A 45,594-nucleotide genomic window follows, 5' to 3' on the forward strand; every position below is an offset into this window, starting at 1 on the left:
ATGAAGGCACAGGGCGTGGACGGGTCGGGGGCAAAGGCACTGCCCGGCGGGTCGAGTTGAGCGGGGTGCGCGACGGGCACGTCATCGTCGTCGACCTCGGATTCGGCGACGCGGGGAAGGGCGCGACCGTCGACTGGCTGTGCTCGCGCGACGGCGGCGCACCGGTGTCGGCGGTCGTGCGATTCAACGGCGGCGCGCAGGCGGCCCACAATGTGATCGCCGAGGGCAGGCACCACACCTTCGCGCAGTTCGGATCCGGCACCTTCTCCGACGTGCCGACCCTGCTGTCGCGGCACATGCTGGTCGAGCCCATCGCACTGGCGGGCGAGGCGCGGCAGTTGGCGGCACTCGGTGTGGCCGATCCGTTGCGCCTGGTGCGGATCGACGGTCGCGCCCTGCTCACCACGCCCATCCACATCGCGGCGAACCGTGCGCGCGAGGACGCGAGGGGTTCTTCGCGCCACGGTTCCTGCGGACGTGGTATCGGCGAAACCGCCCGATACGCCTTGGAATTCGACGCACCGAGGGTGGAGGACTGCCTTCGTCCCTCGGTGCTGGCCGAGAAGTTGCGGCTGCTGGCCGCGCACTACGGTCCGCTCATCGCGCCCGGCGCGCACCGGTACGAGCCGATCGCGGATCTGGTCGACATGTACCGGGAATTCGCCGCGGCCGTGCGCGTCGTCGGCCCCGGCGAGCTCGCGGCCCTCGCGTCCCGGGGCAGGCTGATCTTCGAGGGCGCCCAGGGCGTACTGCTCGACGAATGGCGCGGTTTCCCTCCGCACACCACCTGGTCGACGGTGGAACCCGCCAACGCGCGCGCCCTCCTGGCCGAGATCGACGCCACGGCGTTCACCCTCGGTGTCACCAGGACCTATGCCACCAGGCACGGCGCGGGTCCGTTCCCGACCGAAGATCCCGAGCTGCGCGTTCCCGAACCGCACAACACCCACGGCCCCTACCAGGGATCGTTCCGTCGCGGCCACGCCGACCCCCTGCTGCTGCGCTACGCCGTGGCCGCCTGCGGTGGTGTCGACGGATTGGCCGTCACCCATCTCGACGCCCCGTCGACGGTGCGCGCCGCGACGGCCTACCGCACCGGCGACGGTGTACTCACCGACCTCCCCCCGAGCGCGGGCCGCGACCTGGACCGGCAGCGGCGGCTGACCGACCTGCTCTACGCCGCGGAACCGGTGCTCGCCGAATTACCCGCCGACCGGGTCGGCTGGTTCCACGAACAGACGGGGGTGCCCGTCGTGCTGACCTCCGACGGCGCGGACCGCGCCGCCCGTGTGGCGACGTCGGCTGTTTCCGTTCGCTGATTTCGGGACGGAATTCCCCGATGGCGAATCCGATGAACGGAATGGTTTCGCGTATGACTGTTCACGGAATTTTCACCCGCCGACGGAGGTAGAATTCCAAAGGCGATTTCCACGAGTTGGCGGCTCGGCTGCACTCCCCGCTGTCGGGCACGTGTTCGACACCCTGCGCGCAGCCGCGATATTCAATCAGCCCGAAGAAAGAATGTGCGCAGTGATATCGAGACATGTTCACAAGAATGACCTCGCCACCCGGCTGCGGAGCCCGGCCGAATCCGAACTCCGGATGCGAAACGATCTCGCGTGGCTGAAAGAGGCGATGCGAATCCTGCTGGACGACCGCGGACTTCCGCATCCGGAGGACAAGAAGGCCTGACCGGCCGCGTTCGGCCGGGGGGAGTCGGCGTCGCACGATGCTCGGATGCGGCAGGATAGTGCGCCGTGGAGCAATCGGTGGTTTCGGTCGACGTGGTGACGCTGCGCTTCTGGCCCGACGACGCCGGTGTGACGGTCGGTGTCGCCGCGCGCGAACACGAACCGTTCACCGGTGAGTTGGCGCTGCCCGGTGTGCTGCTCGGGCGCGGTGAACGGCTGGTGCTCGCGGCCCGTCGCGCGGTCAACACGAAATTGGGCGTTCCCGAGGCGGCGATCGGCGCGGTCGGGCAGTTGGTGACCTTCGACGAACCCAACCGCGACCCACGCGGCCCGACCCTGTCCATCGCCATGTGGGCGGTGGTCGGCACCCACGAAGGTCCGGCGCGGTGGGTGTCCTTCGACGATGTCCCGCCGCTGGCCTTCGATCACAATCGGATCGTCGAGGCCGCGCGCGGACATCTGTCACGTCTGCTCTGGAAGGATCTGCCGTTCACCAAGGCGCTCGCCGGCGCGGAATTCCCGGCCACGCGCGCCGTCGACATCAGTACCGCCCTGTCGGGCGCGCGCCCCGATCCGGCCAACCTGAACCGCACGCTCGCGGCCATCCCCGGCCTGGAACGCACCACCGAACGCCGTCGCACCAAGGCCACCGGTCGTCCGGCCGCCGTCTGGGCGTTCGAATCGGCCGAATGAGGTTCTAGGTTCAGCGCGGGGCGTACATGATCACCCCGACGCCCGCCAGACAGATCGCCGCGCCCAGGTAATCCCAGCGATCCGGCTGGAATTTGTCGACCACCATGCCCCAGGCCAGCGAGCCCGCCACGAAGACGCCGCCGTAGGCCGCGAGGATGCGGCCGAAGTTCGGGTCGGGCTGGAATGTCGCCACGAAACCGTATGCGCCGAGCGCGATCACGCCCGCGGCGATCCACAGCGCGCCGCGATCCTCGCGCCACCCCTGCCACACCAGCCACGCGCCGCCGATCTCGGCGACGGCGGCCAAGGCGAACAGCAGTAGCGAGCGGACGACCATGTGCCGAAGCTACCGCAGCGCCGGGCACCGGGCGGGTACCTGCCGTTCACGCGCCATATGCCTGCTGTCGACCGGTGTGTATAGCTGAAGGCTATCGAAAGTTCAGGTGGCGTTCAGCGAGACGACCCGGCGTCGCGCGGGCGATGAAACGTCGATGAACAGCGCGCCGACGGACTATCGGGGGCGGTGCCCGAGGCCGGATCGTTCGGGGTATGAACCGGAGGCAGTTGCTTTCGACCACCGCCTTGGCCGCGTGCGCGTTGCTCGGCACGGCCACCGGCACCGCCGCGGCGCGCGGCACGACGAACAAAGTGGTGCTGATCGGTATCGACGGTGTGCGCTACGACAGGATCCAACGGGCCGAGGCCCCGAACCTGTTGCGGCTCAGTGCGGAAGGGCTGCTGAGCCGCAGTTCGATCGCCCCGCACATCAGCGTCTCGGGCCCGTCGTGGGCCACCGTCCTGACCGGGGTGTGGGATCGCAAGCACGGCATCACCGGCAATATCTTCGACGCGACGCCCTTCACCCGATACCCCACCGTCTTCACCCAGCTCCAGCGCGCGAAACCCGCGCTGAAAACGCACTGCGTCGCGACCTGGGAGATGATCGCGGTGATGGCGGGCAGCGGCGATCCGCGCGCCGATGTCGTCGTCACCACCGCCCCGGTCCCCGACGATCCGGACGAATCGAAGATCGACGCCGCCACCGCCGACGGCGTCGTCACCGCGATCACCCGATTCGGTCCCGATTTCTGCTTCACCCACCTCGACCAGGTCGATCACGCGGGGCATTACGCGGGCGGCGCCCGGTCCAGGAACTATCGCGCCGCCATCGAGCGGGTGGACCGACTGGTCGGCCGTATCGTCGCCGCCGTCGACGCCCGCGCGGCGGCCGAACCGGGCGAATCCTGGACGATCCTGGTCACCACCGACCACGGTCACACCGCCGAAGGTGGTCACGGGGGGATGTCGGCCGAGGAGACCGCGACTTTCGTCATCGCGCGCGGACCCGATTTCCCCGCGGGTGTCAGCACCGACCGTTTCTGTCTGGCGGACCTGACGCCGACAGTATTGGACCTGCTCGGAGCGCCGCCCGACCCCGCCTCCGACGGGCGATCCATGCGCACCGCACCCTCCGAGCGACCGCTCGCGGGGCGCTAGTTCCACGCTCCCGCAACCGCACGCCCACGGATGTCGGCGTGCGGGACTAAAGTTGTGGTCTGGGCGGTTGCGGCGGTCCGATAGGGTGATCCGACCGCGGCGTGGAGAGGTGGTGGCATGACGCAACATCTGGACGAGGCGAATGTCGAGCAATCGGCGGCATCGGCCCCGTCGCAGGAGGGGACCCCGGCGACGTCCGAGACCGCTTCCGCGCCCCGTCCGACACCGAGCGCCCCGGCCCGCCCACAGGGCGCGTCGGCGGCCGTCCCCACTTCGGCCTCGCGCCGCGTCCGCGCCAGACTCGCCCGCCGGATGACCGGTCAGCGCGGCATCGCCGCGGTCAAACCGGTACTCGAACCACTGGCGACGGTGCATCGCGAGCTGTACCCGAAGGCCAATCTGACGCTGTTGCAGAACGCGTTCGACGTGGCCGACGAACGGCACGCGCACCAGTTCCGCAAATCCGGTGACCCGTACATCACCCACCCGCTCGCGGTGGCCAATATCCTCGCCGAACTGGGCATGGACACCACCACGCTGGTCGCGGCGCTGCTGCACGACACCGTCGAGGACACCGGATACTCGCTCGAGCAGCTGACCGCCGATTTCGGTCAGGAGGTGGCGCATCTGGTCGACGGCGTCACCAAACTCGACAAGGTCAACCTGGGTGCGGCCGCCGAGGCCGAGACCATCCGCAAGATGATCATCGCGATGGCGCGCGATCCCCGCGTGCTGGTGATCAAGGTCGCCGACCGCCTGCACAATATGCGCACCATGCGGTTCCTGCCGCCGGAGAAGCAGGCCAAGAAGGCCAAGGAGACGCTCGAGGTCATCGCCCCGCTGGCGCACCGCCTGGGTATGGCGACCGTCAAATGGGAGCTCGAGGACCTCGCGTTCGCGATCCTGCACCCGAAGAAGTACGACGAGATCGTGCGCCTGGTCGCCGACCGCGCGCCCTCGCGCGACACCTATCTGGCCAAGGTGCGCGCCGAGATCGTGAATACCCTTGCGGCGTCACGGATCGACGCGATCGTCGAGGGCAGGCCGAAGCACTACTGGTCGATCTATCAGAAGATGATCGTCAAGGGTAAGGATTTCGACGACATCCACGACCTGGTCGGTATCCGCATCCTGTGCGACGAGGTCCGCGACTGCTACGCCGCGGTCGGTGTCGTGCATTCGCTGTGGCAGCCGATGGCGGGCCGGTTCAAGGATTACATCGCCCAGCCGCGCTACGGCGTCTACCAGTCGTTGCACACCACCGTGGTCGGCCCGGACGGTAAACCGCTCGAGGTGCAGATCCGCACCCAGGACATGCACCGCACGGCCGAGTTCGGCATCGCCGCGCACTGGCGGTACAAGGAGACCAAGGGCAAGCACACCACCGACAGCACCGAGGTCGACGATATGGCGTGGATGCGCCAGCTCCTCGACTGGCAGCGCGAGGCCGCCGACCCGGCGGAATTCCTGGAGTCGCTGCGCTTCGACCTGCGGTCGCCGGAGATCTTCGTCTTCACCCCCAAGGGCGATGTCATCACGTTGCCGCAGAAGTCGACCCCGGTCGATTTCGCCTACGCCGTGCACACCGAGGTCGGGCACAAATGCATCGGCGCCAGGGTCAACGGGCGACTCGTCGCGCTCGAACGTCAGCTGGAGAACGGCGAAGTGGTCGAGGTCTTCACCTCGAAGGCGCAGAACGCGGGCCCGAGCCGGGACTGGCAGAACTTCGTCGTCTCCCCGCGCGCCAAGGCCAAGATCCGGCAGTGGTTCGCCAAGGAGCGTCGCGAGGAGGCCCTGGAGAGCGGTAAGGAGCAGATCTCCAAGGAGGTCCGCCGCGTCGGTCTTCCGCTGCAACGACTGATGAGCGTGGACGCGATGACCGCGGTCGCGCACGAACTGCACTACACCGACATCTCCACCCTCTACACCGCGGTCGGCGAGCACCAGGTCTCCGCGCACCACGTCGTCCAGCGGCTGATGGCCCAGCTCGGCGGCATCGGTGACGTGGAGAACGAACTCGCCGAACGCTCGACACCGTCGAGCACCCCGTCACGCCAGCGCACCACCGGCGACGCGGGCGTACTCATCCCCGGCGCCACCGGAACCGTGGCCAAACTGGCGAAATGCTGCACGCCGGTGCCGGGCGACGAGATCATGGGCTTCGTGACGAGGGGCGGCGCGGTCAGCGTGCACCGCACCGACTGCACCAACGCGGGCTCGCTGCAATCGCAGGCCGAACGGATCATCGAGGTGGAATGGGCCCCGTCCCCGTCCTCGGTCTTCCTGGTCGCCATCCAGATCGAGGCGCTCGACCGCACCCGGCTGCTGTCCGACGTCACCAAGGTGCTCGCGGACGAGAAGGTCAACATCCTGTCCGCCGCGGTCACCACGCACGGCGATCGGGTCGCGATCAGCAAGTTCACCTTCGAGATGGGCGATCCGAAACATCTGGGTCACCTGCTCAACGTGGTGCGCAACGTGGAGGGCGTCTACGACGTCTACCGCGTCACCTCGGCATCCTGATCGGTTTCCTGCGCCGGAACCGCACATCGGCCGCTCCGTTTTTCGGGGCGGCCGATTTCGTGCGATCCGGGTCACATCCGCCTCGGGTGTCCGATCGCGACAGGTATCGACCGGTCGTAAACTTGCCGACACTACACCGGTGCCACGCCGTCGCGCGATAAGTGTGGCACGGCGATTCGCGAAAACTTTTCGCTGCTTCGCCAGTCATAGCCGGAATCTGTTACCGTCTTAGGGGTTTCATGGCGTTGAAGTTGGCTGCGGCAACACGAGATTGATTGTGGTTCGCTATGACTGGGTACACGGCAAGGACATCGGGGATGCTGCTCGCACTCGCCGTCGCCTCGGCGTTCGTACCCGCCGGTTCCGCGGCCGCCGACCCGTCGAATCCCGTTGGGCCGCTGACGGATCTGTCGATCCGCACCTGCCCCGCCCTGTTCGCCCTCGGTGTCCAGGGCACCGGAGAGTCCTCTCCCGACGCCGCGCCGACCACCGACACCGGCATGCTCTCGACGGTGTTCAGCCCCATGATGGCCGCGGCGGCCGAACCGGGACTCGTCGACCGCGCCTATGTCCCCTACGAATCCGCGTTCGGGGGTATCGACGCCAAACGCGCCACCCCGTATACGGAATCGGTGGCCACCGGACTCGTCCGGTTGCGGACGATGGCCGCGCAGGTCGCGAGCCGATGCGCCGACACCAGATTCGCGCTCGTCGGATATTCGCAGGGCGCGCATGTCGTCTCGATGTTCGCGCAGGAGATCGGCAAGGGTTCGGGGGTGATCCCGGCCGAGAAGGTCGCCGCGGTCGCGCTGTTCGCCGATCCCACCCGCAATCCCGGCGCGCCGTTGTTCCCCGGCGCACCGGGCAAACAGACCCCCGACCCGGCTCCCGGCACCAGCGGTGCGCGCGTGGCCGAGGTGGCCGCGCTGCCGCTGACACCCGCGGACGGCGGCGGCATCGGCCCGGACCGGGACCGAGCGACCGATTTCGCCGCGCTCACCGGACGGGTCGCGAGTTTCTGTGCCGCAGGCGATTTGGCGTGCGACGCGCCGAACGGCGCGCCGGTGTTGCGCGCTGTCGCCAATGTCGCCGGACAGGCGACACTCAGCGGCGGTGACCCGATCGCCTCGCTGATGTCGATCTCGCAGGCGCTCGCCTACACCTCCATCAAGACGGTCACCGAGGTCGCCACCGAGGACGTCCAGGGCACCTCGCTGACGAATCTGTCCATCGCGCCGAAGAAGTCGATCTCCCAGCGCATCGCCGACGCCTCCGATCCGCGCGCGCCGATCGATCTCGCCGGCGCGGTCCAGGCGCTGCTGCGGGTCGGAATGATCGGACTGAACGCGGTGGCGAGCGTCGTGCGCACGGTGCTGAGCCCCGCCGCGATCTCCGAATTGGCCACCGCCGGTTTGTCGGACCCGGTCGCGGGACTGCTGCGCCTTGGCACCCGGCTCGCGGGCGCGATACCCCAACTGGTTCCGCCGACGACGGTGTCGCGCCTGGTCACGCAGTCCTACGACGCCGTCGTGCAGAACATCACCGACAACAGGGAACTGCTCGATCTCACCACCTGGGTGCGGTACTGGGACACCGTGCGCACCCACGGCGCCTACGGCACCGCGGCGGTGGCGGCCAACGGTGACGCGCCCACCCGCTACGTCGCGGACTGGCTGGCCGCGCTGGCGCGCGATCTCGCCGAGAAGTTCGGGCAGGGTGCCGCCGCTCAGGGTAGCAAGCCGGGACCCGGATTCTTCGGCAACAGTTCCGGCGCGTCGACTACGCCGAATTCCTCCGGTACGGGACAATTTCCGTTCGGGACAGGAGCCGATGGCGCCTCATCCGGCGGCGCGACCTCGATTCCGCCCACCGAGCGACCCGGAACCACCAACACTGCCTACCCGTTCTCCACGAACTGATCGCCGAGAGGTCCGACGATGCGACGCTACGTGCCCTGCGCTGCGGGAATGGGGGAATGTTGAACTCGTACAAAGATCTTTCGCGCTGGTACGGCGCGCTCGAACCGGACGCGGCGACCTCCGCTCCGGTGGCCGGGGACGACGCGATCGCGGAGCCGACGAACGAGGACGAACGCAGCGCCCGTTTCCCGGACTACATCCGTGAAGAGGACCCGGAGGAGTCGCGCGCCAAGGCCGAGGTACCGACGGATCTGCCCGCGCGGCGCAGTGAATTCATCGGCGGCTGGTCGGACTGGGTGGCCGACGACCACGCGCCGGGGCCCGACGACGACTACGACCCACGCTCAGGTGTCGCCGTGCGCTTCCCCTGGCCCGACGACAACGATGCCGATGACGATCCGGCCGAGGAACCGCCGTCGCCGCGCAACCGCTCGGCTCCGGCGTTGCGCGTCGCGGCCAAACAGCATCCGGCCACCCGGCGCGCGCGGGTGGTTCTGGTCCTGATCGTCGCGGTGCTGATGCTGATCGCGGCGGGCGTCGGCGCGCTGTGGCTGGTGCAGATGTCGGGGCAGCGCGGCGCCGCGGGCACCACGCCCGCGTCGATGCAGTTCACCGCGGGCAGCGCGCGTGCCGGTGGTCCGGCCGACTGCCCCACCGAACACGGTGTGAGCGTGCTGCGCAGCGCGGAGGCGGGCAGCACCGATTCCGGGCCGGATGTGGTGCTCGCCTTCCAATACGCCTACTACGTCGCGCGTTCGGGCGAACAGGTGCGCGCCGTCGTCGCGCCCGAGGCGCCGATCTCGTCACCGGAGGTGATCCAGCGCGGGATCGACACCGTTCCCGAGGGCACCACGCATTGCGTGCGGGTCGTCACGGTCACCGAGAACAGGTATTCGGTGGAGGTCACCGAATACCGGCCCGGTGGTGTGCCCGCCACGTACAACAAGCAGATGGTCACCACCGCGGTGATCGGCGGTCGCACCCTCATCACGGGTATCGCGGCCGGATGAAGGAGAGCTGAGAACGATGGGAGAGGACTGGAGCCGCTGGCTCGACGAGGCGCCCGAGGAGGGCGGACCGTCGGGTCGACAGGCACGTTCCAAGGCTCCGGTAGTACGGCTACGGCGCGGCAAACGGGACGACGACGGTATCGACGGTGAACCCGCGCAGCGCCCGATCCTGGTGGTCGGCGGTTGCGGCGGCGCGGGAACCACGACCACGGCGCTCGGCATCGCCGGTGAACTCGCCTCGGCGGGTACCCCGACCGTCGCGGTGGACGCGACGGCGGCGGGCAGCGATCTGGCACTGCGGGGCGCGGACGAACACCTGCATCCGATCAGCCTGCAATCGTGGCTGTACGGGCGTGGCGACGACCAGCCTGCCCCGCTCAAGGAGTGCCTGTCGCTGGCGACGTCGGGGATGGGACTGCTGTGGCGCGACGCCGCGCCGCTGCGCCGCAGAGCGACATACCTCACCGTGGCGCGGGCGGTCGACGAGGCAGGCTTCACCGCGGTGTACGACGGCGGGAACCCGATTGCCGGACGTCAGCTGCGTCCGTTGCTCGATGACGCCGATGTTGCTCTCGTTCTTGCCATTCCGGCGCGCAGCGACGCCGCCAACCGGCTGCGGGTGACCCTGGAATGGCTCGATGACCAGTTCGGCGATTCGAGCGAGGGGCCGGGCACCGGCATCGTCGGAGACACCACCATCGTTGTCTCACATCAGCATCCGGGGTTCGACTCACGTGTTGCCGATCATTTGCGAGAACATCTCTCCGGGTGGGTGCGCGAGATCAGGGAAATTCCCTACGATCCGCATCTGGCCCGCGGCGAACTGGTCGAGCACGCCGCACTCGCCGAGGAGACGCGCCGGGCATACGCACGCCTGCTGGCCGGGGTGGCATCATGACCGCAGCTATGAAACTTCGTCGCAAACACGACCCTCAACCGGCGGGGGTGGTGGCGCCTCCCGAGTCGAGACGCGCACCGGTATGGGAGCGTCCGGTACCCGGTGTCGGTCGGGCGCCACTGGTCTGGTTGCTCGGTGTGCACGGCGGTGCGGGAGCCACTACGCTCGCGCATGTGCTTGCGCCCGCGGCGGATTCGAGCCGCCGCTGGCCCGGCGTCTTCGAGCGTGAATCCCCCTTTGTCGTGCTGGTGGCCAGGGAGACGATCGCCGGGCTGACGCGTGCCCACGATTTGCTGCGGCAGCATCATTTCGGTTTCGGCGGGCCTTCGGAGGTCATCGGACTGGTCACCGTCGCCGCCAGACCCGGCCGGATTCCGCCGGAGATCCGGCGTTATCGCGAGGTGGTCGGGTCGCTGGCGGGGCCGATGTGGCAGGTGCCGTGGTACGAGGAATGGACGCTGGTCGAGCCCGAGCAACTGCCGACATGGTCGCCCGGCGATCCGATGCCGGAGAAGAAGCGCAAGATCGACCCGCTCGAGGAGGTCCCGCTCGAGGTTCGCGAGCTCGGCACCGATATTGTTGCCGTCGTCCGTGAAAAGCTCGATGCCAGTTCGTCTTTCGATGAGGAGGAGCCGTGATGGCGTGCATCGTGTCGATGTACAGGGCGTTGATTCACACTTCCCGGGAAGGTAGCCGATGAGCATGTTGCTGTTCGCCGCGCAGGACACCTACGGCGCCGTCCTCGCGCAGGTCGGGAATCCGACGCCGGAGGCGCCTCCGGGCTCGGAGAAGATCCTGCAACTCGTGCGGTACCTCACCTGGTTCGTCCTGCTGTCCGGAATCTGCGGCATCGTGTACGCGGGCGGCAAATTCGCGTGGGAGCGGTGGACCGGCGGCGGTCTCGAATCGCCGAAGATGGTCGCCGGAGCCATGATCGGCGGTGTCGTCGCGACGAGCGCGGGCACCATCATGAACGCCGTCATCGGTACCTGATGTCGACCATGTCCGACGTGCGACTCTCGGCGAGCGAGCTGCTCGCCTACAAGCAGATGCCCTCCGATGTACTCGAACCGCTGATGCAGTTGCTGAATTGGCTGCTGTGGTTTGTGCTGTTGGTCTGCCTGGCGTGGATGATCCTGTCCGCCGGCCGGTTGTGGATGGCCTTCCGCAGCGATATGGCGATCAACGACGCCACCCACGGTGTCGTGATGAGTTTGATCGGCGCTTCGGTGGCGAGTACCGCCTCCGGAATCGCGTTGGCGTTCCTGCCGACGTGAGCCGGCATCTGACGGGGACGGATCCGACATGAATTCCACAGTGATGCGCTCGCGCGCGGTGGGCGTCTTCGGCGTCGCGCTGTTCGCGGTCGCGGGCTGCGGCGGCTGCGAAGCCGACGGAGACGGCGCAACGGCGCCGAATCCGGCCGCGGCGCCGACCGATGTGCGGTGGCAGGACTTCCAGGGCGTCGTGCTGCCGCGAACCGCGCAGGGGCCCCGGTCGATCACCGACGGCGCCGCCGTCGACTTCGACCGCAACCCGCCCGGGGCCGCGGTGGCCGCCATCACCCATACGGTCCGGCTGTCGGTGGCCACCGACAGCCAATGGGCGAAGGTGGTGGCCGGGGAGGTCCTGCCCGGCGCCGCGCGCGACGAGTGGTCGGTGAACCGGCTACAGCTGTCGATCACCGGACCCGCGGCACCGGAGTACGCGCCGAGGCTGCTCGGCTACAAGATCACCGAATACACCGATCAGGTGACCGCGGTGGATATCTACACCGAATATTCCGACGGTTCGAAGGCGGTGAACCACACCACCGTCGAATGGTTCCGGCAGGACTGGAGATTACGACTGCCCGGCCCGGACTCGACCGCGAGGCCGGTCGAGTCCATCGACGAATTACCCGACGACATCGTGACATTGGAGGCACCGCAGTGAGTCAGAAGGAGCCCTACGCCCGCTCGGGTGTCTCCTTCGGTGCCATCGCGTCCGCGGCCCTGCTGGCACTGATCCTGGTGGTCGGCATCGTCATGTGGATCGGAAACGACGATGCGGACGGCGGTGACGGCGGCGGTGTCGCCGCCACCACCGGCGGTGAGGGTTTCGCCGAACCCGAGGTCGATATCTTCGGCAGGCGCATCGATGTTCCCAACAATCCTGCCGGACAACCGCTTTCGCAGGATCCGGCCCGCCAGCGCAAACCCACCGATTCGGACTGGCTGACCGCCGCGCCCGAGGGCACCGACGCCCCGCGCGGCTGGCAGAAGGTCTACGGCGCGTCGGTGCCCTTCTCCACCTCCGACGGACCGACCCGGCTGGAAGACGGTCTGGCCGTTGGCTATTCGCATACCCCGCAGGGCGCGGCGCTGGCGGCGGCGCAGATCACCTACCGGATCAACGCCCGCCCGGCCGATCGCGAGCTGTATCTGCGCCAGGTCCGTGTCTCCGCCGCGCAGATCGCGGCCTACGACAAGGCGCTCGACGAGGACCGTCTCCCGAAACAGCAGCCGGAGCGCATTACTCGCTACTTCGTCGCTCCCGACGCTTTCAAGGTGGAGAACTACGCCGACGATCTCGCCATCGTCCGATTCGCCTCGCGCGGACAGGTGATCGACGGTAAACAACTGTGGGCCGCACTGCGTTTGGTGATGGTCTGGGACGCGGGGGACTGGCGACTGAAGCCGTCCGCGTCCAGCGGAGCCCCGACCGAGTTGATCGAGTCGATCGAAGGGTGGACCGCATGGTGAGCCGGTGTCAGCAGGCCGCGACCGTCGAGTTCGCGAGAAAGGCCCGAGTAACAGTCGACGGCCGACCGGTACGGGCGGGCATGTGCCCGACGGTCGTGCGGCGGGACAGCGAGGGGAAGGTCCGCCCGGTGACAGGCGAAGAGCAAGTCCATATCGAGTCCCTGCGAGATATCGAGGGGTGGACACAATGGTGAGGCGAATTCTCACGATCTTCGCGGTGATCTTCACCGTGATGATCGCGACGCCGACGGTGGCCTACGGCCAGACCTACGGTTTCGACGATACGTGCAACGAAATCCACGACACGCTCGACGATGTCGGACTCCCGGGGATCTCCCTCGGCGACGCGGCCTCGGCCGCCTGCAAGGCGGGCAATGCCGCGTCCCATCCCGGCGACGCCGCGACCGCCGTCAAGGACAAGGCGTGGGACTCGACCTTCGGCAAGGTCGTCGACTCGTTGATGAAGGGTCTCGGCGAGGCCATCATCCTGGCGTTGACGTTCTGGATGAAGGTGCCCAACGAGGCGGCCAGCGATAACGGCTCGCTGTTCACCAAGATCAACGACTACACCTATCAGATACAGATATTGCTGCTCATCGCCTCGGTCATCCTGACCGGCGCGCGTCTGGCCGAGGCCAGACGCGGGGCCGCGGTGAGCGAGGCGGCCGAATCGTTCCGCATGTTCGCCCGGGTGGTGTTCAGTTCGTGGATGCTCGGGGCGATCATCGTCGCGGGCACCCAGGCCTCGGATCGCTTCTCCGAGTGGGTCATCACCGACGCCACCAACGGCAATGCCAAGGATCTGGCGGAGCTGATGGTGAAGACCAGTAAGTTGCAGGCGTTCTCGCCGGGCCTGGTCCTCATCATCGCGATCGTCGGCCTGCTCGGGGCGCTCGCGCAGATCGTGCTCGCCATCGTGCGCCAAGGGCTGCTGCTCGTCGCGGCGGGCGTGCTCCCGCTGGCGGCCGCCGCCTCGGGCATGAACACCGGCAAGCAGTCCTATCAGAAGCTGATCGGCTGGATCATCGCCTTCATGCTGTACAAGCCGGTCGCGGCGATCGTCTACATGATCGCGTTCATGACCGCGGGGCATGTCGACGGTCTGACCTCGACCACGGCGCTGCCCGAAGCCGAAGAGGCACAGCGCATGCTGGTCGCCATCGTGCTGCTGTGCAGCGTCGCGTTCGTGCTTCCCGCGCTGATGCGCCTGGTCACCCCCGCCGTCGCGATCGTCGGCTCCGGTGGTTCCGGTCTGACCGCGGCGGGCGGCACCCTGATCGGCGCGGCGGCGCTCGGCGCGATGGGCACCAAGGCCGTGGCCGTGAAGTCCACCGCGGGCGCGGGCGCGCCCGGCTATGTCACGGGCGGCGGCGGCCCGCGTCCGGGCGGCGCGGGGCCGCGCCGCGGCGGCCGTCCGGTACCGCCACCACGCGGTGGCGGCGGCGGAAGCGGCGGTGCGCTGCCACCGCGCGCCTCCGGTGGGCAGGCCCAGGCCGGAGTACCCTCCGGTGCGTCGAGGGCCGCGGGACGCATCGGCGCCGCCCGCGCCGCGAGCACCGGATTGAACCGGGCCGACGAAAGCATGGGCGATCTCGCCGGTGACCGCTGGGCGAATCGTTCGCCCGACCTCGGGAGGAGCACCATTCCGCGATGACGATGACCGACACCTACGAGCGCCGTTCCTACGGCCTCTGGCAGAAGCCCCGCAGCGCAGGTCTTTTCGGCCTGCGCTGGGAGGAGACAGTCATCGGCTTCGTGGTCGTGATCACGGCGCTGATCACCGCGATGGTCGGTGGATTCCAGTGGGGTCTGATCGTCGGCGGCACCGGCGTGGTGATCATGGTTCCACTGGTGTGGCGGACCGGGGGCCGCTCCGGATACGAGACGGGATTGATGATGTTCAACTGGATGCGTTCACGCAACAACGGTGAGCACGTGTATCGGGGTGGCCGGTTCTCGCGGGTCCCCGGCGGCGTCACCCGCCTGCCGGGTCTGCTCGCCCCGTCGAAGTTGTACGAGGGAATCGACGCGGGCGGTTACAGCTTCGGCATGATCCACCTGCCGCAGTTCGCCCAGTACACCGTCGTGCTCCGGGCCTGGCCGCAGGGCCACGAGGCCGTCGACCAGCCGGTCATCGACCGCTGGGTCTCCGCGTGGGGCACCTTCCTCGCCTCGGTCGGTCAGACCAGCGACATCATCGCGGTGGTGCCCGTCATCGACACGGTGCCGGAGACCGGAAACCGCTTGCTGACCGAGGTTTCCACCATCACCCGGCCGGAAGCGCCCGACCTCGCCCAGCAGGTCATGTACGAATTGGCGACCGAACTGCCGCAGGAACGGGTGCAGTTGCTGCCGCGGGTCGCGATCACGTTCAAGGCGACCACCGCCGAGCGCCGCAAGAATCCGGCCGAGGAGGCCGTGGAGATCGGCCGCAGGCTGCCCGGCATCTGCGCCGCGCTCGCCGAGGCCGGTGTGCGCGCGCAGCCCATGTCGGCGGACGAGGTGATCTCGTTCATCCGGCGTAGTTACGACCCGGCCTCCCAGGCCGATCTCGAGGTCGCCTCCTCCGAACCCGATGGCCACGGCCTGGATTGGGCCGACGCCGGGCCGGTCTCGCACGACGAGAAATGGGATCACCTGATCCACGACGGCGGCCGCTCGGTCACCTGGGAGATGGACGCCGCTCCCGAGGGCGCGGTGGACGAGCGGGTGCTGCAACGCCTGCTCGCGCCGAATCCCGAAGTGCCGCGCAAGCGCATCGCCATCGTGTACCGGCCGCATTCGGCCGCCGACGCCGCCGAGATCGTCGACGACGATTTCAAGAACGCGCTGGTGGCCCAACAGAGTGAACGCGGTGTCGTCTCGGCCGCCGCGACCCTGCGGGTGGGCGCCACCCAGCAGGCACGTGAGGAACAAGCCCGGGGTCACGGTGTGACCCGCTTCGGAGCCCTGGTGACCATCACCGAGCCCCTGCGCGGCGATCTGCCGCGTATCGAAGCCATCACTCGCGACCTGTCCACACAGGCGCGACTGAAGATCCGGCGGTGCTACCGCTACCAGTCCGCGGCCTTCGCGGCCTCGCTCGGGTGCGGAGTCATCCTGCCGGAACACGCGACAATTCCGAAGGCATTGGCGGGGTGAGTGATTCATGGCACGTGAGAACGAGCCACCGGTGCACGACCGCGACGGCATCCCGGTCCGGCGCGGCGGGCGCCCCGGCGTGGAGGACCTGCCCGACCGGGCCGGGCGACCGGCGCGGAGCGTGAGCGGCGACGATCGGTCCGACGTCGGGGAGATGTCCGATCGGGAGCGGAGGGCGTCGCGCGACGCGGCCGAGCGACGGGGGCGTCCCGGGGCCGGGCGGGCCGACGCTGTCCGTGCCGATCGGGCGCATGCCGAACGTGAACGAGCGGAACGGGTCAGAGCGGAGAACCGGCGCGCGTCGGCGCCGCGCTCGGAGTACGACGGATGGGCGGAACGTCCGCGTCAGGGCACCGCCCGTCCCGATCGCGGTGCGCCGCAGCGCCAGGACCGACTGCCCGCCCGCCCGGACCGGGTCGGGCCGCAACGTCCCGATCGCGGTACCGCGCAACGTAACAGCGGGCGGTCCGGTCGTGGGGGGCGCCAGGACAAGGCCGATTACACCGCCGACCGCGCCATGGGAACACCGCCCATGGACAAGGCCGCGCGTCGCGCGAAGGCCAAGGCGGACAAGCGCAAGACCTCGGGCCCACAGCTGCTCGACGACGTCACCAGGTCCAAACTCGAACAGATCAGCCGCGAGGGTTCCGGTCTGCGCGCGGCATGGGCGACCTTCCGCGTGCGCACCGACGACATCCGCCGCCGCAACTTCGCCGCGCGTGCCGAACAGGTCTACGAGGACGGTTTCGACCGCAGCACAGCGCAACTCACCGATCGCGGGTACGCGGGGCCCGGCGGTGGACGGATGAACGTCGTCGGCCGCCCGGTCGAATACCGGGCGACCACCGCCCAGGTCGCGGGGTTGTGGCCGTGGTCGGTTGGCGCGGGCGCGCCGCTGATCGGGACACCGCTCGGCTCGCACCTGCACACCGGCGCGCCGGTGTGCTTCGATCCGATGAACTGGTTCCTGCGCGGCAGTTTCATCACCGCGCCGAGCCTTTTCGTGCTGGGGCTCAACGGTTTCGGCAAATCCTCGCTGGTGCGCCGGATCGTGCTGGGCGGAATCGCCCAGGGCATCACCCCGCTCATTCTGGCCGACGTCAAACCGGACTATCGCAAGATGGTCGAACTCGTCGGCGGCCAGGTCATCGACCTGGGTTACGGCCACGGCAAACTCAATCCGCTCGCGGCGGGCGTGCTCGGTTCGGTGGTGCCGCGTCTCGACGATTTGCCGGCGCTGCAACTGCAAGTGCTACAGGATCTGCGGGCCCGCCAGGTGACATTGATCGCGGGCTTGGTCGAACTCGTGCGTGGCGCGCGGGTGCGCGACTACGAGGAGACCCTGATCGCCACCGGTCTGCGCATCCTCTACCAGCCCGGCAGCGGTTACACCCCGGATCAGCCGCCGATCATGGAGAACCTGCTCGAGGTGATCGTCGCGGGCGGCGAGGAACTCATGCTCGACGCGGGCGCCGACGATCCGAGCGAATACCAGAACGCCATCAAGGGTTTGCGCCGTTCGCTGCGCGCGCTGACCCAGGGCCCGTTCGGCGCGATCTTCAACGGGCAGACCTCGGTGCCGATCGATACCAGCGCCGTCGCGGTCTGTATCGACGTCTCGCACATCCCGACCGGCGACAAGAAACTCAAAGCCGCGGTCATGCTCGCGTGCTGGGCCGACGGTTTCGCCTCGGTCGAGGCCGCGCACGTGCTCGCCGACGCCGACCTCGGCCCGCAACGGTACTTCCAGGTCGTGATGGACGAGTTGTGGCAGGTGCTCGGTCTCGGCGATTTCATGGTCGACCGGGTCGACGAACTGACCCGTTTGCAGCGCAGTATCGCGACCGCGCTCATCATGATCAGCCACACGATCAAGGATCTACAGTCCCTCGGGTCCGAGGGCGCCATCGCCAAGGCGCTGGGCTTCCTCGAACGCGCTCGTGCCAAGATCTTCGGCGCGTTGCCCGCGGAAGAGGTCAAACGCCTCGACAGCATCGTGCCGTTCACCTCCGCCGAGGAGGAGATGGTGACCGGCTGGTCTGCGCCGCAGGCGTTGACCGGTGAGGCGCTCAAACCGGGCCAGTTGCGGCCGTCGCCGCCTGGCACCGGAAAATTCCTGCTGAAGATCGGTGAGGACCGTCGGCCCGGCATCCCGTTCCATATGGAATTCACGGTGTCGGAGAAGGAGAGCGGGATCCACGACACCAATCAGCGCTTCAGCGAGTTCACCGAATCCACCACGCGCGGTTCGGATTCGCCGAGTGGGAGCGCCGCATGAGGTTCCGGCCGGGATACGCGGTGTCCATGCGGTGCCGCGTGTCCTCGCGGCCGGAGCCGGGCGGTGCGGGGAGTGTCCGATGATGCCGCACCGGTCCTATCGCCGGGTATCGCCGGAGGTCCGCAAGGCCGCCGTGGAACAGGTGCTCGCGCTGACCGGCACGCTCAGTAGCGAATCCGAGGCGTGCCGGATGGTCGCCGATCAGATCGGCGTGCACGCCAATTCGGTGCGCAACTGGGTCCGTGCCGCCGAAGGGCCGGGACTGGAGCGGATGGACGCCACCGCGCTGCGCCGCAAAGTCGCTCTGCTGCAACAGCAATTGGCCGCGGCCGCCGAGATGAACCGAACCCTTGCCGACACCCTGAACGAATCCCGCCGTCGCACGTGAGCGCCAAAGGCATGCTCTGGGGGGTGATGGGCGTCGTGGTGGCGCTGATGGCGGTGGTGCTCGTGGTGATCATGCCCTCGGTCGACGACCCGTGCGAAGGTATGTCGGTGCTCGGATCGCAGTCGGCGCTACCGCCGCTCGGCGGTTACCCGCAGGGCGATCCACGCGCGTCGACCGCCGCTGCCGCCCCGTCCGGTTCCGCCACGGCGACCTCGGCGAACCCCGCTGTCACCGCGACCCCTTCGCTGGCGGCAGGCGTCGGCGCGATCCGTCGCGTGCTGCCGCTGGCGACCGGAACGTTCACCGTCTCCGATGTGTTCGGTTCACGCGGGGGCGATCACAAGGGCATCGATATGGCGGCCGTCGACGGCACGCCGATCTTCTCGGTCTCCGACGGCAGGGTCGTCGCGGCAGGGCCCGCGTCCGGTTTCGGCAACTGGATCGTGGTCGACTCGATCGACACCAACGGCCGCGGCTATTCGGCCGTCTACGGACATATGTGGGACGCGGGCGTGATGGTGCGCGTCGGCGAGACCGTGCGTGCGGGACAGCAGATCGGACTGGTCGGATCCGCGGGCGAATCCAGCGGTGCCCACCTGCATTTCGAGATCGTTCCCGGTGGCCGTTTCACCGGCGGCAGGCAGATCGATCCGGTGCCGTGGCTCGACGGCGCACCGACCCCCGATCTCGGCGGCGCGCAGTGGTATTCCACCGATCCGCGATGCAGCCTCGGCTTCGGCAGCGCCGGTGGCGCGCTCGCCTCGGGCAAGGTGCCGGAGGAACTCGAGATCTGGTACCGCCGAGCCGGTTCGATCTGCCCGCAGATCACCTCGTCGCTGCTCGCAGCCCAGGGCCGCCAGGAATCGGGTTTCCGTCGCGGCGCGACCTCGCCCGCGGGCGCGCAGGGCCTCGCGCAGTTCCTGCCCGGCACCGCGGCGAGTACCAATCCCGACGACGGTAAGCCCTATGTCATCGACGCCGACGGCAACGGTGTGGCCAGCGTGTGGGACGACGGTGACGCCATCATCGGCCAGGGCCGCTACATGTGCGCGATCGCGCACAAGATCGAGCGGTGGCAGGCGGAGGGACGGGTGCAGGGCGATCTCACCGCGCTGTCGCTTGCCGCCTACAACGCGGGCGAGGGCGCGGTACTGGCCTCGGGCGGAATGCCCAACCAGGTCGGCGCGCACTATTCCGAAACCCAGCCGTACGTGCGCAATATCCTCACCATGGAACCGCAGTATCGCGCGCCCGGCTCCACCGGCCGCTTCACCCCGGGCGAGGACGACGCCGGTACCCAGATCGTCGAGGCCGCGCACGACTGGCTCGGCACCCCGTATGTGTGGGGCGGCGGTGGACCGCAGGGTCCGAGCGGCGGCGGACTCGACGGACCCGGCCTGACCTCCGCGGCGGTCTTCGCGGCATCCTCCGGCGCGGTCACACTGCCGCGCACCGCCGAACAGCAGTGGGAAGCGGGCTCCGAAGTGCCGTTGAGCCGGGCGAAACCGGGAGATCTGGTGTTCAGCTCTTTCGGTCCACGCGGCCCGGCGCAGGTCGGAATCTACGCGGGGGAGGGCAGGATGATCCAGTCCGCTCCCGCCGCACCGGGCCGAGGCGGTGGCGGGGTCGGCGAAACGGCGATACCGGGTGACGCGCGGGCGAGGAGGGTGCTGTGAATGTAGAGCGGAAAAGCGAACATGCGCTGCGATACCCGGCGTTCGGACCGCGACGTGGCGGCCCGCGACGGTTAGCCTGGAAGATACACGGAAGAGCACGCGCGAAACTGGTGGTGATGCTGGTGGTGAGCGTAGCGACGCTGAGCGCGGCATGCGGAAGCGACAGCGACGGGCCGGATTCCGGCGCGGCGGATCGGGTCACGTCGACGACCCGGTTGCTCGAGGCCGCGCCCGCACCCGATCCGGTGACCCCCGACGGTGTCGCGGTCGCGGCGCTGAAGGAGATCTACACCTGGCAGCCCGCCGCCGAGCCCCAGGGCTCGTCGCTGGCCAGAGCCCGCAAATGGCTCGGTCCCAGCCTGATCCGGGTGCTCGACACCTCCGCCGCGGCGACCGAGACGCCGCGCCAGTCGTTGCGGTGGTCGGATTGGGCGAAGGCGAAAGCCACCGTCCAGGCCTTCACCTTCGCGTCGGGGGAGCGTCCGCCCGCGGGCGCGGACCCGAACACCGAGCAGTACAAGATCGGGATAGAGCAGACCGTCGTCTACCCGGACGGGCGCAAGGAGGAGTTGCCGCCGAGCACGGTCATCGCGACCGTCGTCCGCACGGCCGAGGGCTGGCGGCTCGACGCGTTCCGCTGACACCGCATCATTCACCACCGCAAGGCAATTCGAGGAGGCACAGATGGCAAAGAAGAAGCCGGTGAAAGATCCGGCCGCGGTCGGACCCGATCTCGGCCTGTACGCCGTCTACGCCGCCGCCGCGGTGTTCGCGACACTGCTGCTCGCCCTGCACCTGGGCAACGCGCTGTCGTCGCCACGCCAGGACGTCCCGGTCAATCCGATCGAGATCATCGCGAAAATGGCACGGGGACAACTGAAATGGCCCGTCGCCGCCACGGTGATCGTGCTGCTCGTCATCGCGGTGGGGGTGATCTACCTGCTGACGCGTAAACAGTCCAAGACCCGAGCGTCCAAGGGCAGACTCCCGGTCGATGACAAAGCCGATGTGATGGGTAACGGCGGTGCGATCGCGTCGCTGACCGAAGCGGGGGTGCGGGAGAAGGCGGCACAGCTCGGGATTCGGCTCGGGAGTCAGGACACACCCGGTGTGCCGATCGGTATCGGCGTCGCCGATGGCGCCATGTTGTACGGGTCGTACGAGGATCTGCACATCGACATCTGGGGTCCGCGCCAGGGGAAGTCGACCTCCCGCGTGATTCCGGCCATTCTCACCGCGATCGGCCCGGTTCTGGCCACCTCCAACAAGCGTGACGTGGTCGACGCGACCCGTGATGTGCGGGAGGCGAAGGGGAGTCCGACGTTCGTCTTCGATCCGCAGGGTGTGGCGGCGGAGGAACCGACGTGGTACTGGAATCCGCTGGATTGGGTTGACCCCAAACAGCCGGGTTTCGAGATGCGCGCGGCTCGGCTGGCGGGACACTTCGCCGACAGTGACGACGGTTCCGATGCCAAGGGTGACGCGTTCTTCGACCCGGAAGCCGAGGATCTGCTCGCGGGGCTGTTCCTGGCCGCCGCTGTCGGGAAGGAGCCGATCACCCAGGTGTGGTACTGGGTGACCCATCCTCGCGATGAGACCCCCATTCAGCTGTTGCGCAGTGCCAAGCATGATTTCAGCGCCGACGGTTTGGCCGGCCAGTATCAGGCCGACGAGCGCACGCGCAGTGGCGTTTTCGGTACGGCGAAGAAGATGGTCCGCTGCCTCAAGCTGACCAATGTGCACGCTTGGGTCACCCCTGGTGAGTCGGTGCTCAATGATGGGCGCACGGTTCACCGGCGGCCGTTCGACGAATTGAAATTCATCAAGGCCAATGGCACCTTGTACAGCTTGTCGCTGGAGGGACGCGGATCCGCCGCGCCGCTGGTGAGTGCGCTCACCGAAGCGGTGATCGATGTCGCGATGAAGGAAGCATCCAGGTCCCGCGGCGGACGGCTCGACATACCTCTGCTCGCGGTCCTGGACGAGGCAGCGAATGTAGTGCGCTGGAAGGATCTTCCCAAGCAGTACAGCCACTTCGGGTCACGGGGCATTGTCGTCATGACAGTGCTTCAATCGTGGGCGCAAGGGGCGCGGTGCTGGGGTGAGGATGGTATGGCAGCGCTGTGGTCGGCGGCGAACATCAAGGTGCTCGGTAGCGGTGTCGATGACACCAATTTCTTACGCGATCGCTCCGAGGCACTCGGCGAATATGACGCGATCTCGCAGTCGATGTCCGAATCTGCGAGCGGCAAGAGCTATTCGCGTTCACTCGGGTCGTCCAAGACGTTCTCGGTGAATGGCCTCGCGACGTTGCCACGAGGCCGGGTCATCGTCTTCTCGTCGGGTGCGCCGCCGGTGCTGGTTCGCACGGTGGCGTGGTGGGAGAGCGAATACTCAGCCGAGGTCGAACAATCCATCAAGAGGCACGATCCGGCGCGTAAGACCGAGATCGCCGACATCATCGGATCACCGGCACTGGATAAATCGACGCTACGAGACGAGTCTCCGTCATTGGTCAAGTCGACACCGCCGCAGGATCATGGTCAGCCAGAGGAGGCACGGCCGCTGTGACCAACGAAGAACCCGAATTCGCCACCGTGGCGGTATTCGTCGAAGAATATCTCGGCAAGATCTATCAGCGCCAGGTCAGCGATTCGAGTGAGGCCGTCTGGTGCGATCAGTGGTGGCGCCACGGCGAGGCGGTAGCACGTCTGGATGCGCTGTGGTGGGCATGGGAGGGGCTCCATCATGATGAGCGCGGGGGATTGAGCTACTGGTTGCTTCGTCATGCCGATCCACATATGAAGCAGCTCTTCGATCCACGCGGCCCGTTCAAATACTGCGGTGTGCGCAACGGTCATCGGGATGTGCTCGGCCCGCTGCCGATCGAACCACCGCCGGACGGGGTCTTCGACCAGATGAACGGCGAGCGCCCGGACGGCTGGATCTATCCCAATGTCGTCGAATTCGTGGAGAACTACCTGTGCATGGTTTACCGACGGCAGGTCACCGACACCAGCGACTCCGCATGGTGCCCGCAGTGGTGGCAGCACACGGAGGCCGTTGTCCGGCTGGACGCGTTGTGGCGCGCATGGGAATTCTGCCGACAGGACCCACAGCAGGGCCTGAGCAAATGGTTCCTGAAGCACGCTGACCCACAGATGGAACAGCTTTTCAACCCGAGGGGGCCGTTCAAGTACTGCACCGTGCGCGCAGGACATCAGAGCCAGGTCAATCTGCTCCCGATCACCATGGAGCCATCGGGAATGTTCACCGATCCCGATCCGAGCCTTGGTTAGACCGGGCCGGATCGGGACGCTCGACGGTTCTCAGCGGGTACGTTCGAGCCCGCGGCTCAATTCCTGTTCTCGGGCCAGGATCTCCTCGGGCGCATCCTTGGATCGCGCGCGAGCCGCTTCCTGAACCGGTTGCGCGTGACCGACTTCGACGAGCATCCTGACCGCTGCCAACTCGGGTGCGACACCGATTCGGGCGAGGTGGGCGGCGATCGCGTTGCGACGTTCGGCCGAGTCGTACTGGATCTGCGGTGCGGCCGCCGACGAGGCGGTAGCAACAGCGCCGGCCGCCGACGACGCACCGGCGGACCGGTCCTTCTCCAACGAGATACCGAGACTTTGCGTCGGTACCGGCATCTCGATCATCCGCGCGAGTTCCACGTTGCGCGGATCCTTCGCCTTGGCGTCACGCGCCTCACGAACCTGGAGTTCCCTGGCCTCTTTGATGCGGGCCTCGGTGACCTTGACCCGTGCCTCGGCTTCTTTCTGGCCACGCTCACGAGTCCGCAGTGCGACGAGGGTCGCAAGCTGCAACATGGTCCTCATCATCGCGCCTGTTTCCTTGGCGATGTCGTCCAATTCTCCGGACATGGCTGCTCCCCGATGCTGCGGTGATCACTATGGATTGTGGTGGTACTCGGTGACGAACTACTCGGTGACGAACTCTGCCCCTTGTCACGACCGAACGAGCGGTGATCCGAGGGGCAGCGTGTCGTCTGCGAACGCGGACATCCGAAGCCCGGTCGCGTAGCACTCCCCGCCCGGGGGATCGGCCCGTTAGGGTTGGCTACGCTACGCGCACTCCTTCTTTCGAGATTACCCGAGAAAGCCCTGGCACAACCGTACGGACGCGTCGGTTACAGCATATATCGCACAATTCCGACACGCAGGGGTAAGTCGCCGGACAACCTCGCTCAATCCATCTGAACGGACGTGATCGTTACGGGGGTGGTGGGCTTGCCGTCGCCCGGACCGTTCGAATTGTCCTGGCCCGCTTCGGCGATCTTGTCCAGGGTGCCCATGTCGCCCTTGTCGACGGTGCCGAAGATCGTGTACTGCGGCGGGAGTTGCGAATTGCCGTAGACGATGAAGAACTGGCTTCCGTTGGTAGCCTTGCCGTCCACGCCGTCGGACCCGGTCGAACCGTTGGCGTTGGCCATGGCGAGCACGCCGCGTTCGTAGTCGACCGGCATCTGGAGGTTCGGGTCGCCCGCCGCGTACTGATCGGTCGGGTACTCGTTGTCGAATTCGTAACCGGGACCGCCCATTCCGGTGCCGACCGGGTCGCCGCACTGGAGCACCTTCAGGCCCTCGCTCGCGGTCATCCGGTGGCAGCTGGTGCCGTCGAAGTACTTCTGGTCCACCAGATTCATGAAGCTGTTGACCGTGCAGGGGGACTCGGCGTTGTTCAGCGTGAGTCCGATCGGGCCCGCGCTGGTCTCCACACTGAGGCTGACCTTCGCGTCGTTACCCGTGGTCGGCACCTCGGTGCGTTCGGGTTTGTGCACCGGCTTGTCGGCGGGGGCGCGGCCGTCGCGGTAGCTGCAGTTGACCAGTGCGGGCTTGGCCTTGGCGGCGGGCGGAGCTGCGGTCAGCGACGCGTCCTTGGGCTCGGCTGCGGTGTTGCTGTCGTTGTCGTCGCCCTTGGTCAGGAAGTACACCCCGGCCACCGCCGCGACCACGACGACGACGCCGAGCACGGATCCGGCGATCGTGAGTTGCTTGCGTTTGCGGGCCCGATCGGCGCGGGTGGCGAGCTGGCGCTCCAGCTTCCGCTTGGCCGCTGCTCGTCGCTGTTCGTTGCTCGGCACTGACACGTTCCTCCCGTTTTCCGGTCCTTTCGGGGGATCAGTGTGCCATCTCTTCCTTAGAGTTCCTCTAGACCTCCGACGAGCGTGGCGGCCAGGAGGCCGCAGGCGGGCTCCGCACCTGCGTGAGTGCGGCCCGAGGGACAACCGGTTGGACTTGTCGGGCCGCGGTGGTGGAAACTGGACCATCGTGACCAAGACCAGCCGCTTCTCCGCCCCGAAGGGGGTTCCGGATTACGTCCCGCCCGGCTCCTCGGAGTTCGTCGCGGTACGCGAGGAACTGATCCGTGCCGCCACCCTGGCCGGGTACGGGCATATCGAGCTGCCGATCTTCGAGGAGACGGCGCTGTTCGCGCGTGGCGTCGGCGAGTCGACCGACGTGGTCAGCAAGGAGATGTGGACCTTCGCCGACCGCAACGGTCAGAGTTTCACGCTGCGCCCGGAAGGCACGGCGGGCGTGATGCGCGCTGTCATCCAGCATGGCCTGGACAAATCCGCCCAACTGCCGGTGAAGGTGGTCTACGCGGGGCCGTTCTTCCGCTACGAGAATCCGCAGGCCGGACGGTACCGGCAGTTGCAGCAGGTCGGTGTCGAGGCCATCGGCGTGGACGATCCGGCCCTCGACGCCGAGGTCATCGCCATCGCCGACGCCGGATACCGCACGCTCGGCCTGAAGGATTTCCGACTGGAGATCACCTCGCTCGGTGACGAGACCTGCCGAACGCAGTACCGGGAGCTGTTGCAGGAATTCCTGTACGGGTTGCCGTTGGACGAGGAGACCAAGCGTCGGGCCTCGATCAATCCGCTGCGGGTGCTCGACGACAAACGGCCCGAGGTCAAGGCTCTGACCGCCGCCGCGCCGTTGATGATCGACCACCTCTCGGAGTCGGCGAAGACGCATTTCGAGCAGGTGCTCGGATATCTCGACGCCCTGGGCGTGCCGTACGTGGTGAATCCGCGCATGGTCCGCGGACTCGACTACTACACGAAGACGACCTTCGAATTCGTGCACGACGGGTTGGGCGCGCAATCCGGGATCGGCGGCGGCGGTCGCTACGACGGGTTGATGGCCGAACTGGGCGGACAGCCGCTGTCCGGAATCGGCTTCGGCCTCGGTGTCGACCGGACCGTTCTCGCGCTGCGCGCGGAGGGCAGGCCCGCGGGCGATCCGGCGAGTTGCGAGGTGTTCGGGGTGCCGCTCGGCGACGCGGCGAAACAGGCTCTGTTCGTGCTCGCGGCTCGGTTGCGCGCGTCGGGTATCCGCGTGGATCTGGCCTACGGCGGTCGCGGTATCAAGGGCGCGATGAAGGCCGCCGACCGCTCGGGCGCGAAGTTCGCGCTGGTACTGGGCGACCGCGATCTGGCGGAGAACACCATCGGCCTGAAGGATCTCGGCGCCGGTGATCAGCGTCAGGTGTCGTTGGACGAGGTGGCGGGAATACTCGCCGAGGCCCTCGCCCGGTAGATCCCCGATCGGGGCCGGTCCCGCGTACCACAAGCGGCCCCGCGACGCCGGTGCACGCGGTAACGTGTCTGGCGCGCCGCTGGTGCGCGAAGTCGCGGAGAGGCAGGGTCGGTGGAGTCGAATCCCGAGGGCGCGGAGGCCGTTTCGGCGATCGGCCTCGATCTGGTCGCACCCGAGGTGTACGCGCCGATGCTGCGCAAGCTGGTGCTGGCGGCGACCGGGGTCGGGGTCGGCGCGGCACTGCTGGCGGCCACGGCGCTGAGCTGGCCGACGGCGGTCGCCATCGGCGTCATCGTCGGCGTGCCGACCATCGCCTATGCCCTCGCGATCCGGCGCAGGCGGATCTGGATGGCGGGCACCACGATTCACGTGCAACGGGTGTTCGGCGAGCGTCGTGTCGAACTGTCCGAGACGACCGGGGCCGAGCTGCTCGTGTACCCGGCCCGGCTGAGCCGGATCGTGCTGCGGGTGACCGCGGGGCCGGAAACCCAGATCATCCCGCTGGCCATGTACACCGATACCGGTAGCGGCCGCGAACTGCACCTGCTGGGTCTGCGCAGGCTCGCCGACGCTCTGGCCACGAGCCGATTGGCCGCCGCGGTCGCCGTCTCGGACGTTCTCGTCCACCAGTTGCGCGCCGAGGCCCGCGACGCCGCACTGGGCGACCGGCCCCTCTACAAGGCCGTTCGACTGGCCAGAACCAACGACACGGTCTCCCCGGTCGTCCTCACCGACTCCGAGGTCGCCGAACTCGGCTGATCGGACACGCCGGTTTCCCCTCGCCACGGCACCCGCCCCGGCCGTCGAACGGCGACGCCGGTGAACCGCCCCCTGGGCTCGGTGAAGGGCGGTCTGCGACAACTGTCTGTTAGCTCACGCCCGGCCGTCGGGCTCGGTGAGACTCGTTAGGGTTGGAGACGAGTTGACCGTCTGACGTAAGGAGCCGACGTCGTGAGCACCGCTCGGAACGCGCCCGTGACCGTTGCCGTCACCGGAGGGGCAGGCCAGATCGCCTACGGTCTGCTGTTCCGGATCGCCTCCGGGGCGATGCTCGGCTCCGAGACCCCGGTGCGGCTGCGGTTGCTGGAGATCCCCGCCGCCGTCGCGTCGCTCGAAGGTGTCGCGATGGAACTCGAGGACGGCGCTTTCCCGCTGCTCGAATCCATCGATATCAGCGACGACCCGTGGGTCGGCTTCGACGGCGCGAATGTCGCGCTGCTGGTCGGGGCGCGGCCGCGCACGGCGGGGATGGAGCGCGGCGACCTGCTGGCCGCGAACGGGCCGATCTTCACCGAGCAGGGACAGGCGATCAACGCCAGCGCCGCCGACGACGTGAAGGTACTCGTTGTCGGTAATCCGGCCAACACCAATGCCTTCATCGCCATGAGCAATGCCCCCGATGTGCCCGCCGAACGGTTCACGGCGATGACGCGCCTCGACCACAATCGCGCCATCGCCCAGTTGGCCAAGAAATCGGGCGCACCCGCCGCCGATATCGCGCGCGTCGCGATCTGGGGTAACCATTCGGCCACCCAGTATCCCGATATCACCCACGCCACCATCGGCGGTCGCCGCGCGCTCGACGTGATCGACGAGCCGGACTGGGTGCGTACGGATTTCATCCCCACCGTCCAGCAGCGCGGAACCGCCATCATCCGGGCGCGCGGCGCGTCGTCGGCAGCCAGCGCGGCCAGTGCCGCGATCGACCACATTCACGACTGGTCGCTCGGAACCGGCGAGGGCGACTGGACGTCCATGGCCGTCCCGTCGGACGGTTCCTACGGCATTCCCGAGGGCCTCATCAGTTCCTTCCCTGTCACCTGCGCCGACGGCGAGTACGCGATCGTGGGCGATCTCGAACTCGATGATTTCTCGCGTACCCGCGTCGACCTCAGCGTCGCCGAACTCGAACAGGAACGCGGCGCGGTCATCGACCTCGGATTCGCCAAACGCGTCTGACAACGGCCGCGGTCGGCCGCCGCTCAGCCGCCGACGGTCCAGGTCTCCGAACCGGTGAGCAGGTTCTGGAGGGAACCGGAGTCGACCGGTGTGCGCTCGCGGGCGGTATCGGTCTGCGCGCGGACGCCGTCGTCGTAGGTGGGGCGGCTGACGCTGCGGAAGACGCCGGTGACGACGTGGTCGAGATCCTGATCCGACAGGCGCGAGAGCGCGTAGGCGTATTCGGGGCTGTCGGCATAGGCGTCGTGCACGACGATATCGGATTCGGCCACCCGGTCGGCTCGAGCGACCGCGAGACCGAAACCGTCTCGCACCACGGCGAATTCGCGATCGGCGCCGAAGCGGATGGGTTCGGCGTGGCGCAGCGGGACGAGATGGTCGGCGGCGGTGTCGCGGCGCAGCCTGTCGAAGGCGCCGTCGTTGAAGATCGGGCAGTCCTGCAAGATCTCCACGAAGGAGGTGCCCCGGTGTTCGGCGGCGGCCCGCAGCACCTCGGTGAGTCCGGCGCGATCGGAGTCCAGGGCGCGGGCGGCGAAGGTCGCCTCGGCGCCGAGCGCCACGGACAGGGTGTTGAACGGTCGGTCCACCGACCCCATCGGGGTGGATTTGGTGACCTTGCCCGGTTCGGAGGTTGGCGAGTACTGCCCCTTGGTCAAGCCATAGATCCTGTTGTTGAACAGCAGGATCGTCATGTTCACATTGCGCCGCAGCGCGTGGATCAGATGGTTGCCGCCGATCGAGAGGGCGTCGCCGTCACCGGTGACGACCCAGACCGACAGGTCGGGGCGGGTGACGGCCAATCCGGTGGCGATGGCGGGCGCGCGGCCGTGGATGGAGTGCAGACCGTACGCCTCCAGGTAGTACGGGAAGCGGCTCGAGCAGCCGATCCCGGAGACGAACATGAGATTCTCGCGGCGCAACCCGAGGTCGGCGAGGAATCCGCGCACGGTCGCCAGGATGACGTAGTCGCCGCAGCCGGGGCACCAGCGCACCTCCTGATCGGAGGTGAAATCCTTGACCTTCTGCGGACCGGGCGCTGCGGGCACCCCCGACAGGCCGGTGAGCCCCAGATCGGTTCCGACGAGCGAAGTCTCGATGATGGTCATCTCAGTTACCCCCGGTACCGGAGCGTGCGGACGGTGATCGGTCGGCCGTCGGCGCGCGGTAGGTGGCCTTGGCGCGGGCGGCGAACGCCTTGCCGTGTTCCACCTCCGCGAGTGAGCCGTCGATGGCGGCGTCGATGACGCCGACGAGTTCCTGCGCCGAGAACGCGGTGCCCGCGATCTTCGTCCACGGCAGCACGTCGACGAGATATCTCGCGCGCAGCAGCATGGCGAGCTGTCCGCTGTTCATCTCGGGGACGACCACGGTGCGGTAGCGGCGCAACACGTCGCCGAGATCGGGCGGGAGCGGGTTGAGGTGGCGCACGTGGGCCTGGGCGACGGACACGCCGCGACGCCGGGCCCGGCGGCACGCCTCACCGATGGGACCGTAGGAACTGCCCCAGCCCAGCATCAGGAGTTCGGCGTCTCCGTCCGGATCGTCGACCTCGAGTGCGGGCACGTCGATGCCGTCGATCTTGGCCTGCCGGAGCCGGACCATGAGTTCGTGGTTGTCCGGCTCGTAGGAGATGTTGCCGCTGCCGTCGGCCTTCTCCAGGCCGCCGATGCGATGGGCGAGTCCCGCGGTACCCGGCACGGCGATGGGTCGGGCCAGGGTGTCCGGGTCGCGGGCGTAGGGCTGGAATCCCGCGCCGTCCTCGGCATCGGGTTCGAAGGCGGGATCGATGGGTTCCATGGTCGCGACATCAGGAATCGACCACGGTTCGGAACCGTTGGCGATCGCGCCGTCGGAGAGCAGCAGTACCGGCGTCCGGTAGGTGAGCGCGATCCGCGCGGCCTGCACCGCCGTGGCGAAACAGTCGGCGGGAGAGCGTGGTGCGAGGACCGCGACGGGGGATTCGCCGTTGCGGCCGTAGAGGGCCTGCAACAGATCCGATTGCTCGGTCTTGGTCGGCAGACCGGTGGACGGGCCGCCGCGCTGGACATCGATGATCACCAGCGGCAGTTCCGTCATCACGGCCAACCCGATGGTCTCGCTCTTCAACGCGAGACCCGGCCCCGAGGTGCTGGTCACCCCGAGCGCGCCGCCGAGCGAAGCGCCCAGTGCCGCACCGATTCCCGCGATCTCGTCCTCGGCCTGGAAGGTGGTGACGCCGAAGTTCTTGTGCGTGCTCAGCTCGTGCAGGATGTCGGAGGCGGGGGTGATCGGGTAGGTGCCGAGGAAGACCGGCAGCCCGGCCAACTGTCCCGCCGTCACCAGTCCGTAGGCCAGCGCGGTATTGCCGGTGATCTGCCGATAGGTGCCGGGCGCGAGCGCGGCGGGCGCGATCTCGTAGGTGGTGGCGAAACTCTCCGTCGTCTCGCCGTAATTCCAGCCCGCGCGGAACGCGAGGATATTGGCCTCGGCGATATCGGGTTTCGTCGCGAACTTCTCCCGCATGAATTTCTCGGTGCCGCCGATCGGACGCCCGTACATCCAGGACAGCAGTCCGAGCGCGAACATGTTCTTGGCCCGCTGCGCGTCCTTCTTGCCGACACCGGCGGGTTCGGTGGCGGTCAGGGTCATCGAGGTCATGGCGACGCGGTGCACGGTGAAATCGGCGAGGGTGCCGTCCTCGAGTGGATCGCCCGCGTAACCGGCCTTGCTCAGATTGCGTTTGGTGAACTCGTCGGCGTTCACGATCACCGTGCCCCCGCGTGGCACCTCTTCCAGATTCGTCTTCAGCGCGGCCGGGTTCATCGCCACCAGTACGTCGGGCTGATCGCCCGCGGTGAGGATGTCGTAGTCGGCGATCTGGATCTGGAACGACGAGACGCCGGGCAGCGTGCCCTGTGGCGCGCGGATCTCGGCGGGGAAATTGGGCTGGGTGGCCAGGTCGTTGCCGAACGCGGCGGCCTCGTGCGTGAACCTGTCGCCGGTCAGCTGCATTCCGTCGCCGGAGTCACCGGCGAATCGGATCACGACCTTTTCCAATTTCGCTGTGCCGATTGCACTTTGGTGCGAGACCATATGCCTTGTCCACTTCCTCGTCGCGTGAGAGGGGTGCTAGTGGCCAACGTACTCCGCGAGACGCCTTCGGCGCGGGCGAAGCGCGGTCTCGGCCGAAATCGGCGCGGCGCGTCGTCAGGCGAACAACGACAGTTGCGGATCGGCGTCGGGTCCGGGCGTCGGATCGGCGTCGGGGACACGGGCGGAGGACCCGGCCAGTCCGTGACGGCATAGCAGCGGATCGACGCGTTCGCGCAGCCACGCCGCGTATTCCGGGGTGACGTAGGCGCCGCGCCCGTAGAGCTGACGATATCGGCGCAGCATCGCCGGATGCGCCTCGGCCAGCCAGCCGAGGAACCAGCCCCGCGTCGCCCCGCGCAGATGCATCGGAAAGGCGACCGCCGAACTCGCGCCCGCCGCCGCGATGGCGCCGAAGAGTTCGTCGAGATGGGATCGGCTGTCGGTGAGATAGGGGATGACCGGCGCCACCATCACGTTGACGTCGAATCCGGCCTCGCTCAGCGCGCCGACCATGTCGAGCCGGGCGCGCGGCGACGGTGTGCCAGATTCCAGCCCGTGGTGCAGATCGGTATCGAGAATCGCGATGGACACCGCCACGCGCACCGGAACCTCACGCGCGGCGAGGGTGAGCAGAGGCAGGTCGCGCCGCAGCAGGGTGCCCTTGGTGAGAATCGAGAACGGTGTGCCGGAGTCGGTGAGCGCGCGGATGATTCCTGGCATGAGGCGGTAGCGGCCCTCCGCGCGCTGGTACGGGTCGGTATTGGTGCCCAGTGCCACCGCCTCGCGTTGCCAGGAACGGCGGCCGAGTTCCTTGCGCAGCACCGCGGCGATATTCGTCTTCACCACGATCTGGGCGTCGAAATCGCGTCCGGCGTCCAGATCCAGATATTCGTGGGTCGGGCGCGCGAAGCAGTACCGGCAGGCATGTGAACACCCGCGCATCGGATTGATCGTCCAGCGGAACGGCAGCGACGAATCCGGCGGCATCTTGTTCAGCGCGCTCTTGCAGAGCACCTCGTGGAAAGTCATCCCGTCGAATTCGGGGGTGCGCACGGTGCGAACGAAACCTGCCCGGCCGAGGCCGGGCAGTGCGCCGTCGTCGGCGTCCAGGGATTGGTTCTGCCACCGCACCCCGTCAGTCGAACATGTGTTCTATTATCTGTCAAGCGACCCGGCGGGTGCGCGGCGGGTGAAGAGTTCCGGGTCGGCGAAGAATTCCACCAGGTCACGCACCGTCTCGTCGGTCAGGCGTGGCTGATAACCCAGTTCGCGTTCGGCCTTGGCGTGGTCGACCATCGGTGCGGAGACCAGCGCGCCCAGCGCCGCCCGCGAGATGACGTCGGTACGCAGCAACTTGCCGATCGGGGCGAGGACCGGGATCAGCCCGCCGACCAGCTTCGGCGAGATGGTGAACTTCGGTCCCTTCTTCCCGCCGTGGCGCGCCACGAGCCTGCACAGGTCGAGCATCGAGATCATCGAACCGCCCAGCAGGTAGTTCTCGCCGGTCCGGCCGTTGTCCGCCGCCAGGATCAGGCCCGCGGCGACATCGCGGACGTCGACGAGGTCGAATCCGCCGCCGATCATCGCGGGGATGCGACCCTGTGCGGCGTCGCGCAGGGTCCGATTGATCCGCGACAGTGGCGTGCCCAGATCCGCGGGTCCGAAAACCCCGGTCGGGTTGCACAGCACGGCGTCGAGTCCCTTGTCGACGACCGCGCGCAACGCCACCTCACCCGCCCATTTCGACCGGTCGTAGACGGGGAGCGCGGGCGCGATGGATCGCGCGGAGGTCTCATCGATGCGACCGCCGCAGGTGTACTGATCGAAGGCGTGGATCGAACTGGCGTGCACCATGCGCCGCGCGCCGACCTCCAGCGCCGCTTCGGCGACCACGCGCACACCCTCGGTGTTGACCTTCCACGCCAGGTCGTTGCGATCAGCGAGGGTGATCACCGCGACCAGGTGGTATACGACCTCGGCGCCGCTCAACGCCGCCCGCATCGACGCGGGGTCGAGGACATCGCCGCTGACCCAGGTGACATTCGGTTCGGTCGACCGCTGCGGCGCCACCCTGTCGATGGCGACGACCTCGTCGCCTCGATCGATCAGCAGGCGGAGCAGGTTCGTACCGAGGTAGCCGGCTGCGCCGGTCACTGCGACCTTCATGGGAACGAGAATATAGAACTTGTTCTAATTTGCAACAGGTTCCAGTTTTTGCCCTATCGCCGTGCGGCGGGCAGGAACTCGCGGGTCCGTGGCGCGTGGGAGACGGGCGCGGACCGTCTGGCTGCCCGCATGGGGGTCGGCTATATTAAGGCCCAACCGTGCCGGTTCGTGCGCTGGGAGTGCGTAGGGTCGGCGCGGACAGGGTGTAGAAGACGCCGGCGACGGTAAGCGCACGACACGAACGTTCACGACGATTTGGGGGGTTGCTCGATGGCAGAATTCTCGGCGGATACCGATGGGCTGCGGCTGTTCGCCACGGAGAACGCGGGTATCGCTTCGGAACTCGCGGGTGCGGCGAGTTTCGACACGGTGGCACAGGTCTCGGCGGCGACGCCGGTATTCGGACTGATCGGCGCGGATTATCTGCTCAGCTTCGCGGCGGCCCAGGTGTTGCAGGCCAGGGATATCAACGAACTCTCGGCCAAGTACCAGGGGTTGTCGTCCAAGGCGTTCAGCGCCGCGCTGCGCTTCGACGGCCAGGACACCGAACACGCGGCCGATCTCGGCGCCGCCGCGGAACAGATCTGAGGTCGCGCGATGAAGCCCATCGATACCGCCGACACCGGTCTGATCATGCCGCAGGACCAGGCCTCGGCCTCGACCCAGCACGCCGCCGACGACGCCGGACAGATCGCCGCCGCGGCGGTGCAGAGCACACCGCAGGCGATCCAGGATCTGGCGATGCCGCAGTTGCCGGAGGATATGGCGCCGATCGAGGCGCCGGAATTCTTCCTGTCCAAGAAGATCAGCGACGACGCGCAGTCCGGCGGTATCGGCATGCCCGCCGGTCCCGGTGGGCTCAACGGTGGCGCGGCGCCCGACACCCAGGGTGTTCTCGGCGCGGCGCCCGCCGATGTCTCCGGCCTGCTCGGTGAGGCGAACACCGCGATAAGTCATGCGACGACACAGGTGCAGTCGGCGGCCCAGGGCGTGCTCGACCAGGCGAACGGTGTGGTCGGCAGTGCCATGAGTTCGGGCGCGGCCCAGGCGACCCAGGCCGCGGCGTCGGTGCCGACGGCGCTGTCCTCGTTGCCGGCCATGCCCGCCGATCCGGTCGCCGCGCTGATGAACGGACTTTCCGTTCCCGCGCTGCCCGGCGTCGATCAGTTGGTGAAGCCGATCCTCGATCTGCTCAGCAGCTTCGGCACCGGCGTCATGGGCGCGCTGGACCCCACCCAGATCCTGAGCCAGGCCTCCGCGATCGTCGACAAGGCCGTGGCGATGGGCAAAGGCAGTATGGCCACGGTCGAGCAGGTGTGGGAGGGGCAGGCCGCCCGCAGCGCGTCGGCGGCGAGTCAGCAGGCGAGCGTGCAGGGCCAGGAAACGAGCACGAACGGGACGGATATCGCGAAACTCACCGAGTTCGCGGCCTCCGACGTGCAACGCGGCAATACCGAACTCGTCGCCGTCGCCAGCTCGTTCGTGACCCAGGCCGTCGCCATGGCGCCGGTCATCTTCACCCCGCCCGGACAGGCCGCGCTCATCGCCTCGGCGACCGAACATCTCGGCAACGCCGTGGGGGTGGTCAATGCCACGCGCGGCCAGCTCGCGGGCAAGACCGCCGAACTGAACGGCGTCGTCGCCCAGATGCTCGGGCAGAGCGGGCTGCCCGCCCCGCAGGACGTGGCCCAGGCCGCCATCCAGAACATCGGCGAGCCGCTGATGAGCGAGGCGAAGGACACCGCGACCAAAGCGGCCGGGCTCGGCGATTCCTCCGGACTTTCCTCGCTGGGGAGCCAGTCGCCGACCGCGGCGCAATCCGCGGGCAGCCACGGCAGTTCGGGAAGTCCGAGCGCGCTCGGTGCGCTCGGCACGGCGCGGCCGGGAGGTTCCGGCGGATCGGGGCGCGGCGGCGGCGGTTCCGGATCGGGTTCCGGCTCCTCGTCCTCGGCTCGTCCCGGCACGGGTTCGCTCGGATCGACGGTGTCCCCGTTGCGTTCGATGCCGGGCCTTTCGGGAACGTCGCTGGGGGCCGCCGGTGGCGCTTCCACATCGACGGCGGGTACCGGAAGTTCGTTCATGGGCAGCCCCGGGGCCGGAGCAGCCGGTGCCAAGGGCGGCGACGACGATCAGCACTCACGCAATGTGGCGCCGTATCAGAGCATCATCGGCAACGACGACCTGACCGGACCGCTCGGGGAATCGACCCCGGACGTCATCGGCGCGCCGCACTCGGACGAACTGCTCTCGGACTACGAACAGGACCAGTTCTAGTTCGTTCTCGCACCACCGTATTCGGCACGAGTGCCCCTTCCCGGGTCGGGGAGGGGCACTCGTGCCGTGCAGCGGTCCTTCGGCGATCAGTTCTTGACGAAGGCGTCCAGCAGTGTGCGATAGAGGTCGGCGAAGCGTTTTCTGGCGCTCTGCTGATCGGTGGTGAGTCCTTCCGACAGGTCCGGCGCGTAGACGATCAGGTGCACGGTCTGTTCGGGCGGTTGCGGCATCAGATCGATGATCTGGGTGCCGTGGTCGGTGATCGACGGCGTGCCGAGGTCGAGGGTCGCGAGTTCCTTGATCTCGGTGAGCGCCGAGCGCACCACCTCGGGGCGAATCTTGCCCTCGAGCTGTTGCGGCGGGGTCTCCGGCTTGCGCTCGGCCGCAGCGGCGTCGGGCTTCTTTATCGCACGGCCGTCGGCGAAGACCTCGAGAATCGGGCGTAGATCGGTTCGCTCCTGCCATCCGCCGGGGATGGTCGTGAGGGTCAGCAGGGCGATCGAGTCGGCGTCCGCCGAACCGGATTCCGGGTCGGCGGCGGCGGTACTCCCACCGCCCACGAGGGCCAGTACGAGAACCACCAGCGCTGACATTGTTCTGCGCATCAGATAACCCACCTCGTTCACTGTGTCGAATTCGCCGACGGTCAGATGCGACGTCGGTCAGCGCAGCGCGTCGGGATTGTCCAGGTCGCGAGCCGAATACGTATCGCACGCGTCGACCCGGCCCGTCCGGTATCCGGTGAGGAACCACTTCTGCCGCTGTTCCGAGGAACCGTGTGTCCATGCCTCCGGGTTGACCCGACCCTGCGCCGCGCGTTGGATCCTATCGTCACCCACCGCCGAGGCGGCGGATAACGCGTCGCGAACATCGTTGTCCGACAGTGGCTTCAGAAACGGCTGCGAACTGCCCGGCGCGGGGGTCTTGTCGGCATAGTGCGCCCAGATGCCCGCGTAGCAGTCGGCCTGCAATTCGGTACGCACCGCACCGGATTCGGGACCGCGCGGATCGCGCTGCGCGCGGCCGATATCCCCGAGCAGGTTCTGGATGTGATGGCCGATCTCGTGGGCGACCACGTATTCCTGGGCGAGCGGGCCGTTGCTCGCGCCGAAACGATCGGTCAGCTCGTTGAAGAAGGTGACGTCGAAGTAGGCGGTCCGATCGGCCGGGCAGTAGAAGGGGCCGACCTCGCTGGTGGCATTGCCGCAGCCGGTCGCCGTCGCACCCGAGAACAGGACGACCTGGGGTTCGACGTATTTGTCACCCGTCTGCGCGGGCAACTGCTCGCCCCAGATGACATCGAGGCTGACCGCGGTCAGCGCGACCCGGCAGTCGACGTACTTGTTGGCATCGGCGCCGGTCTTGCAGTGCTCGGGCGTGCCCGCCGTCGCGGATTCGGATTGCGGATCCTGCGCGCCGGTGAGGTCGCCGAGCAGCGAACCGGGATCGCCGCCGAACAGCAGTGCCAGTACCAGCACGATGATTCCGCCCGCGCCGCCGCCGAGGGCGATCTTGCCGCCCCTGCCGGGACCACCGCCGGACCGGACGGCATCCGGATCGATCTGCATGCCCTCGTTGAAGGTCATCGTCGTCGCTTCCTGTGTTCGATCGGACGCGCGCCGCCGCGGGTCGTCGGGCGACGATCCACGGCGGGATGTGGCGCAAGGTCGCACCCGACATACCCGGTGCGACCTGGTATCCACACCTTGTCACGGATGAACCGCATTCCGTTATCGAGCGCGGACGTGTCGCGACGATGGGCGATTCGCGCGGTTTCGGGGTGTCGCGAGCCGAGCGTGATTAGGGAGCCTGCCTGCGTCGTCGCTACGATGGCAACCGCACCGGGTGGCCCAACCGGTGCCGGAATCGTCGAAAGGAATCCCGTGCTGCGCACCCACTTGGCCGGTTCGCTGCGAAGCGAACACGCCGGCCAGACCGTCACCCTCACCGGCTGGGTGGCCCGGCGTCGTGACCACGGTGGCGTGATCTTCATCGATCTGCGTGACGCGTCCGGCGTGGCGCAGGCGGTATTCCGTGAGGGCGAGCCCGCCGAACAGGCGCACAAACTGCGTGCCGAATTCTGTGTGCTGGTCACCGGGATCGTGGAGCAGCGCCCCGACGGCAACGAGAACCCCGATCTGCCGACCGGCGATATCGAGGTCAACGTCACCTCGCTCGAGGTGTTGAACGAGAGCGCGCCGCTGCCGTTCCAGCTGGACGAACAGCCCGGCGAGGAAGCCCGGCTCAAGCACCGCTACCTCGATCTGCGTCGCGAGGGCCCCGCCCAGGCGATCCGGTTGCGATCCAAGGCGAACGCCGCGGCCCGCGAGGTGCTCGCCGAGCACGCCTTCATCGAGGTCGAGACGCCGACGCTGACCAGGTCCACCCCCGAGGGCGCCCGCGACTTCCTGGTTCCCGCGCGGTTGCAGCCCGGCAGTTTCTACGCGCTCCCGCAGAGCCCGCAGCTGTTCAAACAGCTGCTGATGGTCGGCGGTATCGAACGCTACTTCCAGATCGCGCGCTGCTACCGCGACGAGGATTTCCGCGCCGACCGTCAGCCGGAGTTCACCCAGCTCGACATCGAGATGAGTTTCGTGCGCCAGGAGGATGTGATCCTGCTGGCCGAGGACATCCTGGTCGCGCTGTGGAAGCTGATCGGCCACGACATCCCGACCCCGATCTCGCACATGACCTACGCGGAAGCGATGCGCCGCTTCGGTTCCGACAAACCGGATCTGCGTTTCGGCGTCGAGATCACCGAACTCACCGAGTACTTCCGTGAAACGCCGTTCCGGGTGTTCCAGTCGCCGTATGTCGGCGCCGTCGTCATGCCGGGTGGCGCGAGCCAGCCGCGGCGTCAGCTCGACGCCTGGCAGGAATGGGCCAAACAGCGCGGAGCGAAGGGCCTCGCCTACGTTCTGGTCAACGAGGACGGCACCCTGGGCGGTCCGGTCGCCAAGAACATCACCGACGCCGAACGCGACGGCCTGGCCAAACAGGTCGGCGCGGAGCCGGGCGACTGTGTCTTCTTCGCCGCGGGCGAGGTCAAGTCCAGCCGGGCCCTGCTGGGCGCGGCGCGCGGCGAGATCGCCCGCAAGGTCGGCCTGATCGACGAGAGCGCCTGGTCGTTCGTGTGGATCGTGGACGCGCCGATGTTCGAACCCGCCGCCGAGGCGACCGCGAGCGGCGATGTCGCGCTCGGTCATTCGGCGTGGACGGCCGTGCACCACGCGTTCACCTCGCCCAAGCCGGAATCGCTCGAGACCTTCGACACCGATCCCGGGTCCGCGCTGGCCTACGCCTACGACATCGTCTGCAACGGCAACGAGATCGGCGGCGGTTCCATTCGTATCCATCGCCGCGACATCCAGGAACGCGTCTTCGAGGTGATGGGGATCAGCCACGACGAGGCGCAGGAGAAATTCGGCTTCCTGTTGGACGCCTTCGCCTTCGGCGCGCCGCCGCACGGCGGTATCGCCTTCGGCTGGGACCGGATCGTCGCACTGCTCGGCGGTCTCGACTCCATCCGCGAGGTGATCGCGTTCCCGAAGACCGGTAACGGCGTGGACCCGCTGACCGACGCGCCCGCACCGATCACCGCGCAGCAGCGCAGGGAAGCGGGCCTGGACGCGAAGCCGGAGCAGAAGAAGGGGCAGCAGCCCGCGAAGCCGCAGGCCGAGGCGGCCGCACCGCAGTGAACGAACGGCCGCGGTCACGGCGGTCCCGGTACCCGGGATCGCTGTGCCCGTCGCTCGTTCGAGATCCCGCCGTACGCACGGTTCGGCGGGACGCGGCGCTGTGGAACACATGACCTTTCACCGTATGTCGGTTCGTTGCGCGGTCGCAGCGCGAGTGCGGTAGCTTCGTCTCGATTTCGACGTCCTCCGCGTGGAGGACGCTGACGGCGAGGGGATACCCGTGCTCCATCTGCGCATGATCAGTCCTCCCGAGACGACCGATCCGGTGCTGCGAGTGCTGACCGACGAGCCCGGCGTCACCCACATCACCTGTGCGCGCGGGGTCGCGATCGAGCCCGAGGGCGATCTGATCCAGGCCGATATCGCCCGCGAGGCCGCCAACGATGTGATCGAACGGCTCAAGGGGCTGGATATCGACCACACCGGCGGTCTCACCCTCGTACCGGTCGAGACGGTGCTCTCCGACGCGGGCGACCGCGCGGTCGACGAGGCGCCGGGCGATCCGACCGACGCGGTGGTCTGGGAGGAACTGCTCGCCCAGACCCACGAGGAGTCCTCTCTCAATTCCACTTTCGTGGCGTTCCTGACCATCGCCTGCCTGCTCGCCGCGGTCGGTGTGGCGACGGACTCGCCGGTGACCATCGTCGGCGCCATGGTGGTCGGCCCGGAATTCGGTCCGCTCGCGGCCTTTTCGGTGGGCGTGGTGCGGCGGGACTGGGCGCTGGCCCGCCGGTCGGCGGTGGCACTGCTGGTCGCGTTCCCGGTCGCGATGGTGGTCACCCTGGCCGCCACCGCGATATGGGAACAGTTCGGCTGGATCACCCTGACGGGCGTGGAGCACACGAACAATGTCGACTTCATCTACGAGGTCGGGCCGTTCTCACTGATCGTGGCCCTCCTGGCCGGAGCGGCGGGCATGCTGTCGCTGGTCACGTCCAAATCGGCGGCGTTGATCGGCGTCTTCATCTCGGTGACCACCGTGCCCGCGGCCGGATTCGCGGTGGTGGCCGCCACCGTGGGCGAATGGAATATCGCCATGATGTCGGTCGGACAGCTCGCGGTGAACCTGTCCGGCATCGTCGTGGCCGGGGTGATCGTGCTCGAATTGCGGCCCCGCGCCGGAAGCGACGTGGGGCCGGTGGAACGGTGCAAGAAATGGCTCGGGATGACCTCGAAGGTCGAGAAGGTGAACTGGGTCGAGAAATGATCAGGGTGCGACGACTCCGCCGGTGAGGCCGCGATAGGCGAAGGTGACCGCGATGACCGACACCGGGCCCGCGACCAGCAGCCCGAGGCCGCACAGCAGCGTGCCGACGAGGGTGATCACCGCGACCGCGAGGGCGAGCAGCAATGTCTGCCCGAGGTTGCTCACCACCAGCACGGCACTGGATTTGATCGCGCTGAACGGTCCCTGATCCTGATCGACCACGAAGTGCAGGGCGAACATGCACAGATATCCGACGATCAGGCCCGGAATCACGCAGAACGCCAAGCCGATCCAGGTGCCGATGAACGCCAGCATCGCGGTCAGCAGGACATTGCCCGCGTTCACGAAGCGGAAGTACGACCCGAAAGCCGGTTTGTTGCCGTCGGTTTCGTACAGCGCGCCGCGCACCATGGCCGCTTGCAACAGCCAGACCGCCGCCATCACGGTGAGGAACAGCAACACGACCGGAAGGAAGGAGTTCGGGGCGAAAATCCGGACGAGCAACCAGAAAACCAAATAGATGACAATACCCATGGCTGTAATTCCGAGCCATGGCGCGGGATTCGCTCGGAACTTTTCCAGCCCGTAGCTGATCGCGTTCCCGACATCGAGGTCGACCGGCTGGCCTACGGTTTGGTAGCCATAGGTGTGCTGATGGCTGGAATCCACCCCGGAATCGTCCGGGGGGAGAGTGCCGGGACCCGTTCCCTGCGGCCCGTAGGTCGGCTGCGGCGAGTAGGCGATCGGGGGCGGCGGTTCGACCGGCTCGTTGCCGTATTGGGCCGCGCCCGGCCCGTCGAACTGCGGGTATCCTGCGCCACCTGCCATTTCGTGACGGGCGTGGGGTGTGCCCGGCTCCGCGGGATGTGGCTGTGCGGCTTCGTGCTGTCCCTGTCCGGCCGCGTACTGGCCGCCGCCGCCCTGCGGGGGTGCTTCGCGTGCCGGATCGCGCGGTGCGTGAGACGGAGTGTCGGTCACAGTGTCAGACCTTTCGAGGCACCTGGTTTGCCATGTGGCGCACAGCAGTTGACGATGAGAAAACCCGACCGTCGCAATAGTGTCAAGCAAGCGCCGTGGGTTCCGCGAGCTGGAGGCCGGACACGCCGAGCGACGCGGAAAGGTTGTGTAACAGGTCGCTAGAAGTGACCTGATGCGAGTAGCTTGGGAGTCGATGACCGCACTATTGGCCGAACGCGCCGCCGAAGTCGTGTCCGCAGCACAACAGTTGCTCACAAAGCGAATGGGTGCTGCGGTCAAGCTGAGCGATCCGATGGAACTCAGCGGAAGTGGTAGGACGACAGTCCTACGCGTGCGTGTGTCGGAGAATGCCTACTCGTTGCCTCGGACCCTGATCATCAAGCAGGTCCGCGGTGCCGCACGCGATCGCAGGACCGGCGGGCTGGCGCCCGGTGTGGCCAGCGTCGATTCGGCATTCCTCCGGGAAACCGCCTCCTATCAGTTCACCACCGCCCTCGGCCGTGACCAGCGGCCCGGCGCCTACCTGATCGCGCACAGCCTGCCGGACCGGCTGCTCATCCTGAGCGACCTCGGCGAGAACTCGCTGCTGACCCAGGCCCTGCGCACCGGAGCCGAACCGGCGACCCGTAACGCGCTGATGGCCTTCGCGCAGGCCATGGGCCGCATGCACGCGGCGACGGTGGGACGTGAGGCCGATTTCGTCGCGCTGCTGCGCCGGGTCGAGGTCGTGCACCGGGTGGACGGCATCGCCCAGCAGGCCGAATCCGCGATCGCCGAAGTGCCGGGACTGCTCCAGCGCGAAATCGGCGTCGAGGTGCCGGGTGAGATCGCCGAGCGCATCGTGCGCGGTAACCGGTTGTTCTCCGCGGGCAGGTTCCGTGCGTTCAGCCCCTCGGATCTGTGCCCCGACAATGTGATCCTCAACGAGGAGGGCGCGCGGTTCCTCGACTACGAATGGGGCGGATTCCGCGACGCCACCCTGGATATCGCGTACGCGCTGGTGTCCTTCCCCGGCTGCCTGTGCGATTTCGAGCTGTCACGTGAACGCGGCGGGCAGATGATCGAGGCCTGGCGCTCCGAGATCGTCGGGGTCTGGCCCGCGCTCGCCGACGACGACGTCCTCGCCGAGCGCATCCTCGAGGCCCGGCTGATCTGGGTCTGGCTCAGCACCTACTGGTTCCTGCCCGCCGATCACGCGCGCATCGCCGCGGCCCGCGAGCACGGCCTGTCGGTGCCGCGTTCGGACGCGCTGATCAATCGCTGGGCCGCCCTCGCCGAGGATGCCCGCTGCACCGGCGACGATATCGTCGGCGATTTCGCGGAGGATGTGTCGGCCCGGCTCGAAGAGCGCTGGGCCGAGTAGGAGCCGATCGGCTCCTACCGACACCCGGCGTACCGCCGACCGTGGCGCTCACGATTGGCGGGTCGACGGTCGTGATCAGCGGCGGCGCAGGAGTACGCCGCGGATGAACGCGGCCTGCCCCGAATGCTGGATATCGTCATCGATGACGCTGATCAGTCGCACGCCGAGGGTGACTGGCGGATCCCACCGGATATCGACCACGCGCGGGAGATCGGCGTCGGTCAAACCGGCGACGTATTTCACGGATTGTTCGTGCACCGCATCGAAGTAGCCGAGAAGTAGCTCCGCGGTCGCCGTGACCCGAGCGATCTCGGTCGGTCCGTGTCCGTACCCGGTGTCGGCCTCGGGGAACGGGAGGCCGAAGCGCTCGGCCCAGCCCGCCGTCGTCCACACCTGCTCCAGGCCCGCCACCTCGGCGACGTGATCGTCCTGGACCCTGGTCAGATGCCAGACCAGCCAGGCGATGGAATTCGCGCCCGGCTCGATCGCGGCGTCCAGTTCGTGCTGTGTGAGACCTTCGACGGCTCCGTGCACGTTCTCCAGGATCCGGCCGAAGGCATCGGTCAGTAAGTCGGCACTCGTCATATCCGGACCAACAGCGGCGGCCCGGACTTATTCCCGTCCGCCGCTCGTCAGTGGACCGGAGCCGAGCGCGGCGCGACCCGCCCGCCCGACGGTACGGCGAACGAAGCGCCGTGCCGCACAGTGGAATCGGGATTCTCCACATCGGCCAGGTAGAACCAGTCCATCTGGGCGCGTTCGGTGGTGACATCGAGGACGCCGTAGCCGTGCGATTCCAGTTCGACGTAGCGCAGGTGGTGGTTCGCGCCCGTCACCGCCGCCTCGATGGGCACGGCGGCGGTGCGCGGTGGCGCACCGATCAATTCGCCGATACTGGACGAAGTGACCGAGGGGACCACGAATTCCGCGCCGACGGTGGGCCCACCCGGATAGTTCGCGGCGTCGATCGGCAGATCGGCGGCCCAGGAGGAATGGATATCGCCGGTCAGGAACACCACGTCACCGATCCGCTGGTCGTGCAGGGTGCGGAACAGAGTTCGGCGATCGGCGGTGTATCCGTCCCACTGGTCGGCATTCGCGGGGATGCCCGCCTGCGGCAGTCCCATGACCCGGGTGAAGGCTTCGGTGGTGGCCGGTTCGAGCGGAGGGAAGACCAGTGGCGCGATCATCACCGAATTGCCGATCAGTTTCCACTGCACCGGGGCCGACGCCAAACCGGCTGTGAGCCACTCCATTTGCGCCTTGCCGGTGATGGTGCGCGCCGGATCGTCGATATCGCGCCAGCCGGTCACCGCCTCGGCCTCGCGGTCACGGTAGCTGCGCAGATCCAGCATCGAGAGTTCGGCGAGCGTGCCGAACCGCAGGCGGCGGTAGATCTTGGCCTGGTCACCGGAACCGTTGGCGCGCACCGGCATCCATTCGAGGTAGGCGCGCGCCGACGCGGCACGACGGTCGCGCCAGTCGCCGCTCACCGCCGGGTCGTGTGTGCTCGAGCCGCCCGACCACGAATTGTCGGCGGCTTCGTGATCGTCCCAGGTGCAGATGAACGGCAGCCGCGTGTGCAGGACGGCGAGGTCGGGGTCGGTCTTGTACTGGGCGTGCCTGATGCGGTAATCGGCCAGCGTCACGATCTCCACGGCGGGATCGTGCGGTCGGACGGCTCCGGTGCGTCCGCCGTATTCGCCACGTCCGTATTCGTAGATGTAGTCGCCGAGGTGCACGATCGCGTCGAGATCGTCGCGCGCGGCCAGGTGGCGATACGCGCCGAAGTAGCCCGCCTCCCAGTTCGAGCACGAGACCACGCCGAAGCGGAGGCGTTCCGGGGAATC

At 67.9% G+C, this 45,594-nt stretch carries 40 protein-coding genes; 28 read left to right on the forward strand and 12 right to left on the reverse strand.

Going from position 1 to position 45,594, the window contains the following annotated elements:
• The first annotated feature begins 56 nt into the window (after nt 1–56).
• Nucleotides 57–1,319, forward strand: coding sequence for an adenylosuccinate synthetase (locus JZ792_RS26730; protein WP_254190406.1), 1,263 nt, complete (start codon nt 57–59; stop codon nt 1,317–1,319).
• 438 nt (nt 1,320–1,757) lie between these two features.
• Entirely contained in the window at nt 1,758–2,384 is a 627-nt protein-coding gene (locus JZ792_RS26735) for an NUDIX hydrolase (protein WP_216914588.1), read from the forward strand.
• A 10-nt stretch (nt 2,385–2,394) separates the two neighbouring features.
• On the opposite strand, the gene JZ792_RS26740 is transcribed toward JZ792_RS26735, so the two are convergent.
• Nucleotides 2,395–2,721, reverse strand: a complete 327-nt coding sequence (locus tag JZ792_RS26740) for a YnfA family protein (RefSeq protein ID WP_216914590.1) — start codon at nt 2,719–2,721, stop codon at nt 2,395–2,397.
• 212 nt (nt 2,722–2,933) lie between these two features.
• Between JZ792_RS26740 and JZ792_RS26745 the strand changes: the two genes are divergently transcribed.
• The 18 genes from JZ792_RS26745 (at nt 2,934) to JZ792_RS43055 (ending at nt 23,757) form a co-directional block, all read left to right on the forward strand.
• Nucleotides 2,934–3,881 carry an alkaline phosphatase family protein gene (locus tag JZ792_RS26745; protein WP_216914592.1) on the forward strand — a complete coding sequence of 316 codons (948 nt, stop codon included), beginning with the start codon at nt 2,934–2,936 and terminating at the stop codon, nt 3,879–3,881.
• A gap of 117 nt (nt 3,882–3,998) precedes the next feature.
• Nucleotides 3,999–6,404, forward strand: coding sequence for a RelA/SpoT family protein (locus JZ792_RS26750; protein ID WP_216914594.1), 2,406 nt, complete (start codon nt 3,999–4,001; stop codon nt 6,402–6,404).
• Between the two features lie 317 nt (nt 6,405–6,721).
• Nucleotides 6,722–8,323: a cutinase family protein gene (locus JZ792_RS26755; RefSeq protein WP_216914596.1), complete on the forward strand. Its 1,602-nt coding sequence runs from the start codon at nt 6,722–6,724 to the stop codon at nt 8,321–8,323.
• Nucleotides 8,324–8,379: 56 nt separating this feature from the next.
• Nucleotides 8,380–9,333 (forward strand): DUF8176 domain-containing protein, encoded by a 954-nt coding sequence (locus JZ792_RS26760; RefSeq protein ID WP_216914598.1) that lies wholly within the window; start codon nt 8,380–8,382, stop codon nt 9,331–9,333.
• A gap of 16 nt (nt 9,334–9,349) precedes the next feature.
• On the forward strand, nt 9,350–10,231 hold the full coding sequence (locus JZ792_RS26765; RefSeq protein WP_216914600.1) for a MinD/ParA family ATP-binding protein: 882 nt from the start codon (nt 9,350–9,352) through the stop codon (nt 10,229–10,231).
• Between the two features lie 137 nt (nt 10,232–10,368).
• On the forward strand, nt 10,369–10,869 hold the full coding sequence (locus JZ792_RS26770; RefSeq protein ID WP_232839978.1) for a hypothetical protein: 501 nt from the start codon (nt 10,369–10,371) through the stop codon (nt 10,867–10,869).
• A 58-nt stretch (nt 10,870–10,927) separates the two neighbouring features.
• Nucleotides 10,928–11,224, forward strand: a complete 297-nt coding sequence (locus JZ792_RS26775) for a hypothetical protein (RefSeq protein ID WP_109526826.1) — start codon at nt 10,928–10,930, stop codon at nt 11,222–11,224.
• Complete coding sequence (locus JZ792_RS26780; protein ID WP_109526827.1) at nt 11,224–11,508, forward strand: hypothetical protein; 285 nt, start codon at nt 11,224–11,226, stop codon at nt 11,506–11,508. The genes JZ792_RS26775 and JZ792_RS26780 overlap by 1 nt, the downstream gene beginning before the upstream one ends.
• 28 nt (nt 11,509–11,536) lie before the next feature.
• Nucleotides 11,537–12,166 (forward strand): DUF8175 domain-containg protein, encoded by a 630-nt coding sequence (locus JZ792_RS26785; RefSeq protein ID WP_254190403.1) that lies wholly within the window; start codon nt 11,537–11,539, stop codon nt 12,164–12,166.
• Nucleotides 12,163–12,975 (forward strand): DUF8175 domain-containg protein, encoded by an 813-nt coding sequence (locus JZ792_RS26790; protein WP_216914602.1) that lies wholly within the window; start codon nt 12,163–12,165, stop codon nt 12,973–12,975. Before JZ792_RS26785 ends, JZ792_RS26790 begins: the two co-directional genes overlap by 4 nt.
• Before the next feature lie 187 nt (nt 12,976–13,162).
• Nucleotides 13,163–14,629: a hypothetical protein gene (locus JZ792_RS26795; RefSeq protein ID WP_109526830.1), complete on the forward strand. Its 1,467-nt coding sequence runs from the start codon at nt 13,163–13,165 to the stop codon at nt 14,627–14,629.
• A complete protein-coding gene (locus JZ792_RS26800) occupies nt 14,626–16,116 on the forward strand; it encodes an SCO6880 family protein (protein WP_109526831.1) in 1,491 nt (496 codons plus the stop codon). Before JZ792_RS26795 ends, JZ792_RS26800 begins: the two co-directional genes overlap by 4 nt.
• 7 nt (nt 16,117–16,123) lie before the next feature.
• Nucleotides 16,124–18,394 (forward strand): hypothetical protein, encoded by a 2,271-nt coding sequence (locus tag JZ792_RS26805; protein ID WP_216914604.1) that lies wholly within the window; start codon nt 16,124–16,126, stop codon nt 18,392–18,394.
• Between the two features lie 79 nt (nt 18,395–18,473).
• Entirely contained in the window at nt 18,474–18,782 is a 309-nt protein-coding gene (locus JZ792_RS26810) for a transposase (RefSeq protein WP_216914606.1), read from the forward strand.
• An 11-nt stretch (nt 18,783–18,793) separates the two neighbouring features.
• Nucleotides 18,794–20,458 carry a peptidoglycan DD-metalloendopeptidase family protein gene (locus JZ792_RS26815; protein WP_438804388.1) on the forward strand — a complete coding sequence of 555 codons (1,665 nt, stop codon included), beginning with the start codon at nt 18,794–18,796 and terminating at the stop codon, nt 20,456–20,458.
• A gap of 116 nt (nt 20,459–20,574) precedes the next feature.
• Nucleotides 20,575–21,099, forward strand: a complete 525-nt coding sequence (locus JZ792_RS26820; RefSeq protein WP_254190404.1) for a hypothetical protein — start codon at nt 20,575–20,577, stop codon at nt 21,097–21,099.
• Between the two features lie 43 nt (nt 21,100–21,142).
• A complete protein-coding gene (locus JZ792_RS26825) occupies nt 21,143–23,029 on the forward strand; it encodes a type IV secretory system conjugative DNA transfer family protein (RefSeq protein ID WP_216914610.1) in 1,887 nt (628 codons plus the stop codon).
• A gap of 26 nt (nt 23,030–23,055) precedes the next feature.
• Complete coding sequence (locus tag JZ792_RS43055) at nt 23,056–23,757, forward strand: DUF4913 domain-containing protein (protein WP_308165474.1); 702 nt, start codon at nt 23,056–23,058, stop codon at nt 23,755–23,757.
• 30 nt (nt 23,758–23,787) lie between these two features.
• On the opposite strand, the gene JZ792_RS26840 is transcribed toward JZ792_RS43055, so the two are convergent.
• Both JZ792_RS26840 and JZ792_RS26845 read right to left on the reverse strand, forming a co-directional pair.
• A complete protein-coding gene (locus JZ792_RS26840) occupies nt 23,788–24,345 on the reverse strand; it encodes a hypothetical protein (protein ID WP_216914612.1) in 558 nt (185 codons plus the stop codon).
• 323 nt (nt 24,346–24,668) lie between these two features.
• Complete coding sequence (locus JZ792_RS26845; protein ID WP_216914614.1) at nt 24,669–25,565, reverse strand: peptidylprolyl isomerase; 897 nt, start codon at nt 25,563–25,565, stop codon at nt 24,669–24,671.
• A 187-nt stretch (nt 25,566–25,752) separates the two neighbouring features.
• Between JZ792_RS26845 and hisS the strand changes: the two genes are divergently transcribed.
• The 3 genes from hisS (at nt 25,753) to JZ792_RS26860 (ending at nt 28,986) form a co-directional block, all read left to right on the forward strand.
• Nucleotides 25,753–27,027: a histidine--tRNA ligase gene (gene hisS / locus JZ792_RS26850; RefSeq protein ID WP_216914616.1), complete on the forward strand. Its 1,275-nt coding sequence runs from the start codon at nt 25,753–25,755 to the stop codon at nt 27,025–27,027.
• A 111-nt stretch (nt 27,028–27,138) separates the two neighbouring features.
• Nucleotides 27,139–27,786, forward strand: a complete 648-nt coding sequence (locus tag JZ792_RS26855; RefSeq protein WP_216914618.1) for a hypothetical protein — start codon at nt 27,139–27,141, stop codon at nt 27,784–27,786.
• A gap of 192 nt (nt 27,787–27,978) precedes the next feature.
• Nucleotides 27,979–28,986, forward strand: coding sequence for a malate dehydrogenase (locus JZ792_RS26860; RefSeq protein ID WP_216914620.1), 1,008 nt, complete (start codon nt 27,979–27,981; stop codon nt 28,984–28,986).
• 23 nt (nt 28,987–29,009) lie between these two features.
• On the opposite strand, the gene JZ792_RS26865 is transcribed toward JZ792_RS26860, so the two are convergent.
• The 4 genes from JZ792_RS26865 to JZ792_RS26880 all read right to left on the reverse strand — a co-directional run bounded on the left by JZ792_RS26865 (nt 29,010) and on the right by JZ792_RS26880 (nt 34,224).
• Nucleotides 29,010–30,092, reverse strand: a complete 1,083-nt coding sequence (locus JZ792_RS26865; protein ID WP_216914622.1) for a 2-oxoacid:ferredoxin oxidoreductase subunit beta — start codon at nt 30,090–30,092, stop codon at nt 29,010–29,012.
• Nucleotide 30,093: 1 nt separating this feature from the next.
• Nucleotides 30,094–32,058, reverse strand: coding sequence for a 2-oxoacid:acceptor oxidoreductase subunit alpha (locus tag JZ792_RS26870; RefSeq protein ID WP_216914624.1), 1,965 nt, complete (start codon nt 32,056–32,058; stop codon nt 30,094–30,096).
• Nucleotides 32,059–32,172: 114 nt separating this feature from the next.
• A complete protein-coding gene (locus JZ792_RS26875; protein ID WP_216914626.1) occupies nt 32,173–33,189 on the reverse strand; it encodes an Rv2578c family radical SAM protein in 1,017 nt (338 codons plus the stop codon).
• A gap of 24 nt (nt 33,190–33,213) precedes the next feature.
• Nucleotides 33,214–34,224 (reverse strand): NAD-dependent epimerase/dehydratase family protein, encoded by a 1,011-nt coding sequence (locus JZ792_RS26880; RefSeq protein WP_216914628.1) that lies wholly within the window; start codon nt 34,222–34,224, stop codon nt 33,214–33,216.
• 270 nt (nt 34,225–34,494) lie between these two features.
• On the opposite strand from JZ792_RS26880, the gene JZ792_RS26885 reads away from it, so the two are divergent.
• Entirely contained in the window at nt 34,495–34,812 is a 318-nt protein-coding gene (locus tag JZ792_RS26885; RefSeq protein ID WP_216914630.1) for a type VII secretion target, read from the forward strand.
• Between the two features lie 9 nt (nt 34,813–34,821).
• Entirely contained in the window at nt 34,822–36,498 is a 1,677-nt protein-coding gene (locus tag JZ792_RS26890; protein WP_216914632.1) for a hypothetical protein, read from the forward strand.
• Nucleotides 36,499–36,584: 86 nt separating this feature from the next.
• Here JZ792_RS26890 and JZ792_RS26895 read toward each other — a convergent pair whose 3' ends face one another.
• Together JZ792_RS26895 and ypfJ are read right to left on the reverse strand one after the other, a co-directional pair.
• Complete coding sequence (locus JZ792_RS26895; protein ID WP_216914634.1) at nt 36,585–37,103, reverse strand: hypothetical protein; 519 nt, start codon at nt 37,101–37,103, stop codon at nt 36,585–36,587.
• A gap of 57 nt (nt 37,104–37,160) precedes the next feature.
• Complete coding sequence (gene ypfJ / locus JZ792_RS26900) at nt 37,161–38,084, reverse strand: KPN_02809 family neutral zinc metallopeptidase (RefSeq protein WP_216914636.1); 924 nt, start codon at nt 38,082–38,084, stop codon at nt 37,161–37,163.
• Between the two features lie 297 nt (nt 38,085–38,381).
• Between ypfJ and aspS the strand changes: the two genes are divergently transcribed.
• Both aspS and JZ792_RS26910 read left to right on the forward strand, forming a co-directional pair.
• Complete coding sequence (gene aspS, locus JZ792_RS26905) at nt 38,382–40,196, forward strand: aspartate--tRNA ligase (RefSeq protein WP_216914638.1); 1,815 nt, start codon at nt 38,382–38,384, stop codon at nt 40,194–40,196.
• A 220-nt stretch (nt 40,197–40,416) separates the two neighbouring features.
• Entirely contained in the window at nt 40,417–41,403 is a 987-nt protein-coding gene (locus JZ792_RS26910; RefSeq protein WP_216914640.1) for a DUF389 domain-containing protein, read from the forward strand.
• Here the strand turns inward: JZ792_RS26910 and JZ792_RS26915 are convergent, their stop codons facing one another.
• Nucleotides 41,404–42,381: a DUF2189 domain-containing protein gene (locus JZ792_RS26915; protein ID WP_216914642.1), complete on the reverse strand. Its 978-nt coding sequence runs from the start codon at nt 42,379–42,381 to the stop codon at nt 41,404–41,406.
• Between the two features lie 193 nt (nt 42,382–42,574).
• Between JZ792_RS26915 and JZ792_RS26920 the strand changes: the two genes are divergently transcribed.
• Nucleotides 42,575–43,744, forward strand: a complete 1,170-nt coding sequence (locus tag JZ792_RS26920; protein WP_216914644.1) for a phosphotransferase family protein — start codon at nt 42,575–42,577, stop codon at nt 43,742–43,744.
• 75 nt (nt 43,745–43,819) lie between these two features.
• Here the strand turns inward: JZ792_RS26920 and JZ792_RS26925 are convergent, their stop codons facing one another.
• Together JZ792_RS26925 and JZ792_RS26930 are read right to left on the reverse strand one after the other, a co-directional pair.
• A complete protein-coding gene (locus JZ792_RS26925; protein ID WP_216914646.1) occupies nt 43,820–44,329 on the reverse strand; it encodes a mycothiol transferase in 510 nt (169 codons plus the stop codon).
• Nucleotides 44,330–44,376: 47 nt separating this feature from the next.
• Nucleotides 44,377–45,594, reverse strand: a 1,218-nt coding sequence (locus tag JZ792_RS26930; RefSeq protein WP_216914648.1) for an alkaline phosphatase D family protein, incomplete at its 5' end; no start/stop codon positions are given.

Origin of the sequence: Nocardia noduli (assembly GCF_019038455.1) — a bacterium.
GTDB classification, from domain to species: Bacteria; Actinomycetota; Actinomycetes; order Mycobacteriales; family Mycobacteriaceae; genus Nocardia; species Nocardia noduli.

What these genes read in the sequence shown, in the direction of transcription:
- JZ792_RS26785 (WP_254190403.1), top strand. Translation starts at nt 11,537, where the DNA reads ATGAATTCCACAGTGATGCGCTCGCGCGCGGTGGGCGTCTTCGGCGTC.
- JZ792_RS26745 (WP_216914592.1), top strand. Translation starts at nt 2,934, where the DNA reads ATGAACCGGAGGCAGTTGCTTTCGACCACCGCCTTGGCCGCGTGCGCG.
- JZ792_RS26750 (WP_216914594.1), top strand. Translation starts at nt 3,999, where the DNA reads ATGACGCAACATCTGGACGAGGCGAATGTCGAGCAATCGGCGGCATCG.
- JZ792_RS26765 (WP_216914600.1), top strand. Translation starts at nt 9,350, where the DNA reads ATGGGAGAGGACTGGAGCCGCTGGCTCGACGAGGCGCCCGAGGAGGGC.
- JZ792_RS26825 (WP_216914610.1), top strand. Translation starts at nt 21,143, where the DNA reads ATGGCAAAGAAGAAGCCGGTGAAAGATCCGGCCGCGGTCGGACCCGAT.
- JZ792_RS26870 (WP_216914624.1), bottom strand. Translation starts at nt 32,058, where the DNA reads ATGGTCTCGCACCAAAGTGCAATCGGCACAGCGAAATTGGAAAAGGTC.
- JZ792_RS26865 (WP_216914622.1), bottom strand. Translation starts at nt 30,092, where the DNA reads ATGACCATCATCGAGACTTCGCTCGTCGGAACCGATCTGGGGCTCACC.
- JZ792_RS26795 (WP_109526830.1), top strand. Translation starts at nt 13,163, where the DNA reads ATGGTGAGGCGAATTCTCACGATCTTCGCGGTGATCTTCACCGTGATG.
- JZ792_RS26820 (WP_254190404.1), top strand. Translation starts at nt 20,575, where the DNA reads ATGCTGGTGGTGAGCGTAGCGACGCTGAGCGCGGCATGCGGAAGCGAC.
- JZ792_RS26775 (WP_109526826.1), top strand. Translation starts at nt 10,928, where the DNA reads ATGAGCATGTTGCTGTTCGCCGCGCAGGACACCTACGGCGCCGTCCTC.
- JZ792_RS26755 (WP_216914596.1), top strand. Translation starts at nt 6,722, where the DNA reads ATGCTGCTCGCACTCGCCGTCGCCTCGGCGTTCGTACCCGCCGGTTCC.
- JZ792_RS26815 (WP_438804388.1), top strand. Translation starts at nt 18,794, where the DNA reads ATGCTCTGGGGGGTGATGGGCGTCGTGGTGGCGCTGATGGCGGTGGTG.
- JZ792_RS26810 (WP_216914606.1), top strand. Translation starts at nt 18,474, where the DNA reads ATGATGCCGCACCGGTCCTATCGCCGGGTATCGCCGGAGGTCCGCAAG.
- JZ792_RS26895 (WP_216914634.1), bottom strand. Translation starts at nt 37,103, where the DNA reads ATGCGCAGAACAATGTCAGCGCTGGTGGTTCTCGTACTGGCCCTCGTG.
- JZ792_RS26885 (WP_216914630.1), top strand. Translation starts at nt 34,495, where the DNA reads ATGGCAGAATTCTCGGCGGATACCGATGGGCTGCGGCTGTTCGCCACG.
- JZ792_RS26920 (WP_216914644.1), top strand. Translation starts at nt 42,575, where the DNA reads ATGACCGCACTATTGGCCGAACGCGCCGCCGAAGTCGTGTCCGCAGCA.
- JZ792_RS26840 (WP_216914612.1), bottom strand. Translation starts at nt 24,345, where the DNA reads ATGTCCGGAGAATTGGACGACATCGCCAAGGAAACAGGCGCGATGATG.
- JZ792_RS26740 (WP_216914590.1), bottom strand. Translation starts at nt 2,721, where the DNA reads ATGGTCGTCCGCTCGCTACTGCTGTTCGCCTTGGCCGCCGTCGCCGAG.
- JZ792_RS26890 (WP_216914632.1), top strand. Translation starts at nt 34,822, where the DNA reads ATGAAGCCCATCGATACCGCCGACACCGGTCTGATCATGCCGCAGGAC.
- JZ792_RS26800 (WP_109526831.1), top strand. Translation starts at nt 14,626, where the DNA reads ATGACGATGACCGACACCTACGAGCGCCGTTCCTACGGCCTCTGGCAG.
- JZ792_RS26805 (WP_216914604.1), top strand. Translation starts at nt 16,124, where the DNA reads ATGGCACGTGAGAACGAGCCACCGGTGCACGACCGCGACGGCATCCCG.
- JZ792_RS26925 (WP_216914646.1), bottom strand. Translation starts at nt 44,329, where the DNA reads ATGACGAGTGCCGACTTACTGACCGATGCCTTCGGCCGGATCCTGGAG.
- JZ792_RS26760 (WP_216914598.1), top strand. Translation starts at nt 8,380, where the DNA reads ATGTTGAACTCGTACAAAGATCTTTCGCGCTGGTACGGCGCGCTCGAA.
- ypfJ (WP_216914636.1), bottom strand. Translation starts at nt 38,084, where the DNA reads ATGACCTTCAACGAGGGCATGCAGATCGATCCGGATGCCGTCCGGTCC.
- JZ792_RS26780 (WP_109526827.1), top strand. Translation starts at nt 11,224, where the DNA reads ATGTCGACCATGTCCGACGTGCGACTCTCGGCGAGCGAGCTGCTCGCC.
- JZ792_RS26880 (WP_216914628.1), bottom strand. Translation starts at nt 34,224, where the DNA reads ATGAAGGTCGCAGTGACCGGCGCAGCCGGCTACCTCGGTACGAACCTG.